Origin of the sequence: Pseudomonas sp. UBA6753, assembly GCF_002453565.1 — a bacterium.
GTDB lineage: Bacteria > Pseudomonadota > Gammaproteobacteria > Pseudomonadales > Pseudomonadaceae > Aquipseudomonas > Aquipseudomonas putida_Z.
In genome coordinates, this window is the sequence record NZ_DKHD01000057.1 from 1 (window position 1) to 56,319 (window position 56,319).

49 protein-coding genes, 1 tRNA gene and 1 pseudogene (1 of these 51 only partly in view) are annotated in these 56,319 nt (G+C 64.3%); 30 read left to right on the forward strand and 21 right to left on the reverse strand.

Annotation, left to right across the window (positions count from 1 at the left end; translation table 11 throughout):
- Window positions 1-179: 179 nt before the first annotated feature.
- The gene (gene tusA / locus B2790_RS21645; RefSeq protein WP_003248727.1) at window positions 180-422 is read left to right on the forward strand and encodes a sulfurtransferase TusA; all 243 of its coding nucleotides are present in this window, start codon (window positions 180-182) and stop codon (window positions 420-422) included.
- 60 nt (window positions 423-482) lie between these two features.
- On the forward strand, window positions 483-1,625 hold the full coding sequence (gene pdxB / locus B2790_RS21650) for a 4-phosphoerythronate dehydrogenase PdxB (RefSeq protein WP_025338308.1): 1,143 nt from the start codon (window positions 483-485) through the stop codon (window positions 1,623-1,625).
- A gap of 188 nt (window positions 1,626-1,813) precedes the next feature.
- Here the strand turns inward: pdxB and B2790_RS21655 are convergent, their stop codons facing one another.
- Entirely contained in the window at window positions 1,814-1,987 is a 174-nt protein-coding gene (locus B2790_RS21655; protein ID WP_170978823.1) for a PA1571 family protein, read from the reverse strand.
- Between the two features lie 213 nt (window positions 1,988-2,200).
- On the opposite strand from B2790_RS21655, the gene B2790_RS21660 reads away from it, so the two are divergent.
- The 4 genes and pseudogenes from B2790_RS21660 (at window position 2,201) to mqo (ending at window position 7,622) form a co-directional block, all read left to right on the forward strand.
- Window positions 2,201-3,964 (forward strand): ABC transporter transmembrane domain-containing protein, encoded by a 1,764-nt coding sequence (locus tag B2790_RS21660; RefSeq protein WP_137163335.1) that lies wholly within the window; start codon window positions 2,201-2,203, stop codon window positions 3,962-3,964.
- A 765-nt stretch (window positions 3,965-4,729) separates the two neighbouring features.
- Window positions 4,730-4,840: pseudogene (locus B2790_RS25115) on the forward strand (hypothetical protein); the annotation flags it as partial.
- 228 nt (window positions 4,841-5,068) lie between these two features.
- Window positions 5,069-5,773 carry a methyl-accepting chemotaxis protein gene (locus B2790_RS25120; RefSeq protein ID WP_371257960.1) on the forward strand — a complete coding sequence of 235 codons (705 nt, stop codon included), beginning with the start codon at window positions 5,069-5,071 and terminating at the stop codon, window positions 5,771-5,773.
- A gap of 274 nt (window positions 5,774-6,047) precedes the next feature.
- Entirely contained in the window at window positions 6,048-7,622 is a 1,575-nt protein-coding gene (mqo, locus tag B2790_RS21670) for a malate dehydrogenase (quinone) (protein WP_085617216.1), read from the forward strand.
- Window positions 7,623-7,822: 200 nt separating this feature from the next.
- On the opposite strand, the gene B2790_RS21675 is transcribed toward mqo, so the two are convergent.
- Both B2790_RS21675 and B2790_RS21680 read right to left on the reverse strand, forming a co-directional pair.
- Window positions 7,823-7,899 (reverse strand) — tRNA-Pro (locus tag B2790_RS21675).
- Between the two features lie 80 nt (window positions 7,900-7,979).
- Window positions 7,980-8,201 carry a YgdI/YgdR family lipoprotein gene (locus B2790_RS21680; RefSeq protein WP_025338312.1) on the reverse strand — a complete coding sequence of 74 codons (222 nt, stop codon included), beginning with the start codon at window positions 8,199-8,201 and terminating at the stop codon, window positions 7,980-7,982.
- A 188-nt stretch (window positions 8,202-8,389) separates the two neighbouring features.
- On the opposite strand from B2790_RS21680, the gene moaB reads away from it, so the two are divergent.
- Together moaB and glp are read left to right on the forward strand one after the other, a co-directional pair.
- On the forward strand, window positions 8,390-8,929 hold the full coding sequence (moaB, locus tag B2790_RS21685) for a molybdenum cofactor biosynthesis protein B (RefSeq protein WP_025338313.1): 540 nt from the start codon (window positions 8,390-8,392) through the stop codon (window positions 8,927-8,929).
- 22 nt (window positions 8,930-8,951) lie between these two features.
- Complete coding sequence (glp, locus tag B2790_RS21690) at window positions 8,952-10,139, forward strand: gephyrin-like molybdotransferase Glp (protein ID WP_286919782.1); 1,188 nt, start codon at window positions 8,952-8,954, stop codon at window positions 10,137-10,139.
- A gap of 9 nt (window positions 10,140-10,148) precedes the next feature.
- Here the strand turns inward: glp and B2790_RS21695 are convergent, their stop codons facing one another.
- Entirely contained in the window at window positions 10,149-11,375 is a 1,227-nt protein-coding gene (locus tag B2790_RS21695; protein ID WP_075044210.1) for a glycosyltransferase family 4 protein, read from the reverse strand.
- 269 nt (window positions 11,376-11,644) lie between these two features.
- Here B2790_RS21695 and yegS point away from each other — a divergent pair, with 269 nt between their 5' ends.
- Window positions 11,645-12,532 carry a lipid kinase YegS gene (gene yegS / locus B2790_RS21700; RefSeq protein WP_286919713.1) on the forward strand — a complete coding sequence of 296 codons (888 nt, stop codon included), beginning with the start codon at window positions 11,645-11,647 and terminating at the stop codon, window positions 12,530-12,532.
- On the opposite strand, the gene B2790_RS21705 is transcribed toward yegS, so the two are convergent.
- The 3 genes from B2790_RS21705 to B2790_RS21715 form a co-directional block, all read right to left on the reverse strand.
- Window positions 12,516-13,175 (reverse strand): response regulator, encoded by a 660-nt coding sequence (locus B2790_RS21705; RefSeq protein ID WP_025338317.1) that lies wholly within the window; start codon window positions 13,173-13,175, stop codon window positions 12,516-12,518. The two genes, yegS and B2790_RS21705, sit on opposite strands and share 17 nt — an antisense overlap.
- The gene (locus B2790_RS21710) at window positions 13,165-14,061 is read right to left on the reverse strand and encodes a sensor histidine kinase (RefSeq protein WP_084785094.1); all 897 of its coding nucleotides are present in this window, start codon (window positions 14,059-14,061) and stop codon (window positions 13,165-13,167) included. Before B2790_RS21710 ends, B2790_RS21705 begins: the two co-directional genes overlap by 11 nt.
- Window positions 14,062-14,436: 375 nt before the next feature.
- Entirely contained in the window at window positions 14,437-14,946 is a 510-nt protein-coding gene (locus B2790_RS21715; RefSeq protein WP_025338319.1) for a hypothetical protein, read from the reverse strand.
- Between the two features lie 350 nt (window positions 14,947-15,296).
- Between B2790_RS21715 and B2790_RS21720 the strand changes: the two genes are divergently transcribed.
- Both B2790_RS21720 and B2790_RS21725 read left to right on the forward strand, forming a co-directional pair.
- Window positions 15,297-16,232 carry a chemotaxis protein CheV gene (locus B2790_RS21720; RefSeq protein WP_013971705.1) on the forward strand — a complete coding sequence of 312 codons (936 nt, stop codon included), beginning with the start codon at window positions 15,297-15,299 and terminating at the stop codon, window positions 16,230-16,232.
- 56 nt (window positions 16,233-16,288) lie between these two features.
- Complete coding sequence (locus B2790_RS21725) at window positions 16,289-17,092, forward strand: MOSC domain-containing protein (protein WP_286919714.1); 804 nt, start codon at window positions 16,289-16,291, stop codon at window positions 17,090-17,092.
- 130 nt (window positions 17,093-17,222) lie between these two features.
- Here B2790_RS21725 and B2790_RS21730 read toward each other — a convergent pair whose 3' ends face one another.
- Window positions 17,223-19,148 carry a transglycosylase SLT domain-containing protein gene (locus B2790_RS21730; RefSeq protein WP_075044214.1) on the reverse strand — a complete coding sequence of 642 codons (1,926 nt, stop codon included), beginning with the start codon at window positions 19,146-19,148 and terminating at the stop codon, window positions 17,223-17,225.
- Window positions 19,149-19,369: 221 nt separating this feature from the next.
- Here B2790_RS21730 and B2790_RS21735 point away from each other — a divergent pair, with 221 nt between their 5' ends.
- Window positions 19,370-21,298 (forward strand): ATP-binding cassette domain-containing protein, encoded by a 1,929-nt coding sequence (locus tag B2790_RS21735; RefSeq protein WP_286919715.1) that lies wholly within the window; start codon window positions 19,370-19,372, stop codon window positions 21,296-21,298.
- A gap of 124 nt (window positions 21,299-21,422) precedes the next feature.
- On the opposite strand, the gene B2790_RS21740 is transcribed toward B2790_RS21735, so the two are convergent.
- Entirely contained in the window at window positions 21,423-21,863 is a 441-nt protein-coding gene (locus tag B2790_RS21740; RefSeq protein ID WP_013971709.1) for a universal stress protein, read from the reverse strand.
- 110 nt (window positions 21,864-21,973) lie between these two features.
- Here B2790_RS21740 and B2790_RS21745 point away from each other — a divergent pair, with 110 nt between their 5' ends.
- The 7 genes from B2790_RS21745 to B2790_RS21775 all read left to right on the forward strand — a co-directional run bounded on the left by B2790_RS21745 (window position 21,974) and on the right by B2790_RS21775 (window position 30,404).
- Window positions 21,974-22,411 (forward strand): hypothetical protein, encoded by a 438-nt coding sequence (locus B2790_RS21745; RefSeq protein WP_084785095.1) that lies wholly within the window; start codon window positions 21,974-21,976, stop codon window positions 22,409-22,411.
- Between the two features lie 612 nt (window positions 22,412-23,023).
- On the forward strand, window positions 23,024-25,171 hold the full coding sequence (gene fadB / locus B2790_RS21750; RefSeq protein WP_137163341.1) for a fatty acid oxidation complex subunit alpha FadB: 2,148 nt from the start codon (window positions 23,024-23,026) through the stop codon (window positions 25,169-25,171).
- A 31-nt stretch (window positions 25,172-25,202) separates the two neighbouring features.
- Entirely contained in the window at window positions 25,203-26,378 is a 1,176-nt protein-coding gene (gene fadA / locus B2790_RS21755) for an acetyl-CoA C-acyltransferase FadA (RefSeq protein WP_013971712.1), read from the forward strand.
- Window positions 26,379-26,455: 77 nt separating this feature from the next.
- Window positions 26,456-26,707: a DUF1653 domain-containing protein gene (locus B2790_RS21760; protein ID WP_023661154.1), complete on the forward strand. Its 252-nt coding sequence runs from the start codon at window positions 26,456-26,458 to the stop codon at window positions 26,705-26,707.
- A 100-nt stretch (window positions 26,708-26,807) separates the two neighbouring features.
- Window positions 26,808-29,417, forward strand: a complete 2,610-nt coding sequence (gene topA / locus B2790_RS21765) for a type I DNA topoisomerase (RefSeq protein WP_286919716.1) — start codon at window positions 26,808-26,810, stop codon at window positions 29,415-29,417.
- 187 nt (window positions 29,418-29,604) lie between these two features.
- Window positions 29,605-30,120, forward strand: a complete 516-nt coding sequence (locus B2790_RS21770) for a DUF6586 family protein (RefSeq protein WP_286919717.1) — start codon at window positions 29,605-29,607, stop codon at window positions 30,118-30,120.
- Between the two features lie 50 nt (window positions 30,121-30,170).
- On the forward strand, window positions 30,171-30,404 hold the full coding sequence (locus B2790_RS21775) for a hypothetical protein (RefSeq protein WP_004376430.1): 234 nt from the start codon (window positions 30,171-30,173) through the stop codon (window positions 30,402-30,404).
- A 49-nt stretch (window positions 30,405-30,453) separates the two neighbouring features.
- Here B2790_RS21775 and sulA read toward each other — a convergent pair whose 3' ends face one another.
- Together sulA and lexA are read right to left on the reverse strand one after the other, a co-directional pair.
- On the reverse strand, window positions 30,454-30,930 hold the full coding sequence (gene sulA / locus B2790_RS21780) for an SOS-induced cell division inhibitor SulA (RefSeq protein ID WP_025338326.1): 477 nt from the start codon (window positions 30,928-30,930) through the stop codon (window positions 30,454-30,456).
- 13 nt (window positions 30,931-30,943) lie between these two features.
- A complete protein-coding gene (lexA, locus tag B2790_RS21785) occupies window positions 30,944-31,552 on the reverse strand; it encodes a transcriptional repressor LexA (RefSeq protein ID WP_004376420.1) in 609 nt (202 codons plus the stop codon).
- 215 nt (window positions 31,553-31,767) lie between these two features.
- On the opposite strand from lexA, the gene B2790_RS21790 reads away from it, so the two are divergent.
- Genes B2790_RS21790 through nagZ form a run of 3 tightly spaced genes read left to right on the forward strand, consistent with a single transcriptional unit; the run spans window position 31,768 to window position 34,067 of the window.
- Window positions 31,768-32,481: a TetR/AcrR family transcriptional regulator gene (locus B2790_RS21790; protein WP_075044216.1), complete on the forward strand. Its 714-nt coding sequence runs from the start codon at window positions 31,768-31,770 to the stop codon at window positions 32,479-32,481.
- Window positions 32,482-32,521: 40 nt separating this feature from the next.
- On the forward strand, window positions 32,522-33,046 hold the full coding sequence (locus B2790_RS21795; RefSeq protein ID WP_025338328.1) for a L,D-transpeptidase: 525 nt from the start codon (window positions 32,522-32,524) through the stop codon (window positions 33,044-33,046).
- A gap of 22 nt (window positions 33,047-33,068) precedes the next feature.
- A complete protein-coding gene (nagZ, locus tag B2790_RS21800) occupies window positions 33,069-34,067 on the forward strand; it encodes a beta-N-acetylhexosaminidase (protein WP_170931124.1) in 999 nt (332 codons plus the stop codon).
- 196 nt (window positions 34,068-34,263) lie between these two features.
- Here nagZ and B2790_RS21805 read toward each other — a convergent pair whose 3' ends face one another.
- From B2790_RS21805 to mfd, 3 genes are read right to left on the reverse strand one after another with little or no spacing between them, the layout of a single operon-like run.
- Window positions 34,264-37,608, reverse strand: coding sequence for a DEAD/DEAH box helicase (locus tag B2790_RS21805; protein WP_286919718.1), 3,345 nt, complete (start codon window positions 37,606-37,608; stop codon window positions 34,264-34,266).
- A 1-nt stretch (window position 37,609) separates the two neighbouring features.
- Entirely contained in the window at window positions 37,610-38,182 is a 573-nt protein-coding gene (locus tag B2790_RS21810; RefSeq protein ID WP_004376408.1) for a CsiV family protein, read from the reverse strand.
- Window positions 38,183-38,191: 9 nt separating this feature from the next.
- Entirely contained in the window at window positions 38,192-41,641 is a 3,450-nt protein-coding gene (gene mfd / locus B2790_RS21815; protein WP_274079403.1) for a transcription-repair coupling factor, read from the reverse strand.
- A 167-nt stretch (window positions 41,642-41,808) separates the two neighbouring features.
- On the opposite strand from mfd, the gene B2790_RS21820 reads away from it, so the two are divergent.
- The 3 genes from B2790_RS21820 to sthA all read left to right on the forward strand — a co-directional run bounded on the left by B2790_RS21820 (window position 41,809) and on the right by sthA (window position 46,078).
- Window positions 41,809-43,272, forward strand: a complete 1,464-nt coding sequence (locus B2790_RS21820; protein ID WP_031324543.1) for a glyceraldehyde-3-phosphate dehydrogenase — start codon at window positions 41,809-41,811, stop codon at window positions 43,270-43,272.
- A gap of 210 nt (window positions 43,273-43,482) precedes the next feature.
- Window positions 43,483-44,481 carry an FAD:protein FMN transferase gene (locus B2790_RS21825; RefSeq protein ID WP_286919719.1) on the forward strand — a complete coding sequence of 333 codons (999 nt, stop codon included), beginning with the start codon at window positions 43,483-43,485 and terminating at the stop codon, window positions 44,479-44,481.
- A gap of 202 nt (window positions 44,482-44,683) precedes the next feature.
- Window positions 44,684-46,078: a Si-specific NAD(P)(+) transhydrogenase gene (sthA, locus tag B2790_RS21830; protein WP_015269541.1), complete on the forward strand. Its 1,395-nt coding sequence runs from the start codon at window positions 44,684-44,686 to the stop codon at window positions 46,076-46,078.
- A gap of 42 nt (window positions 46,079-46,120) precedes the next feature.
- Here the strand turns inward: sthA and B2790_RS21835 are convergent, their stop codons facing one another.
- Window positions 46,121-46,843 (reverse strand): glycerophosphodiester phosphodiesterase, encoded by a 723-nt coding sequence (locus B2790_RS21835; RefSeq protein ID WP_015269542.1) that lies wholly within the window; start codon window positions 46,841-46,843, stop codon window positions 46,121-46,123.
- Window positions 46,844-46,874: 31 nt separating this feature from the next.
- Entirely contained in the window at window positions 46,875-47,459 is a 585-nt protein-coding gene (locus B2790_RS21840; protein ID WP_286919720.1) for a PilZ domain-containing protein, read from the reverse strand.
- Window positions 47,460-47,552: 93 nt separating this feature from the next.
- On the opposite strand from B2790_RS21840, the gene B2790_RS21845 reads away from it, so the two are divergent.
- The 3 genes from B2790_RS21845 (at window position 47,553) to B2790_RS21855 (ending at window position 50,797) form a co-directional block, all read left to right on the forward strand.
- Window positions 47,553-48,803, forward strand: a complete 1,251-nt coding sequence (locus B2790_RS21845) for a lipoprotein-releasing ABC transporter permease subunit (protein ID WP_286919721.1) — start codon at window positions 47,553-47,555, stop codon at window positions 48,801-48,803.
- A 7-nt stretch (window positions 48,804-48,810) separates the two neighbouring features.
- Window positions 48,811-49,494: a lipoprotein-releasing ABC transporter ATP-binding protein LolD gene (gene lolD, locus B2790_RS21850; RefSeq protein ID WP_169774647.1), complete on the forward strand. Its 684-nt coding sequence runs from the start codon at window positions 48,811-48,813 to the stop codon at window positions 49,492-49,494.
- A 61-nt stretch (window positions 49,495-49,555) separates the two neighbouring features.
- Window positions 49,556-50,797, forward strand: a complete 1,242-nt coding sequence (locus tag B2790_RS21855) for a lipoprotein-releasing ABC transporter permease subunit (protein ID WP_015269544.1) — start codon at window positions 49,556-49,558, stop codon at window positions 50,795-50,797.
- Between the two features lie 122 nt (window positions 50,798-50,919).
- Here B2790_RS21855 and B2790_RS21860 read toward each other — a convergent pair whose 3' ends face one another.
- Together B2790_RS21860 and cinR are read right to left on the reverse strand one after the other, a co-directional pair.
- The gene (locus tag B2790_RS21860; RefSeq protein ID WP_286919722.1) at window positions 50,920-52,272 is read right to left on the reverse strand and encodes a heavy metal sensor histidine kinase; all 1,353 of its coding nucleotides are present in this window, start codon (window positions 52,270-52,272) and stop codon (window positions 50,920-50,922) included.
- Complete coding sequence (gene cinR / locus B2790_RS21865) at window positions 52,269-52,949, reverse strand: two-component system response regulator CinR (protein ID WP_025338336.1); 681 nt, start codon at window positions 52,947-52,949, stop codon at window positions 52,269-52,271. Before cinR ends, B2790_RS21860 begins: the two co-directional genes overlap by 4 nt.
- 265 nt (window positions 52,950-53,214) lie before the next feature.
- Here cinR and queF point away from each other — a divergent pair, with 265 nt between their 5' ends.
- Complete coding sequence (queF, locus tag B2790_RS21870) at window positions 53,215-54,045, forward strand: NADPH-dependent 7-cyano-7-deazaguanine reductase QueF (protein WP_085617240.1); 831 nt, start codon at window positions 53,215-53,217, stop codon at window positions 54,043-54,045.
- 120 nt (window positions 54,046-54,165) lie between these two features.
- Here queF and B2790_RS21875 read toward each other — a convergent pair whose 3' ends face one another.
- Together B2790_RS21875 and B2790_RS21880 are read right to left on the reverse strand one after the other, a co-directional pair.
- Complete coding sequence (locus B2790_RS21875) at window positions 54,166-54,429, reverse strand: DUF4404 family protein (RefSeq protein ID WP_015269548.1); 264 nt, start codon at window positions 54,427-54,429, stop codon at window positions 54,166-54,168.
- Between the two features lie 122 nt (window positions 54,430-54,551).
- Window positions 54,552-55,115 (reverse strand): phosphonoacetaldehyde phosphonohydrolase-related protein, encoded by a 564-nt coding sequence (locus B2790_RS21880; RefSeq protein WP_286101358.1) that lies wholly within the window; start codon window positions 55,113-55,115, stop codon window positions 54,552-54,554.
- A gap of 200 nt (window positions 55,116-55,315) precedes the next feature.
- Between B2790_RS21880 and B2790_RS21885 the strand changes: the two genes are divergently transcribed.
- Window positions 55,316-56,023 (forward strand): MlaA family lipoprotein, encoded by a 708-nt coding sequence (locus B2790_RS21885; RefSeq protein ID WP_137163349.1) that lies wholly within the window; start codon window positions 55,316-55,318, stop codon window positions 56,021-56,023.
- A gap of 34 nt (window positions 56,024-56,057) precedes the next feature.
- On the opposite strand, the gene B2790_RS21890 is transcribed toward B2790_RS21885, so the two are convergent.
- On the reverse strand, window positions 56,058-56,319 hold the 3' portion of the coding sequence (locus B2790_RS21890; RefSeq protein WP_085601673.1) for a PilZ domain-containing protein. Its footprint extends 38 nt past the window's final position; only the last 262 of its 300 coding nucleotides appear in the window; its start codon lies off the right edge, out of view; its stop codon occupies window positions 56,058-56,060.

Genomic DNA, 56,319 nt, shown 5'->3' on the forward strand with positions numbered 1-56,319 from the left:
GCCCGTCACCTCCCTCCGCAAGCCCTCTGCTCGGCCTCCTGAAGTCGCGAAGATCAAGATCAAGATCAAGATCAAGATCAAGATCAAGATCAAGAGCAAGAGCAGGGCGCGTCTTCACAGGCGGTGCTTGGACCACGTCGCGCGATGCGCGACAATAGCGATCATTTGCGGAGTCCCCCATGACCGATTTCACCCCCGACGCCATCCTCGACGCCACCGGCCTGAACTGCCCGGAACCGGTGATGATGCTGCACCAGCACGTGCGCAACCTGGCCGCTGGCGGCCTGCTCAAGGTCATCGCCACCGACCCCTCGACCCGCCGCGACATCCCCAAGTTCTGCAACTTCCTCGGCCACGAACTGCTGCAGCAGCAGGAAGACGCCGGTACCTTCCTGTACTGGATCCGCAAGAAAGCCGACTGAGCCGCTCTGGAACACGCCCGGCGTTGCGCCTACACTGCGTTCCCCAGACAGGAGAGCGCCATGCTGATAGTTGCCGACGAGAACATCCCGCTGCTCGATGCCTTCTTCCAGGGTTTCGGCGAAATCCGTCGTTACCCGGGCCGAAGCCTCGATGCCGCCAGCGTAAAGGACGCCGACATCCTGCTGGTGCGCTCGGTGACCAAGGTCGACCGCCAGTTGCTCGAAGGCAGCCGCGTGCGCTTTGTCGGCACCTGCACCATCGGCACCGATCACCTCGACCTGAACTACTTTGCCGAGGCCGGCATCCACTGGAGCAGCGCACCGGGCTGCAATGCCCGCGGCGTGGTCGATTACGTGCTGGGCAGCCTGCTGACCCTGGCGGAACTGGATGGCGTGGCACTGCCCGAGCGCGTGTATGGCGTGGTAGGCGCGGGTGAGGTGGGTGGCCGCCTGGTGCGGGTGCTGCACGGCCTGGGCTGGAAGGTACTGGTATGCGACCCGCTGCGCCAGGCCGCCGAGGGCGGTGACTACGTCAGCCTCGAGACCATCCTGCAACAGTGCGATGTGATCAGCCTGCACACCCCCTTGCAGCGTGGCGGCGAGCACCCGACCTGGCACCTGCTGGGCCAGGCGCAGCTGGCGCAGTTGCGCCCCGGTGCCTGGCTGGTCAACGCCAGCCGTGGCCCTGTAGTGGACAACGCCGCCCTGCGCGAACTGCTGCTGGACCGCGAAGACCTGCATGCGGTGCTGGATGTGTGGGAGGGTGAGCCGCAGGTCGACCTGCAACTGGCCGACCTGTGCACATTGGCTTCGCCGCACATTGCCGGCTACAGCCTCGACGGCCGCCAGCGTGGTACGGCGCAGATCTACCAGGCGCTGTGCCGCTTCCTCGGTGTGGATGAACAGGTGCAACTGGCCGACCTGCTGCCCCGGCCGCCGCTGGCGCAGATCGAGCTGGATGCCAGCACCGACCCGGCCTGGGCCTTGGCCACCCTGTGCCGCGCGGTGTACGACCCACGCCGCGACGATGCCGATTTCCGCCGCAGCCTCAGCGACGACCCGCAGCAGCAGCGTGCAGCGTTCGACCAGTTGCGCAAGCAGTACCCGCCACGGCGCGAGATCGAAGGGCTGGCGGTGCGCTTGCGCGGGGAGTCGCCGCAGTTGGCGCAGTTGGTCAGTGCCTTGGGTGGGGTGTTGGTCTGACAGCCTTTTGAAAGCTGTACCGGCCTCTTCGCGGGCTTGCCCGCTCCTACAGGGACCACACAGACCCTGAGGTCAATGGGGGACCTGTGGGAGCGGGCAAGCCCGCGAAGAAGGTTGAGCTGATCTGTCAGGACTATCCAAGGCAAATAAAAACCCGGCGCAAGCGCCGGGTTGCAAGAATTCGCCGATCAACCTTTGCGTACGCGCTCTACCCGGCTTTCTTCCAGCGCCTTGCAGGCCTTCTGGATCATCTGCTCGGTGATCGGTACTTCGCGCCCCTGGGCATCGATGATCGAACCGCACACCTGCGGCTGAGGGGTAGTCCGGGGCTTCTGGTTGTCGCTGCCATGCTGCAAGCTCATGTATTGTCTCCTCATCAGGTTCAAGCGCAGGTTAACCCTGTGCCGTGACTGGCCTGTGACAGTACCTGCAGGGTCACGGCAGGCACAGTCGAACAGAAACGGCGGTAAAGCTCCATAGCCTGGTTAGACCGATAGGCTATAGCAACCCTGCAAGGGTTCCACAGGCGTGGATGAGTGGTAGGCTGCGGTTTCCCCGCCAATGTGGTCAGCGCCATGCCCGAATCGGTTTCCCCGCGTCAACGCCGCGCCTTGCGCCTGGGTTGGCAGTTTGTCCGTCCGTACCGTCGCCAGGTGCTGCTGGCCTTGCTGGCCCTGGTAGTCACCGCCGCCATCACCCTGTCCATGGGGCAGGGTATCCGCCTGCTGGTGGACCAGGGCTTCATGACCCGCTCCGCACATCAGCTCAACCAGACCATCGGCCTGTTCCTGCTGCTGGTGGTGGCACTGGCTGTGGGTACCTTCAGCCGCTTCTACCTAGTGTCGTGGATCGGCGAGCGCTGCGTGGCCGATATCCGTCGGGCCGTGTTCGACCACCTGATCGGCCTGCATCCCGGGTTTTTCGAAGACAACCGCAGCTCCGAGATCCAGTCGCGGCTGACCGCCGACACCACCTTGCTGCAATCGGTAATCGGCTCTTCGCTGTCGATGTTCCTGCGCAACGCGCTGATGGTCATCGGTGGCGTGGTGTTGCTATTCATCACCAACCCCAAGCTCACCAGCATCGTGGTGGTGGCCCTGCCGCTGGTGCTGGCGCCGATCCTGCTGTTCGGCCGCCGGGTACGCAGCCTGTCGCGGCAGAGCCAGGACCGGGTGGCCGATGTGGGCAGCTATGTGGCCGAGACCCTCGGGCAGATCAAGACCGTGCAGGCCTACAACCACCAGGCGCATGACCGCGAGCTGTTCGCCGGCACGGTGGAAGCGGCGTTTGCCGTGGCCCGGCAGCGGATTGCCCAGCGCGCCTGGCTTATCACCCTGGTGATCGTGCTGGTACTGGGAGCGGTGGGAGTGATGTTGTGGGTTGGCGGCATGGACGTGATCGCCGGGCGCATTTCCGCGGGCGAGCTGGCCGCCTTCGTGTTCTACAGCCTGATCGTAGGCAGTGCCTTCGGCACCCTCAGCGAGGTGATCGGCGAGTTGCAGAGGGCGGCGGGCGCCGCCGAGCGCATTGCCGAACTGTTGGCGGCGCGCAGTGCGATCCTGCCGCCCGCCGTGGCGCAGGTGCTGCCGCAGCAGCGGGCCAGTGGGCGTATCGAGCTGCAGCAGTTGGTGTTCGCCTACCCGTCACGGCCCTCGGTGGCGGCTGTCGATGGCCTGAGCCTGACCATCGAGCCGGGGCAGACCGTGGCGCTGGTGGGCCCGTCGGGGGCGGGCAAGTCGACCTTGTTCGATTTGTTGCTGCGCTTCTACGACCCCCAGCAGGGGCGCATCCTGCTTGATGGCCGGGCGATCACCGAACTCGACCCCGATCACCTGCGCCAGCAGTTCGCCCTGGTGGCACAGAACCCCTCGCTGTTTCGCGGCACGGTCGAGGCCAACATCCGCTATGGCCGGCCCGAGGCGACCCTGGCCGAGGTCGAGGCAGCCGCCCGGGGTGCCCATGCCGACGCATTCATCCGGCAATTGCCGCAGGGCTACCAGACACCGCTGGGCGAGGGCGGCATCGGCCTGTCCGGCGGGCAGCGGCAGCGCCTGGCCATCGCCCGTGCGTTGCTGGTCGATGCGCCGATCCTGTTGCTGGACGAAGCCACCAGCGCACTCGACGCGCAAAGCGAACACCTGATCCAGCAGGCGCTGCCCAGCCTGATGGCCGGGCGCACCACCTTGGTGATCGCCCATCGCCTGGCTACGGTCCAGCATGCCGACCGTATCGCGGTCATCGACAAGGGCAGACTGGTGGCGGTGGGGACGCATCGCCAGCTGATCGAAGAGAGCCCGCTGTATGCCCGGCTGGCGGCCTTGCAGTTCACCACGGGGTAGCTTGTAGTGGCGTTGTAACATTTCTGTAGTATTTGCCTGAGAGTATCTAGCTCAACTGTTGCGTAAGTGCTCGACCTGGCTGCCATTGCTTGATGGCAGCCTTTTTTGTGGCCTGCCAGTAACCGGGCTGCGTTGCACCCCATTGCCAACTTGCGCGGCCCCCGGTCTTCCTCCTGCTTTCCGAGATCCAAGATGTTGCGTAAATCCCTCAGAGTGCAAATCCTCTCCCTGCTCGGCGGCAGTCTGGTGGCGATGTTGCTGATCGCCCTGGTGTGCTTCCAGTTCCTCTCCTCCAGCGTGCGCGGGTACGCCGAGCTGGTCGACGGGCCGCTGCGGGCCTCGCAGTTGATCGACGAAGCCAACCTGCAGTTCAAGATCCAGGTGCAGGAGTGGAAGAACGTGTTGTTGCGCGGGCGCCAGCCGGCTGACATGGACAAGTACTGGCAGCAGTTCCAGGCTCGCGAGCAGCAGGTGCAGCAACTGCTCGGGCAATTGATCGACAGCAGCGACGCGAGGCTCAAGGCGCCGTTGCAGCAACTGCGTGACAGCCACCGGCAGCTGGGCCAGGCCTATGCGCAGGGTCGCCAGGCATTTATGGCGTCGGGCAGCGACCCGGTAGCCGGCGACCAGGCGGTCAAGGGCGTGGACCGCGCCGTCAGCGAGCAGATGAGCGAACTGGTCGAGCAACTGCGTGCCGAAGCCCGTCAGCATGCCGCCAGCCTGAGTGCCGGCGCCGAGCGCACGGTATGGCTGGGCTTGCTGGTGATGCTGGCTTCGGCCGTGCTGGTGGGGCTGCTCAGCCTGTGGTTGGTCAACCGCAGCCTGGTCGAGCCGATCCGCCAGTTGATCGACTATGTCGCGCAGTTGAGCCAGGGCCGCTTTGCCGCCCGGGTAGACAGCCGCCGCGAGGACGAACTGGGGCGCCTGGCGCGGGCCGCCAACACCCTGCGCGATTTCCTCGCCGACACGGTCGGCCGGCTGCAGGACAACGCCCAGGAACTGGAAGGTGCCAGCGGCCAGCTGCGCAGCATCGCCGGCGACATGGCCCGTGGTACCCATGACCAGTTCCAGCGCACCGACCAGGTGGCCACGGCCATGCACGAGATGTCCGCCACCGCCCAGGAAGTCGCGCGCCACGCCGCCGAGGCCGCCCGCGCGGCGGACGACGCCGACCACAGTGCCCAGGCGGGCGAGCAGGTGATGCAGCAGACCATCGACATCATCGGCGCGGTCAACCGCGAAATTGCCGGCACGGCGGCGGTGATTCGCGATCTGGAGCACGACAGCACGCGCATTGGCAAAGTGCTCGAAGTGATCCGTGGCATTGCCGAGCAGACCAACCTGCTGGCGCTCAACGCGGCCATCGAAGCGGCCCGTGCCGGCGAGGCCGGGCGAGGTTTTGCGGTCGTCGCCGACGAAGTGCGCAGCCTGGCCCAGCGCACGGCGGCGTCGATCGCCGAGATCCATCAGATCATCGAAGCGGTGCAGTCTGGGGCGGTGGAGGCGGTCAAGGCCATCGAAAGCGGCCAGCAGCGCAGCGAGGAGGGTGCCGAGCAGGTGCAGCAGGCGGGGCAGATGCTGCAGCGCATCACCCTGGCAGTGGAAGCGATCCGCGACATGAACCGGCAGATCGCCACGGCGGCCGAAGAGCAGACCAGCGTGGCCGAGGACATCTCGTGCAACCTGATCGAAATCACCCGCATCGCCACGGCCAACCAGCAGGCGGTGCAGCATACCGAACAGGCGGGGCAGCGCCTGCATGGGTTGTCGGGGCAGCTGGGTGAAGTCACCTCCCGCCTGAGCGCCTGATCTTTCAAAGGGGCCGCTGCGCGCCCCATCGCCGGCAAGCCAGCTCCCACAGGGACGGTGCAGGCCTGCTCTTTGTGGGAGCTGGCTTGCCGGCGATGGGGCGCGTAGCGGCCCTCGGGGGGAAACCCGCCATCTGACAAGGGCAAGCTCTTTCCCATTGGCGGATTGTCGCCATCTACTCCATTGCCCGCCCCCTGTATTCACTGCTCCAGACTCAGTTGGCACGTTCCCTGCTCAAGGCGGCGCGCGTGTACACAACAACTGGATAACATCAATGAAGAAATTCCTGCTGACGTTCCTCTGCCTGGGCGTCATCGGCTGCTCCAAACCCGCGGAGCCGGAAAAGACCGTCGATGTGCTGCTGATCGGCGGTGGCATCATGAGTGCCAGCCTGGGCACCTACCTCACCGAGCTGGAGCCTTCCTGGAAGGTCGACGTCTACGAACGCCTGGACCAGGTGGCCGAAGAAAGCTCCAACGCCTGGAACAACGCCGGTACCGGTCACTCCGCGTTCTGCGAGCTGAACTACACCAGCGTCGGCAAAGACGGCAGCATCGACATCAGCAAGGCCGTTGGGGTCAACGAGCAGTTCGAGGTGTCCAAGCAGTTCTGGGCCTACCAGGTCGAGCAGGGCGTGCTCAGCAACCCGAAGTCGTTCATCAACAACGTGCCGCACATGAGCTTTGTCTGGGGTGACGACAACGTCGCCTTCCTGCACAAGCGCGTCGACGCCCTGCAGCACAGCTCGCTGTTCCGCGGCATGGAAATCTCCGAAGACCACGAGCAGATCCGCAAGTGGGCACCGCTGGTGATGGAAGGCCGTGACCCGGAGCAGAAAATCGCCGCCACGCGCATGGCCATCGGCACCGACGTGAACTTTGGCGAAATCACCCGCCAGTTGTTCGCGGCGATGACCCGCAACCCCAATGTGTCGCTGAACCTGCGTCATGAAGTGCGCGACATCGTGCGCAACGACGACGGCACCTGGCATGTGCGGGTGGCTGACCTGGCCAACGGCGGCGAGGAAAAGGCCGTCAACGCCCGCTTCGTGTTCATCGGTGCCGGTGGTGGCGCGCTGAAGCTGCTGCAGAAGTCGGGCATCCCTGAAGCCGAAGGCTATGCCGGCTTCCCGGTCGGTGGCCAGTTCCTGATGACCGACAACCCCGACCTGGTCGCCCGCCACCAGGCCAAGCTGTACGGCAAGGCCTCGGTCGGCGCGCCGCCGATGTCGGTACCGCACCTGGACACGCGAATGATCGATGGCAAGCAGGTGCTGCTGTTCGGCCCGTTCGCCACCTTCTCCACCAAGTACCTCAAGCACGGCTCGCTGCTGGACATGTTCGCCTCGCTGAACAGCCACAACGTGCTGCCGATGGTCAACGCCGGTATCGACAACATCGACCTCAGCACCTACCTGATGGGGCAGTTGATGCTCAGTTTCGATGACCGCATGAACGCGCTGCGCGAGTACTTCCCCAATGCCAAGAACGAAGACTGGAAGCTGCTGCAGGCCGGCCAGCGGGTGCAGGTGATCAAGAAGGACCCGGTACTGGGCGGTGTGCTGCAGTTCGGTACTGAAGTGGTGGCGGCCCAGGACGGCAGCATCGCTGCATTGCTGGGGGCATCGCCGGGTGCCTCGACCGCGGCGCCGATCATGCTGACCGTGCTGGAAAAGACCTTCAAGGACCGTATCCAGTCGCCAGCCTGGCAGGCCAGGCTCAAGGAAATCGTGCCAAGCTATGGGCAGAAGCTGAACAACAACCTGGCGCTGACCAACCAGACCCGGGCCTGGAGCAGTGAGCGCCTGCAGTTGCTGTATGTGCCGGTGGAGGCCGAGGTGTCGCACTGACACATGTGGGAGCGGCCTTGTGTCGCGAAAGGGTCGCAACGCGGCCCCAGGATTTCTGCCAGGCTGCACAAGTTGCTGGGGGCTGCCTTGCAGCCCTTTCGCGACACAAGGCCGCTCCCACAAGGGGGCGCGCGCTGGGGCGGGGCACTTTTCAAGGCACAACAAAAAGCCCGCACTAGGCGGGCTTTTTGACGAGGATTTGGTCGGAGAGACAGGATTCGAACCTGCGGCCTTCTCGTCCCGAACGAGACGCGCTACCTGGCTGCGCTACACTCCGATGAAGGAAATCCTACTGCATACTTTTTTTGCACGCAAGCCCTTGTTGTTAAAAGGGCCTTTGCAAAAAACAGGCTGCGATCAGAGCTCTTTGACGGTGCGGATCTGGTCCTTGTTCAGGCGTGTGCGCTTGCCGTCCAGCTGCTCGAATTCGTAGAAACCGGAGTCTTCATCGAACTTCGGTGTGTCGGTGGCCTGGATTTCGCGACCGTCGTTCAGGGTAATGACGGTTGGCGATGCGCAGCCAGCGAGGGCGCCCAGGCCCAAGGCGAGCAGGAAGGCGGGTAGGGTCCGTTGAATCATCGTGTTTCTCCAGTGCGATGGTGCTAGATGACATTAAGACGCAGGGCGTCCACGCAAGTTCCGTCTACAGTGCAGCATAGCGGCAAACCCGGGGCATTGATCGAGGGCAAGGGCCACGGGCGTCACGCTGTGATGGGCGCGTGCTGTGTTATAACTGCGGCCATCCCATCTTCTTGTGACGGACCCCCATGAAAGCCAAGGCAGATACCCCCTTCGTGCCGCTGAACATCGCCGTGCTCACGGTCAGCGACACCCGTACTTTCGACACCGATACCTCCGGCCAGCTGTTCGTCGACCGGCTGAGCGCGGCTGGCCATCGCCTGGCCGAGCGCGTGCTGCTGAAAGATGACTTGTACAAGATTCGCGCCCAGGTCGCCACCTGGATTGCCGATGACAGCGTGCAGGTGGTGCTGATCACCGGCGGCACCGGCTTCACCGGCCGCGACAGCACGCCCGAGGCCGTGGCCTGCCTGCTGGACAAGCAGGTAGAAGGCTTTGGTGAGCTGTTCCGGCAGATTTCCGTGGCCGACATCGGCACCTCCACCGTGCAGTCGCGCGCCCTGGCCGGGCTGGCCAACGGTACCCTGGTGTGCTGCCTGCCAGGTTCGACCAACGCGGTGCGCACCGGTTGGGACGGTATCCTCGCCGAGCAGCTGGATGCCCGCCATCGCCCGTGCAACTTCGTGCCGCACCTGAAGCAGGCAGCGGCCTGCGACAGCCGTGGCTGAGGTCCGCCAGGCCCGGCCGCTGATGCCGGTAGAACAGGCCCTGGAGCAGCTGCTGGCTTTGGCCGAAGCGGCACCGATCCGCGACACCGAGAACCTGCCGCTGGCCGAGGCCGAGGGCCGTGTGCTGGCCACCGACCTGGTGGCCTCGCTCGACCTGCCGCCTTGGCCGAACAGTGCCATGGACGGTTACGCCCTGCGCCTGGCTGACTGGCAGGGCGAACCACTGCCGGTCAGCCAGCGGATTTTCGCCGGCCATGCGCCGCAGCCGCTGCAACCGGGCACCTGCGCGCGCATCTTCACCGGGGCACCGCTGCCCGAAGGTGCCGACTGCGTCGAGATGCAGGAAAACACCGAAGTGGCGGAGGATGGCCGGGTACGCTTTCTCGAAGCGCTGAAGACCGGGCAGAACATTCGTCCCCAGGGCCAGGAAACCCGCAAGGGCGAACAGGTGATGAGCGCCGGCACCCGGCTGGGGCCGATCGAGCTGGGCCTGGCCGCGACCCTGGGCCATGGCCGGCTGGACGTGGTGCGCAAGGTGCGGGTGGCGGTGTTGTCCACCGGTGACGAACTGGTCGAACCCGGCCTGCCGCTGGGGCCGGGGCAGATCTACAACAGTAATCGCCGGCTGCTGGTCAGCTGGCTGCAGAGGCTGGGCTGCGATGTGGTCGATGCGGGCATCCTGCCGGATGACCTGGCACGCACCCGCAGCTGCCTGGCCGAGCTGGGCGATGTCGACCTGATCCTGTCCACCGGCGGTGTCTCGGTGGGGGAGGCCGACTACCTCGGCGCCGCCCTGCGCGAAGCTGGCGAGCTGGCTTTGTGGAAGCTGGCGATCAAACCGGGCAAGCCGCTGACCTTCGGCCACTTCCAGGGCGTGCCGGTAATCGGCCTGCCGGGTAACCCGGCCTCGACCTTGGTCACCTTCGGCCTGCTGACCCGGCCCTACCTGTTACGGCGTCAGGGCGTGGCCGATGTCACGCCGTTGCGCTTCGACATGCCGGCCGGCTTTGACTGGCCCAAGGCCGGCACGCGCCGCGAGTACCTGCGCGCCCGCATCGAACAGGGCCAGGTGCGCATCTACAAGAACCAGAGCTCTGGCGTGTTGCGCAGTGCGGCCTGGGCCGAGGGGTTGGTGGAGGTGCGTGAAGGCAGTACGCCGAAGCAGGGTGACAGCGTGCCGTTCATCCCCTTCAGCGAACTACTTGGCTGAGCGGCCCAGTCAGGCACTGGCCAGCGGCGTGGCCTCGGCCGGTGCCGCCAGTGCCAGGCGCATGTGCACGTTCTCCAGTTGCTGGGCGGCCACGCTCCAGTCGTGGCGCTGGCGGGCGAACTGGCGCCCGGCGTCGCTCAACTGGCTCATGCGCCAGGGCTGGTTGAGCAACTGGGTGATCAGCAGGGCCAGCTGGTCGCCATCCTCACTGCCCAGGTAGTGCTCACCATTGTTCGCGGCCAGGCCTGAAACGCCTTTGCCGGTGGTGATCACCGGCAAGCCGGCGGCCATCGCTTCGAGGATTTTTACCTTGGAGCCACCGGCATAGCGCAGCGGTGCGAAGAACAATGCCGAACGCCGTTGCAGTTCACGCAGGTCGGGGCGGTAGCCGAACCACTCGATGCGCGGGTCGTTCCAGTGCAGTTTCCAGCTGGCCGGCATGGCATGCCCGGCAATCGCCAGGCGCACTGCCGGGTTGCTCATCCAGACCTGCGGCATGATGTCTTCCAGCGCCCATTCGATGGCCTCCAGGTTGGCGCCATACTCGAAGTTGCCAACGAACAGCAGGCGCTGGCTGTGCAGCGCGGGTTGCACGTGCTGGTAGAAATCACAGTCCACGCCATTGACCACCACGTTCACCGGGCGCCCGCTGATCTGCGCGATCAATTCGGCATCGTGGGCGCTGACTGCCACCAGTTCGGTGGGTTGGCGCAAGACCCGCTGTTCCCAGCGTCGATAGCGCCAGCGGTCGAAGGCGTTGAGCGGGCGCAGCCATAGCGGCAGGCGATCGTGGCTGGCGCCACCCATCACCGACTCCAGGGTGTGCTCGCTGAGCATGTACGGCAGCCCGCGTGCCTGCAGGGCCTTTTCGAAGGGCTGGAAACTGTAGCTGTGCTCAATCTGGATCACGTCCCAGGGCTCGTCCAGCAATTGCTCGAAGCGGTGCCGCAGGCAAGGGGCCAGGCCATTGATGATTGCCCGCATGGGGTAGGCGATGATCGGTGAGGCCAGCAGGTTCAGCGGGCTGTGCAGGGGCCGGCGGGGCAGCACGATCAGGCGCTCGAGCAGCGGTTCCAGGGCTTCGCGGGCGGCATCGCCGAGCGGGATCTTCGATTGCACCAGCAGGGTAATCCGGTGGCCCCGCTGTGCCAGTGCGCGTATCAGGTGGTATTGCCGGGTCTTGCTGCCGCTGGTGGTTGGCCAGGGCAGGTACGGCAGTGTCCAGAGAATGCGCATGACCCGAAATCCTCGCTAAAGGCTGCGGATAGCAAGACGCGCCCGTGGGCAGCAGTGGTAGAATCACTGCCGGGGGCGCGTCCGTGGCAATAAAGTGTATCTGCTGAGCATAGCCGTGCATTGCCAGGCGTGTGGGAAAAGACCGGCCGACGCTTGTCGGTTGATGCCCACAATCAATCGCGTTGGCCTGCTATTTTTTCGGGCGCATGCAACGATCCGCGACTGCAAAGGGTCGAGATCTGGGTTGATCACTTCACGGAGGCGCGCACATGCAATGGCGCAAGGCAATGCTGATCCTGCACGGCAAGCAGGCCATGAACGAAGACGTGCGCAGCGCCGTGCATGGCCTGCGCGACAGCGGCTGGGTACTGGATGTGCGGGTCACCTGGGAGGCCGGCGACGCGCAGCGCCTGGTCACCGAGGCGCTGGCCGCCGGCTACGGCCATATCGTCGCCGGTGGCGGCGATGGCACGCTGCGTGATGTCGCCGAGGCCATGGGGCAGGCAGGTACCGAGGCCACCCTGGCGTTGTTGCCGCTGGGCACGGCCAATGATTTTGCCAAGGCCGCCGGCATACCCCTGGAGCCTGCCACGGCCCTGGCATTGCTGAACATACCCGCACGGCCAATAGACCTGGGCCAGGCCGGCGACCAGTTGTTCCTCAACATGGCTACGGGCGGTTTTGGCAGCCAGGTCACGGCCAACACCTCCGAAGACCTGAAGAAAGTGCTGGGCGCGGCCGCCTACCTGTTCACCGGCTTGTCGCGCTTCAGCGAACTGCAGGCAGCCTCGGTGGAGCTGCAAGGGCCGGGCTTCGACTGGCAGGGTGACCTGCTGGCGCTGGGGATCGGCAATGGCCGCCAGGCCGGGGGTGGGCAAGTGCTGTGCCCCGAGGCCCTGGTGGACGACGGCTTGCTCGATATCGCCATCCTGCCGGCACCACAGGAGATGGTAGGGGCGCTGCGTGAGCTGTTGGCTGGCAACGGGTTGTTAGTCAGAGCCAGGTTGCCCTGGGTCGAGATCAAGTGCTCGCAGGGCCTGGACATCAACCTTGATGGCGAACCGGTGCAGGCCGACAAGTTGCGCTTCCAGGCCAGGCCCGCTGCACTGCGCCTGCATCTGCCGGACGGGTCGCCGTTGCTCAGTCGTCCAGGCTGATGATTTTCTCGCGCACGGCGAACAGCACCAGGCCGGCCACGTCATGGATCTGCAGGCGTTTCATGATTTGCGAGCGGTGGGTTTCCACGGTCTTGATCGACAGGCCCAGGCCGGTGGCGATTTCCCGGGTGGACTTGCCACGCACGATCAGGCGCAGGATTTCCAGCTGTCGCGCCGTGAGGTTATGCCGCTCGCCCGCGGGTTGCTTGCCCTGCCTGGCGTGCTGCAGCGCCTGGTTGATGACCGTATGGGCGATGGCTGGGCTGAGGTAGCGCTCGCCGTTGCGCACCGCGGCCAGGGCCTGTTCCAGTTCGGTGGCGCTGGTGTCCTTGAGCAGGTAGCCGTGGGCGCCGCTTTCCAGGGCCCGCATGATCAGGTCCGGGTCGGTGTGCATCGACAGGATCAGCACCTTGCAGGTGTTGCCGCTGGCGCGCAGTTGGGTGAGGGCGTCCAGGCCGCTGGTCGAGCGCATGGAGATGTCCAGCAAGACGATGTCCGGCGCCAGCGTGCGCACCTGTTCGAGCAACTGGCTGCCGTCGTCGGCTTCACCGATCACGTCATAGCCGGGGATGTCGCAAACCAGTGCGCGCACCCCGGCGCGGATCAGCGAGTGGTCGTCTACCAGCAGCAGTCTACAGGTCATGGGTTGCAGTACTCCTGGCGCGTTCCTGGGTGCGCGGTGGCCATGGGAACATTGCCTCGATGCGCGTGCCCAGGCCGAGCTGGCTGGTGATGTCCAGGCTGCCCTGCAACGCGGTTACCCGCTCCTGCATGCCGGCCAAGCCCCGCTGGCCTGCTTCGGCCGGTTGCCTGGCTGGCACGAAGCCGCGGCCATCGTCGTGGATCGACAACGCCAACCCCTCGGGGGTGCGCTGCAGGCGGACGACCAGGTTGCGTGCCTGGGCGTGGCGCAGCATGTTGGTCACGGCTTCCTGGGTAATGCGGAACACCGCCATGGCCACGGCCTCGTCGATGCCGCCCAGGCGCTGGTTGCACGCCAGGCTCCAGTGCACGCCGCTGTTGCCCAGGGTGCGCACCAGGTGCGCGCGCAGGCTGGCCTCCAGGCCCAGGCTGGCCAGCTGCCGCGGGTTGAGAAGGGCGGAGACATCGCGCACGTTGCCCAGGGTGTCATCCAGGGTGCTGCGCAGGGCGTCGCAGTGGCCTTGCAGGTCATCGGGCATACGCTTCTGCAGCCACTGCAGTTGCAGCTTGGCGGCGGTGAGCAGCTGACCGATGTCATCGTGCAATTCCCGGCTCAGGTGCTGGCGCTCGTCTTCCTGGACCTTGAGCATGCGCTCGGCCAGTTCCGCCGGGCGCAGGTTGATCGACCTGGCGCCCAGGGCCAGGTGCACGGCAGCGCCCAGCGTGGCGGCCAGCTGCAGCAGCAGCAGGCTGGCCGGGATCGCCTGGTCGGTCAGGTACAGCGACAGGGTGGCGACCAGCGAGGCCACGCACAGCCCGACCGTCGCCCAGCGCAGCAGGGTAGTGCGGAAGCAGCACCGCAAAGAAGTCTTCAAGCGTGGAAACATAGGTAGGGAAGCCACTGAAGTATTGCTGATGGAGGCCTTGCACAATCCATGTCAGAGGCTTTGGAGCAGTACTTTATATTTTCTTTCGAACACGTGATCTTGCGACCTTGCTGCAGGTCGCAAGCGTTTGTGGGGCCGCATATTACCACTTCGCAGTGCATTGGTCGCGATCGGGTAACGCTATGAAACGCCTGCGGGGCGGGCGCTGGAGGGTGGCAAAGTGCCACTTGGCTTGATCGCACAACAGGCACTTGCCATTGAACTTGCGCGCTGTTGATTCAACTTGGCCCCCGGCAACCTGGAAAACTTCGAGAACTTTCCAAGTTCGACCTGGGTGGGCCTGAATAAACGTGCCCGGCTGCATTTCAAACCAGTTCAATATGTGGCAGATGAGCGGCCGGAGTGCGTGCTGCCTGCCGTCTCGGTATGCGGGTGGATGCACACGCTGCCTTGCTCGTCGCAGGAGGTGCAGGGTTGTGCAAACGTTTGCTGCACGGCCTTGGCCAGTTCACCCAGCAGTACCAGCTGCTCGCCGATGTCCAGGTTGAGTCGCCCGGTGCAAGGGTCGACCAGTTCCAGTTGCCAGGCCAGCAGGGTCAGGCAGGCCCCTACCGCGGGCAGGGCTTCGCGCTGCAGGCGACCGACCTGGCAGGCCGGTGCCAGCAACTGCTGCAGGGCGGTGGTGTAATGGGCGACTTCGCGCAGGCCCAGGTGTGTGGCCTGTCGAGCAAGGTTGTCGAGGGCGTTGTCCAGGCAGTGGCAGGCATCCGGGTCGTTGTCGATCAGCTCCAGATGCTGCAGGCATTCCTGGGCCTGGGTCAGCAATACCTGGGCATCCAGCAGGAACCCCTGCAGGGCGTTATCGAACGACAAGGCGCTGTCCATCATGATGCCCCCGCGCGTGGGGCGGGCGCAGGGGACGGGCACGCCAAAACGATAGCTAGCAAAAGCCTGACTCCATTCATGCAATGAGAATGGCGTCACATTAATGGCTAAAGGATATCGCGAACATCAGGTTGCACCCGATTGTGGCTAAGGGTTTCCCTGATAAGGGCCTCAGGTGGGGAACTTTTACTGTCCCGCTTGATCACCCGTGCTTCCCGCAGTAAAGCATGATGGTAAAGTGATATCAATCGCCTTCACGGCATTTTCCCGCAAGGGTCAAGGTGTGCGTGAAGCCGCCGATACAGGGTGGATGATTTCACTTTTTCCGACTCAAGCCTGGGGGCTTTCCAATGGCTGGCATTCTCGACACGGTAGACCAACGCACGCAACTGGTGGGTGAGAACCGCCTGGAAATCCTGATGTTTCGCCTGGCCGGCCGCCAGCTGTTCGCGATCAATGTGTTCAAGGTGCAGGAAGTGCTGCAACTGCCCAAGCTGACCCTGATGCCCCAGCGCCACGCTTTCGTCTGCGGTGTGGTCAACCTGCGCGGCCAGACCCTGCCGGTGATCGACCTGTCCCAGGCGATCGGCATGCGCCCGCTGCAACCGGGGCCGGACAGCACCATCATCGTCACCGAATACAACCGCTCGGTGCAGGCCTTCCTGGTGGGCGGTGTCGACCGCATCGTCAACATGAACTGGGAAGCGATCATGCCGCCGCCATCCAGCGCCGGACGCCAGCATTACCTGACCGCCATCACCAAGGTCGATGACAAGCTGGTAGAAGTGATCGACGTGGAGAAGGTGCTGGCCGAGATCGTGCCGTACAACGCGCGGGTTTCCGGCGACAAGCTCGCCGACCCGGTGCTGGCCCGTGCCCGTGGCCGCGAAGTGCTGCTGGTGGACGACTCCAGCGTGGCCCTGGCGCAATTGCGCGACACCCTGTCCCAGCTGGGCGTGAAGCTGCACGTGGCCAGTGATGGCCTGAAGGCGCTGCGCATGCTCAAGGGCTGGGCTGACGCTGGTGAGGACGTGTGCGAGAAGCTGCTGATGGTGTTCACCGACGCAGAGATGCCGGAAATGGACGGCTACCGGTTGACCACCGAGATCCGTGGCGATGCCCGTTTGCGCCGGCTGTACGTGGTGTTGCACACCTCGCTGTCGGGTAGTTTCAACGAATCCATGGTGAAGAAGGTGGGCTGCGACAACTTCCTGTCCAAGTTCCAGCCCGATCGCCTGGTCGACGTGGTCAAGCAACGCCTGTTGCTGGATGCCGCTACCGCGTGATCCCGGCCCCTGCCGGGTATAAGCTTGGCGTTTTGGCATGACGCGAGGCGGCAGGGATGTTTCTCAGTGAGCTGTATCGGTACCCGGTGAAGTCGGGGCAGGCGCAACGCCTGCAGGCTTCACCGGTGGGATTGCTGGGGTTGCAGGGTGACCGGCGCTGGATGGTGGTGGAGGAAGAAAACGGACGCTTCCTTACCCAGCGCGCCTGGCCTCGGCTAGGCCAGATCAAGGCTAGCGATGATGACAGCGGCCAGTTGCTGCTGGAAGCACCTGGGCAGGCACCGTTGCGGGTGCCTGTGCCGCCTGCCGATGACGCCCTGCGCGGCGTGACCATCTGGCGCGATACCCTGCGCGTGCCGGATGCGGGCGATGCGGCGGCGGCCTGGCTGAGCCAACTGCTGGGCAAGGCCGTGCGCCTGGTGCATTGCCCGGAGCAGCGCGCGCGTTACCTGCCCAATGGCTATGGCTTCAACAGCGACCGGGCGGCGTTCCCGGACGGTTTCCCGTTGTTGCTGATCGGCCAGGGTTCGCTGGACGAACTTGACCGGCGTATCGGACGGCCCATGGAGATGCTGCGCTTTCGGCCCAACCTGGTGGTGCAGGGGGCTGAACCGTTTGCCGAAGATGGCTGGAAGCGGATTCGTATCGGCAGCCTGGAGTTTCGCGTGCTCAAGCCCAGTGTGCGCTGCATCTTTACCACCATCGACCCGGCTACCGGCGAGCGCAGCGAGGACCGCGAGCCGATGGCCACGCTCAGGACCTTCCGTGAGAAGGAGGGGGATGTGCTGTTCGGGCAGAACCTGGCGGTGGATGGCAGTGGGTGGTTGGAGGTAGGGATGAAGGTCGAAATCCTGGAGTAGCTGTGTTGCCTGTTCCGGCCTCTTCGCGGGCTTGCCCGCTCCCACAGGATCACCACAGCTTTCAAGGCTTGTGGAGTACCTGTGGGAGCGGGCAAGCCCGCGAAAAGGGCCGGCACAGGCTCAGTAGCAATCACATGTCATCGAAATACCGCTCATGCCAATCCACCAGCGGCTGCGGCGAGTTCAGCTTCTGCCCATAGATCACCGAATACGACAGCACGTTCTGTACATACTGGCGCGTTTCGTCGAACGGGATCGACTCCACCCACACATCGAAGCTCAGGTGCTTGGCGCCTTTGAGCCACTGCCGCACGCGCCCGGGCCCGGCGTTGTAGGCTGCCGAAGCGAGTACCCGGTTGCCGTTGAACTGGCTGTGCACCTGGCTCAGGTAGGCCGCACCCAGCTGGATGTTCTTGTCCGGGTTGAGCACCTGCGCCGGGGATGCCAGCGGGATGCTGAACTTGCGCGCGGTTTCCTTGGCCGTGGCCGGCATCAACTGCATCAGGCCGCTGGCACCCACCGGGGAGCGGGCATCCTCCATGAACGCGCTTTCCTGGCGGGTAATGGCGAATACCCAGCTTGAATGCAGGCCGCGGACCTTGGCCTCGCGCACCAGGGTGTCGCGGTGGGCCATCGGGAAGCGGATGTCCAGGTCGTCCCAGTACTGCGCCTGGCTGATGGTGCGAATGGCCGGGAAGTACCAGCGCAGGTCGTAGCCCAGGCGCGCCTGGGCGACCATTTCGTCGCGGGTGAAGTGGCGGCTGACGTGGTACCACTCGCGGCGGCCTTCGACGATCTGGCCGCGGGCGTGGAACTCCAGGGCACGGCGGATGCCCGGGGTGTTGCGTACCTTGTTGACCAGCTGTGGGCTGAGCACCAGCGGCTTGTTGTTCAGCTGGTAAGGGGTCTGTGCCCGGTCGGCGGCGAGGAAGCCGTAGAAGTCACGCTCACGCGCCACGGTCTTGTACAGCAGCGGGATCTGAGGGTTGTTCGGCTGTGCCAGCTCCAGGCTGCGCGCTTGCCAGTATTTCCAGCGGCTGCTGCTGGCCAGGTCCTGGGGCAGGCGGCGGGTCAGTTCGTAGGCGTCTTCCCAACGCCCCAGGCGCAGCAGCAGGCGCAGGCGCCATTCGCTGACGGTGTTGTCGCGCAGTTCGGGGTCGTAGCGGGTCATCAGGTCGAGCGCGCGCGGGTCGTAGCGGCGCGCCAGGGTCAGGCCGATCTCACGGGCGATGGCCACCTTCTCGTCACGGGAAAAGTGCATGCGCTGGGCGTAGTCGTCGAGCAGCGCCATGGCCCGCTCCGGGTCCTGCCGGGCCAGGCGGCGCAGGCCGAGGCTGACCACGTCGGACATGGCTTCGTTGACCGGGGTGAAGCGCGACGGCTGGTTGAGCAGCTCGGGTTTCTGCGCCACATCGACCAGCAGGCGCCCCTGCGGGGCGAGGGTGGTCAGGGTCTTGACCAGGTTGTTGGCCAGGCCGTAGTTGCGCGCCTGGGCCGCCAGCTTGGTGCGTTGCCAGCGCTTGGCCTCGGTCAGCTGGCCCTCGGCCGCCCACATGCCGAACAGCGTGTCGCAGGTGGCCGGCTGCGACTTGCCGACGTTCCATAGTTTGTCGGCCGTGGCAAAACCTTCGGCGCGCAGGCCGTGGCTGAGCTGGTACTGGCCGTTGAGGCAGTCCAGTTCGGTGAAGTTGAGCTTGGGGTCGTAGTACTTGGCGAAGGTGTTCCATTCGCCGCGTTCGGCCAGCCAGCGCAACCAGCGCAGCTTCATCCAGTTGGCCTGGGGCAGGTCGCCATGCTTGGCGAGGAAGCCTTCGATTTCCTGGTTGCTGGCGGTTTTCAGGCGGGCGGTGAGTTCGTCGTAGGCCAGGTAGGGCGTCAGCGGGTAGTCGCTGAGGGCCTGGGCATAGCGCAGGTACGGGCCTTTGTCGCCTTTGGCCAGCGCGCGCTTGGCCTCGTCATAGTATTGGCGTTGCAGGGTAAGGTCGGCGGCCTGCGCCGCGCAGGTGGCGGCGGTGAGCAGCAGGCAGGATGCAATATGTAACAGGCGGCTGCGCATGATACGTCCGGGCAGTTGAACCATGGGGAAGTGACGGCGGAGCCAGCACTGTTGGAAGCTATTGCCTTAGCTTAGCTGTTTGCCGGCGGCGGGTGAAAGCACTGTGCTTGTATCGGGATATTAAGTTCGACCAGATGTCGCAAAGGCCTCGCCGGTTGGCCAGGCGGATGCCGTCGGTGGCCAAGTCAGGTAGAATGCGCGCCCGATTTATGGAGACCAACATGACCCTGCTCAAATTCAGCGATGTGTCCCTCGCATTCGGCGCCATGCCGCTGCTGGACAAAGTGTCCTGGCAGATCGCTCGTGGCGAGCGGGTGTGCATCATCGGCCGCAACGGCACCGGCAAGTCGAGCATGCTGCGCCTGGTCAAGGGCGAGCAGAAGGGCGACGACGGCGAAATCTGGCGTGCCCCGGCCCTGAAGATCGGCGAGCTGCCGCAGGAACTGCCGGTGGCCGACGAGCGCACGGTGTTCGATGTGGTGGCCGCAGGCCTGGATGGCGTGGGCGAGTTGCTGGCGCAGTTCCACCACCTGAGCCTGAACATCCAGGGCGATGAAGACCTGGAAAAACTCATGCACGTCCAGCACGAGCTGGAAGCCCGTGACGGCTGGCGCCTGCAGCAGGTGGTGGAAAGCACCCTCAGCCGCCTGCAACTGCCGGCCGACAAGACCCTGGCCGAACTGTCCGGCGGCTGGCGCCGCCGCGTGCTGCTGGCCCAGGCGCTGGTGTCGGAACCCGACCTGCTGCTGCTCGACGAACCGACCAACCACCTGGACATCGGTGCCATCGCCTGGCTCGAAGAGGCCCTGCGCGGCTTCAACGGCGCGGTGCTGTTCATCACCCACGACCGTTCCTTCCTGCAGAACCTGGCCACCCGCATCCTCGAACTGGACCGCGGCGGCCTGATCGACTGGAACGGCGACTATGCCAGCTTCCTGGTGCACAAGGAGGCCGCGCTGGCCGCCGAGGAAACCGCCAACGCGTTGTTCGACAAGCGCCTGGCTCAGGAAGAAGTGTGGATCCGCCAGGGCATCAAGGCTCGCCGCACCCGCAACGAAGGCCGCGTGCGCGCGCTGAAGGCCCTGCGCGTGGAGCGCAGCGAACGCCGCGAGCGCCAGGGCAAGGCCAACATCCAGATCGAGGCGGCGGAAAAGTCCGGCAAGCAGGTGATGGTGCTGGAAAACGTCAGCTTCCATCACCCCGACGGGCCTGTGCTGGTCAAGGACTTCTCCATGGTCCTGCAGCGTGAGGACCGCATCGGCCTGCTGGGCGCCAACGGTACCGGCAAGACCACCCTGCTCAAGCTGATGCTCGGCGACCTGGAGCCGACCACCGGCAAGGTCGAGCGCGGCACCAAGCTGGAAGTGGCCTATTTCGACCAGATGCGCCACCAGCTCGACCTGGAAAAGACCGTTATCGACAACCTGGCCGAAGGCCGCGACTTCATCGAGATCGACGGCCAGAACCGCCATGTGCTGAGCTACCTGGGCGATTTCCTGTTCAGCCCTCAGCGTGCCCGTACGCCGGTCAAGGCGCTGTCGGGTGGCGAGCGTGCTCGGCTGTTGCTGGCCAAGCTGTTCAGCAAGCCGGCCAACCTGCTGGTGCTTGACGAACCGACCAACGACCTGGACGTGGAAACCCTCGAGTTGCTCGAGGAGGTGCTGTCCAACTACAAGGGCACCGTGCTGATGGTCAGCCACGACCGGGCCTTCCTCGACAACGTCGTCACCAGCACCCTGGTGTTCGAAGGCGAGGGCAAGGTGCGCGAATACGTCGGTGGTTACGAGGACTGGATTCGTCAGGGTGGCTCGCCGAAGCTGCAGGGTGTGACCGAGAGCAAGGGCGGCAAGTCCGAGCTCAACAGCGCGGTGGTGGAGAAGGTCGAGGCCAAGCCGGCGCCTGCGCCTGTTGCAGAGGTGGTCGATGGTTCGAAGAAGAAGCTCAGCTACAAGCTGCAACGTGAGCTGGAAATGCTGCCGGGGCAGATCGACGAACTGGAGCAGCGCATGGCCGAGGCCCAGGAAGAAGTGAATGCGGCGGGCTTCTATCAGCGGCCGATTGCGGAAACCTCGGCAGTGCTGGCCAAGATCGAGAAGCTGCAGGGTGAGCTGGATGTATTGGTAGAGCGCTGGGCCGAGCTGGAAGGCTGATCGGCGTTAGCCTGGCCCGGCCATTTCGCGGGCTTGCCCGCTCCCACAGGATCACCACAGCTTTCAAGGCTTGTGGAGAACCTGTGGGAGCGGGCAAGCCCGCGAAGGGCCGGCACCGGTTGAATCACTCCTTCTTCTGCAACCGCACCGCCAGTACATCGCACGGCGCACCATGCAGCACGTCATTGGCCGTGGAGCCCAGCAGCAACGCCAGGCCGTGACGGCCATGGCTGCCGACCACGATCAGGTCGCACTTCTGGTCCTTGGCCAACTGGTGGATTTCCTGGCGCGGCTGGCCATAGGTCAGGTGCGAGTCGCCGCGGTGGATGTCCGGGTATTTGTTGAACAGGCGGTCCATGCGTTCCTTGGCCTGGTCGAACTGCTGCTGTTGCAACTGCGACAGGTCCATCGGCACATCACCGCCGAACGCCATGGCCATCGGCTCGACGATGTGTACCAGCGAAACCTTGGCATTCGACGGTGCAGCCAGCGCCATGGCACGTTTGATCACCGGGTCGCATTCTTCGGTCAGGTCGACGGCGACCAGAAGATGTTCGTAGGACATGAGCGGAACTCCTGACAATCGCGATAGAAGAAGTATGGTCGCTTTCGGGCGGGTCTTCCGTGAAAAATGGCTAACCAGCTCATTTGCAACGTTTTATGGGAACTACAGATATGACGGTATTGCTGGTGGTGTCAATCCTCGCGCTGATTCTCAGCCCGCTTTCCTGGCTGCGCACCTCGCGCAAGCAGAGCGAGCAGATGAAGCTGCGCCTGGAGGCTCGGCGCATGGGTTTGGCCATGCAGCTGGCGCCGCAGCAGTGGCCGCACTGGCTGGAAAAGGAGCCGCCAAGCCCGTGCCCGCAATACCACCGGGCACGTCGCCGCGGGCATGAGGACAGCTTCAGCTTCTGGCAGATCACCCCGGGGGTGTGGTGGAACCAGTGGCGGGAACCCTGCGAGGACCCACGCTTCATGGAAGCCCTGGCGCGCTTGCCGGCGAGTGTCTACAAGGTCGAGGCCGATGCCCGGATGATCGCGCTGTACTGGACCGAGCGGGGCGATACGGCTGTGTTGCAGGATATTGCCCACGTCCTCGAAGCACTCGCCTGATACCTGTCTGGCACGGTCATTGTGGGAGCGGGCATGCCCGCGAACACCGGCGCAGCCGGTGCCAGCCACCGCGTTGAATTCTTCGCGGGCACGCCCGCTCCCACAGGGAATGCGGAGGTTTCAATAGCTATGAACGACAAAGCGGCGGCTTGGCCGATCCCCTGAAGGGGTGGGGTGCCAAGTCGCCGCTTTGCGTTCTGCTGCGCAGAAAAGGCCAGGCAGGCCGGGTATGCATTCAAGCAAGTGCCAGTGTAGCCGTTCGAGGTCGCCGCGCAAGGCAAAAGCTGCAGCATTCTCCTGCGGTTCATGGTCAATCGCCGACATGAATGGTCAGCAATCACTGTCATCATGTTTTGTACCAAGACGCTACAAAATGACCGGAAAGTCGTGTTTTCACCTTGCTCGCGAGCATTTGACAACGCCGATCTTTTCGGAGAATGTGTGCACACCCAAATCAAACGGGCGTATGAATTGAGCGTTTGTATGTCATGACGCCAAGCCATACTTCCGACTAGCGCGCTGACGGGTGTGCCTGGGGCAGGGCAGCTAGGCCTGCTTTTGCTGCAGCGATCGGCGTGTACTGTTCAGCTTCCATATCGTGGAGATCAGTTGATGATTTACGAAGGTAAAGCCATCACGGTTAAGGCTCTTGAAAGTGGCATCGTCGAGCTCAAGTTCGACCTCAAGGGTGAGTCCGTCAACAAGTTCAACCGCCTGACCCTGAACGAACTGCGCCAGGCCGTCGATGCCATCCAGGCCGACGCCTCGGTCAAGGGCGTGATCGTCAGCAGTGGCAAGGACGTGTTCATCGTCGGCGCCGACATCACCGAGTTCGTCGACAACTTCAAGCTGCCCGAGGCCGAACTGGTCGCCGGCAACCTGGAAGCCAACCGCATCTTCAACGCCTTCGAAGACCTCGAAGTGCCGACCGTCGCCGCCATCAACGGCATCGCCCTGGGCGGTGGCCTGGAAATGTGCCTGGCCGCCGACTACCGGGTCATGTCCACCAGCGCCAAGATCGGCCTGCCGGAAGTCAAGCTGGGTATCTACCCGGGCTTCGGCGGCACCGTGCGCCTGCCGCGCCTGATCGGTTCGGACAACGCCATCGAGTGGATCGCTGCCGGCAAGGAAAACCGTGCCGAAGACGCCCTGAAAGTGGGTGCCGTCGACGCCGTGGTCGCGCCTGAACTGCTGATGGCCGGTGCCCTTGACCTGGTCAAGCGCGCCATCAGTGGCGAGCTGGACTACAAGGCCAAGCGCCAGCCCAAGCTGGAAAAGCTCAAGCTCAACGCCATCGAACAGATGATGGCCTTCGAGACTGCCAAGGGCTTCGTCGCCGGCCAGGCCGGCCCGAACTATCCAGCTCCGGTCGAAGCCATCAAGACCATCCAGAAGGCTGCCAACTTCGGCCGTGACAAGGCCCTGGAAGTCGAAGCCGCAGGCTTCGCCAAGCTGGCCAAGACCTCGGTTGCCGAGAGCCTGATCGGCCTGTTCCTCAACGACCAGGAACTCAAGCGCAAGGCCAAGGCGCATGACGAAATCGCCCACGACGTGAAGCAGGCCGCCGTGCTCGGCGCTGGCATCATGGGTGGCGGCATCGCCTACCAGTCGGCGGTCAAGGGCACCCCGATCCTGATGAAGGATATCCGCGAGGAAGCCATCCAGCTGGGCCTGAACGAGGCCTCCAAGCTGCTCGGCAACCGCGTCGAGAAGGGCCGCCTGACCCCGGCCAAGATGGCCGAGGCACTCAACGCCATTCGCCCGACCCTGTCCTATGGCGATTTCGCCAATGTCGACATCGTCGTCGAGGCCGTGGTCGAGAACCCGAAAGTCAAGCAGGCCGTGCTGGCTGAAGTGGAAACCCAGGTGAAGGACGATGCGATCCTCGCTTCCAACACCTCGACAATTTCCATCAACCTGCTGGCCAAGGCGCTCAAGCGCCCGGAAAACTTCGTCGGCATGCACTTCTTCAACCCGGTGCACATGATGCCGCTGGTGGAAGTCATCCGTGGCGAGAAGTCCAGTGAAGTGGCGGTCGCCACCACCGTGGCCTACGCCAAGAAAATGGGCAAGAACCCGATCGTGGTCAACGACTGCCCGGGCTTCCTGGTCAACCGCGTGCTGTTCCCGTACTTCGGCGGCTTCGCCAAGCTGGTAAGCGCCGGTGTCGACTTCGTGCGAATCGACAAGGTCATGGAAAAGTTCGGCTGGCCGATGGGCCCGGCGTACCTGATGGACGTGGTCGGCATCGACACCGGCCACCACGGCCGCGACGTGATGGCCGAAGGCTTCCCGGACCGCATGAAGGACGAGCGCCGCTCGGCCGTTGACGCACTGTACGAGGCCAACCGCCTGGGCCAGAAGAACGGCAAGGGCTTCTACGCCTACGAAACCGACAAGCGCGGCAAGCCGAAGAAGGTCGCCGACGCCAGCGTGCTCGACGTGCTCAAGCCGATCATCTTCGAGCAGCGTGAAGTCACCGACGAAGACATCATCAACTGGATGATGATCCCGCTGTGCCTGGAGACCGTGCGCTGCCTGGAAGACGGCATCGTCGAAACCGCCGCCGAAGCCGACATGGGCCTGGTCTACGGCATTGGTTTCCCTCCCTTCCGCGGTGGTGCGCTGCGCTACATCGACTCGATCGGTGTGGCTGAATTCGTTGCCCTGGCCGATCAGTACGCCGACCTGGGGCCGCTGTACCACCCGACCGCCAAGCTGCGTGAAATGGCCAAGAACGGCCAGCGCTTCTTCAACTGAGCGGTCAACGAGCTAGAGCGAGAGATTTGATATGAGCCTGAATCCAAGAGACGTCGTGATTGTCGACTTCGGTCGCACGCCGATGGGCCGCTCCAAGGGTGGCATGCACCGCAATACCCGCGCCGAAGACATGTCGGCGCACCTGATCAGCAAGCTGCTGGAACGCAACGACAAGGTCGACCCGAAAGAAGTCGAGGACGTGATCTGGGGCTGCGTCAACCAGACCCTCGAGCAGGGCTGGAACATCGCCCGCATGGCCTCGCTGATGACCCAGATCCCGCACACCTCCGCGGCGCAGACTGTCAGCCGCCTGTGCGGCTCGTCGATGAGCGCGCTGCACACCGCCGCCCAGGCGATCATGACCGGCAACGGTGATGTATTCGTGGTCGGTGGCGTGGAGCACATGGGCCACGTCAGCATGATGCATGGCGTCGACCCCAACCCGCACCTGTCCTTGCATGCCGCCAAGGCTTCCGGGATGATGGGCCTGACCGCGGAAATGCTCGGCAAGATGCACGGCATCACCCGAGAGCAGCAGGACCTGTTCGGCCTGCGTTCGCACCAGCTGGCGCACAAGGCCACGGTCGAAGGCAAGTTCAAGGACGAAATCATCCCGATGCAGGGCTATGACGAGAACGGCTTCCTGAAGGTGTTCGATTTCGACGAAACCATTCGCCCGGAAACCACCCTCGAAGGCCTGGCGTCGCTGAAGCCGGCGTTCAACCCGAAAGGCGGTACCGTCACTGCCGGTACCTCGTCGCAGATCACCGACGGTGCGTCGTGCATGATCGTCATGTCCGGCCAGCGCGCCATGGACCTGGGTATCCAGCCATTGGCGGTCATCCGTTCCATGGCGGTGGCTGGTGTCGACCCGGCGATCATGGGCTACGGCCCGGTGCCATCGACCCAGAAAGCCCTCAAGCGTGCTGGCCTGACCATGGCCGACATCGACTTCATCGAGCTCAACGAAGCCTTCGCTGCACAGGCCCTGCCAGTGCTGAAAGACTTGAAAGTACTCGACAAGATGGATGAGAAGGTTAACCTGCACGGCGGCGCCATTGCCTTGGGCCACCCGTTCGGTTGCTCCGGGGCACGGATTTCCGGCACCCTGCTCAACGTCATGAAGCAGAATGGCGGTACCCTGGGGGTGGCGACCATGTGCGTCGGCCTCGGCCAAGGTATCACCACTGTCTTCGAACGCGTCTGATCGCGTAGCGGGACAGCGACCGGGGCCTTGTGCCCCGGTTTTGTTTTTTACAGGTTTTATTCAAGAGGGTGGGCAACATGCAGATACAACCAGGCGTATACCGGCATTACAAAGGGCCTGAGTACCGTGTCTTCAGTGTTGCGCGGCACTCTGAAAGCGAAGAGTGGATGGTGTTCTACCAATGCCTGTATGGTGATTACAGCTTCTGGGTACGGCCACTTTCGATGTTCCAGGAGTCCGTCGAGGTTGACGGCGAGCAGGTGCCACGCTTTGCTTTGGTCAAGGCCGAAGAGGGGCTGCCCGGGTTGCTGGGCAAGTCGCACGAGTGATAGTCCGAACTTGACCTCACACTTTTGCCACTATATATAGCGGTGCCGCGTCTGGCACCTGACGCGTTTTTCATCTTCAGATTCAGGAATACTCCGATCCATGGGCAAATCGCTGGTCATTGTGGAATCCCCGGCCAAGGCCAAGACCATCAACAAGTACCTGGGCAACCAGTACGTGGTGAAGTCGAGTATCGGCCATATCCGAGACCTCCCCACCAGCGGTTCGGCCAGCGCCAGCAAAGAGCCAGCCGCCAAGCGTGGCAAGGCCGCGGGTGAGGCTCCGGCCCTGTCGCCGAAGGAAAAGGCCCGCCGCCAGCTGGTGGCACGCATGGGCGTCGACCCCGACCACGGCTGGAAGGCCAAGTACGAGATCCTGCCTGGCAAGGAAAAGGTGATCGAAGAGCTGCGCCGCCTGGCGAAGGACGCCGACACCATCTATCTCGCAACCGACTTGGACCGCGAAGGGGAAGCCATTGCCTGGCACCTGCGCGAGGCCATCGGCGGCGACGACACCCGCTACAAGCGCGTGGTGTTCAACGAAATCACCAAGAAGGCCATCCAGGAAGCCTTCTCGCAGCCGGGCGAGCTGGATATCGACCGGGTCAACGCGCAGCAGGCGCGGCGTTTCCTCGACCGCGTGGTCGGCTACATGGTTTCGCCGCTGCTGTGGGCCAAGATCGCCCGTGGCCTGTCCGCCGGCCGTGTACAGTCGGTGGCGGTGAAGCTGGTGGTGGAGCGCGAGCGCGAAATCCGCGCGTTCATCCCGGAAGAGTACTGGGAAATCCACGCCGACCTCGGCACCGCCAAGAACGCCAAGGTGCGTTTCGAAGTGGCACGCGAGAAGGGTGAGGCCTTCAAGCCGCTGAACGAAGCCCAGGCCATGGCCGCGCTGGAGAAGCTCAAGGCTTCCAGCTACAGCGTGGTCAAGCGCGAAGACCGCCCGACCAGCAGCAAGCCGTCGGCACCGTTCATTACCTCCACCTTGCAGCAGGCCGCCAGCAACCGCCTGGGCTTCGGTGTGAAGAAAACCATGATGATGGCCCAGCGCTTGTACGAAGCCGGCTACATCACCTACATGCGTACCGACTCCACCAACCTGTCGGCCGACGCCCTGGACATGGCGCGCAGCTACATCGAGCGCGAGTTCGGCAAGCAGTACCTGCCCGAGGCACCGCTGGTGTACGGCAGCAAGGAAGGCGCCCAGGAGGCGCACGAAGCGATTCGCCCTTCCGACGTGAATACCCACCCGAGCAAGCTCACTGGCATGGAGCGCGACGCCGAGCGCCTGTACGAGCTGATCTGGCGCCAGTTCCTGGCCTGCCAGATGCCGCCAGCGCAGTACCTGTCCACCAGCGTCACTGTGGCCGCAGCCGACTTCGAGCTGCGTGCCAAGGGCCGTATCCTCAAGTTCGACGGTTACACCCGTGTGCTGCCGCAGCAGAGCAAGCCTGGCGAAGACGACGTGTTGCCGGAAATGGTCCAGGGCGAAGCGCTGAAGCTGATCCAGATCGACCCGAGCCAGCACTTCACCAAGCCACCGGCGCGCTTCACCGAAGCCAGCCTGGTCAAGGAAATGGAAAAGCGCGGTATCGGCCGCCCGTCGACCTATGCGGCGATCATCTCGACCATTCAGGACCGTGGCTATGTGACCCTGCACAACCGCCGCTTCTATTCCGAGAAGATGGGCGACATCGTCACCGAGCGCCTGTCCGAGAGCTTCTCCAACCTGATGGACTACGGCTTTACCGCCGACATGGAAGAGAACCTCGACGACGTGGCGCAGGGCGAGCGTGACTGGAAGAACGTGCTCGACGAGTTCTACGGCGACTTCAGCAAGAAACTGCAGACCGCCGAGTCCAGCGAAGACGGCATGCGCGCCAACCAACCGACCATGACCAACATTCCGTGCAAGGAATGTGGCCGGCCGATGATGATCCGCACCGCCTCCACCGGCGTGTTCCTCGGTTGCTCGGGCTACAGCCTGCCGCCGAAAGAGCGCTGCAAGGCCACCGTCAACCTGGTGCCGGGCGACGAGATTGCCGCCGACGACGAGGGTGAATCGGAATCCCGCGTGTTGCTGGGCAAGCACCGTTGCCCGATCTGCGCCACGGCGATGGATGCCTACCTGCTGGACGAGAAGCACAAGCTGCACATCTGCGGTAACAACCCGGATTGCGCTGGCTACGAGATCGAGGAAGGCAACTACCGCATCAAGGGTTACGAAGGGCCGAGCCTGGAGTGCGACAAATGTGGCAGCGAGATGCAGTTGAAGACTGGCCGTTTCGGCAAGTTCTTCGGTTGCACCAACCCGGCGTGCAAGAACACCCGCAAGTTGCTCAAGAGCGGCGAGGCGGCGCCACCGAAGATGGACAAGGTGGACATGCCAGAGCTCAAGTGCGAGAAGGTCGACGATACCTACGTGCTGCGTGATGGCGCTTCGGGGCTGTTCCTGGCCGCCAGCCAATTCCCCAAGAACCGCGAAACCCGCGCCCCGCTGGTGCTGGAGATCGTGCCACACAAGCATGAGATCGATCCTAAGTACCACTTCCTGTGCGATGCGCCGCAGAAGGACCCGGAAGGCCGCCCGGCGGTGATTCGCTACAGCCGCAAGACCAAGGAGCAGTACGTGCAGTCCGAGGTTGATGGCAAGCCGACCGGCTGGAAGGCGTTCTACGACGGCAATGCGTGGAAGGTTGAAGACAAGCGCTGATCCGTCAGTGCTGTAATTGGGGCCGCTTCGCGCCCCTTCGCGGGCTTGCCCGCTCCTACAGGTACAGCGCAGGCCTTGGGCTTGATGGAGTTCCTGTGGGAGCGGGCAAGCCCGCGAAGGGGCGCAAAGCGGCCCCAATCATTTATGATGCAGCTATCCGCCTTGCAGCCTTAGGGAGGGCACTGAAATGGCCCAGGAACTCTACACCCGCACCAATCAGAAACTGTTCTTTGCCGGCCTCGCCCTGGAGTCCATGGCCAAGGCCGAACAAAGCCAGGCCATGAATGCCCAGGGCCTGGTCCAGGCCGAGCGCGAGTCGGCGCTGTTCCATCTCTACGGCGCACTGCTGGGCCTGTGTCATGAAATTGGTGGCTTCTACCGCCTGCCAGTTGTTGCAGCGGTCGAGCAAGCACTGGCCGACGATGCCCTGAACGGCATCGCCATCCCGGAAGTGGCCGAACTGCTGGAACTGGCCCGCCAGCGCGAAACCTGGCTGGCGCAGATGCTCAGTGCTTATGCCGATTTGTTCCGACCACCGGTCGCGAAAAAAGCGCCAAAAACCGACGTCACCCAGCCATTGATCCAGGCGGTCAATCTCGATGAGCCCGAGCATCCGGCGCTGTCGCGTGCCGAACTGGAAAGCTGGCGCAGCAACCTCAAGGGCCTGGTGAGACGTTTCCGCGACGCGTTGAGTGAGTGCTGATAGCTGCTACGGCTGGTACAATGCTGGCCTTTCGCGGAGAACTGCCATTTATGTCTACGTCGTTTCTGGAAATTGTCGAGTTGCCTGATGGCCGCATCGAACTGCGTCGCGCCGAGGATGAGGGCTCTCTGGTAACCCTGGATTTCTCGGAAGACGCCAAGGCGTTCCTGCAGGGTCAGCATGTGGAAGTGGCCAAGGCCATGCTCAGCGTGGGCGTGCAGATGGCCGGTCGCCTGATGGATGGCGAGCTTGAGCGTGATGAAGGGCCGCGTGTGCTGCACTGAGGTGCAGCAGGGCATCAGGTTTCATGCAATGACAGGCAAAGCCTGAACATCAGCCGAGGCGGATGTTCAGGCTTTGTGCGTTTCCGGCACCGGCAGCGCGCAGCAATTGCTGGCGGGCAGTGGCGTTGACGTTGCCCAGCCAGCTGACCACGGTGTGGCTGCGGCCCAGGCGCAAGGCTTCGCAGGCCAGTTGAAGCGGGCTCTGATTGCCGCGAGGTTGCAGCAGCAGGATGCGTTCACGGTTGAGCCCGGCATCGCGCAGCCAGGCCTGGGTCAGGCTTGACGGCGGGGCGATCAGGGTCAGCCAGCGGGTCTCGTCCTCTTCGCTCAGTTCGCGCAGCACGGGTGCCAGCAGGCTTTGGCAGTGCCCGGGGGCTCCGCGCAGCGACAGTTCGCTGAACAGCTCGGGCTGGCTGCTCTTGCGCGCCACTTCGCTGGTTTTCAGGCCAGGCAGTACGGGCTGGGCGAGGAATGCTTCGAACAATGGCAACTGGGCTTGCTCGGGTGCGTGAATGAACTGCTGCATGACGCCTCCTGGATCAGCGGCGAATGACGCCGACGCTCAAGCCCTCGATCACCAGCTCCTGTTCTTTCAGGTCGACTTCGATGGGGGCGAATTCGGGGTTTTCGGCAAGCAGCCAGACCTTGCTGCCTTCGCGCTTGAAGCGCTTGACGGTGACTTCGTCGCCGATGCGGGCTACGACGATCTGGCCGTTGCGGGCTTCGCGGCAGGTGTGTACCGCCAGCAGGTCGCCATCGAAGATGCCGACATCCTTCATGCTCATGCCGTGTACGCGCAGCAGATAGTCGGCCTGGGGGTGGAAGAAGTCGGGGTTGATGTTGCAGGATTGTTCGATGTGCTGTTCGGCAAGGATCGGCGCACCGGCGGCAACCCGGCCGATGATTGGCAGGCCGCTTTCTTCGGCCTTGGCTTCCAGACCGGGGATGCGAATACCACGGGAGGCGCCCGGGGTCATCTCGATCGCGCCTTTGCGGGCAAGGGCCTTGAGGTGCTCCTCGGCGGCGTTGGGCGACTTGAAGCCCAGCTCCTGAGCGATCTCGGCGCGCGTCGGCGGGAAGCCGTTGTCTTCCAGGCAACGCTTGATGAACGCGAGAATTTCGGCTTGGCGTGGCGTCAGTTTCAACATGGTGAGCGCTCTGTCTTTTTGTACAGTGACTGGGATTATATACAGTACTGGATGCGCTGCAAGCCAAAACCTGCAATAAACAGCAGCAATGGCGCTTGCAGCCGCCCGCATGGCGCTTTTAAATGGCGACCGGCCGGTCACCGAGCCTTGACAGAAGCAGGGCTGAAACGTATGTTTCAAACACCTGTTTGTCTGGCGGAGTAGTCGGAGTAGTCATGGCCCAATCGGAAACCGTTGAACGCATTCTCGATGCTGCCGAGCAGCTGTTCGCGGAAAGGGGGTTCGCAGAAACCTCGTTGCGGCTGATTACCAGCAAGGCCGGGGTCAACCTGGCGGCGGTCAACTATCACTTCGGCTCCAAGAAGGCCCTGATCCAGGCAGTGTTCTCGCGCTTCCTCGGGCCGTTCTGCGCCAGCCTCGAACGTGAGCTGGAGCGGCGCCAGGCCAAGCCGGAGCACAAGCCTAGCCTCGAAGAGCTGCTGGAAATGCTGGTCGAGCAGGCTTTGGCCGTGCAGCCGCGCAGCAACAACGACCTGTCGATCTTCATGCGCCTGTTGGGCCTGGCCTTCAGCCAGAGCCAGGGCCACCTGCGGCGTTACCTGGAAGACATGTACGGCAAGGTGTTCCGCCGCTACATGCTGCTGGTCAACGAGGCCGCACCGCGCATCCCGCCGCTGGAGCTGTTCTGGCGCGTGCACTTCATGCTTGGCGCCGCCGCCTTCAGCATGTCCGGCATCAAGGCCCTGCGGGCGATTGCCGAGACCGATTTCGGCATCAACACCTCGATCGAGCAGGTAATGCGCCTGATGGTGCCGTTCCTGGCTGCGGGCATGCGTGCCGATAGCGGTGTTACCGACGACGCCATGGCCACCGCGCAGCTGCGCCCGCGCACGAAGACCAGCGCAAGCGCCACCACTGCCAAGGCCTGAAGGCTGGGCGGGGCAGGGCGCTTCGGCTAAGCTAGCGCCCATGCCCGACCTCGACTTCCTGCACATTTCCCTCGCTGACCAGTGCCTTTATGGCTTTGCCGATGGCCAGCTGCGCCTGCGCGTGCCGGTTTCCACGGCGCGCAACGGCGCCGGCGAGCGCAACGGCTCGGGTTGCACGCCGTGTGGCCTGCACCAGGTGCGGGCGAAGATTGGTGCGGGCTTGCCGCTGAATGCGGTATTGGCCGGGCGGCGCTGGACCGGCGAGGTGTGGTCGCCGGCCTTGCATGCGCAATGCCCCGGCCGGGACTGGATCCTTACCCGCATTCTCTGGCTCAGTGGCTGCGAGCCGGGTGTCAACCGCCTGGGTGCGGTCGACACCTTCCGCCGTTATATCTACTTGCACGGCACCCCGGATACGGAACCCATGGGCGTAGCGCTGTCCCATGGTTGCATACGCCTGCGCAACACCGATTTGCTAAGCCTGTTCGAGCAGGTGCCGGCCCATTGCCCGGTGCGCATCGAGCAGGCCGCCTGCCCCCAGTGGGCTTCTCTCAGTCTTCAATGAAGGATTACCCATGACTGTCAGCCTGCAAGGCTCCCTGATGGTGGATATCGCCGGTAAATGGCTGACCGCCGAAGACCGTCACTTGCTGCGCCAGCCTGAAGTGGCCGGCCTGATCATCTTTGCCCGCAACATCGACAGCCCGCGCCAGGTGCGTGAACTGTGCGCGTCGATCCGCGCCATCCGCCCCGACCTGATCCTGGCGGTGGACCAGGAGGGCGGCAGGGTGCAGCGCCTGCGCCAGGGCTTTGTGCGCCTGCCGGCCATGCGTGCGCTGGCCGACAATGACAACGCCGAGTACCTGGCCGAGCAGTGCGGTTGGTTGATGGCGACCGAGGTGCTGGCGGTTGGCCTGGACCTCAGCTTTGCCCCGGTACTCGATCTGGACCACCAGCGCAGCGCCGTGGTGGGCAGCCGCGCCTTCGAGGGTGACCCGCTGCGTGCCACGCAACTGGCCGGGGCGTTCATCCGTGGCATGAATGCGGCGGGCATGGCGGCCTGTGGCAAGCACTTCCCGGGGCATGGCTGGGCCGAAGCGGACTCGCATGTGGCCATTCCCACCGATGAGCGCAGCCTCGAACAGCTGCGCCAGGCCGACCTGGTGCCGTTCACCCGCCTGAGCGGGCAATTGGCGGCAGTGATGCCGGCGCATGTCATCTATCCGCAGGTCGACAACCAGCCGGCTGGCTTCTCGCGGCGCTGGTTGCAGGACATCCTGCGTGGCGAGCTGGGCTTTGACGGGGTGATCTTCAGTGATGACCTGTCAATGGCGGGTGCGCATGTGGTCGGGGACGCGGCCAGTCGGATCGAGGCGGCGTTGAGCGCTGGCTGCGACATGGGCCTGGTGTGCAATGACCGGGCGGCGGCGGAGCTGGCGTTGAGTGCGGCGCAGCGGATGAAGGTCAAGCCCTCGCCACGGATTGCGCGGATGCGTGGGCAAGGGTTTGCGCGGACGGATTATCGCCAGCAGCCGCGGTGGCTGGAGGCGTTGGGGGCGTTGCGGGAGGCGCAGTTGGTCGATTGACCGCGTCGGCCCCTTCGCGGGCACGCCCGCTCCCACAGGTGCAGCGCTGGTTTCGAAATTGGTGGTGTACCTGTGCCGGCCTCTTCGCGGGTGAACCCGCTCCCACAGGTACAGCACCGCCCTTGAGGGCACTGATATCCCTGTGGGAGCGGGCGTGCCCGCGAAGAGGCCGGTACAGGCAGCGAGGGATTCTAGGCTACCGCCCGCGCTTCCCCGGCAGCGGCGCAAACAGCGCTTCGATCTCTTCATCCCCTAGCCGCCATTGCCCGGCCTGCCCGCCATCCAGCAGGCTCGCCGCCAGCGCCGCCTTCTCCTGCTGCAACAGCTGGATCTTTTCTTCCACTGTCCCCCGAGTGATCAGCTTGAACACGAACACCGGCTTGTCCTGGCCGATGCGGTAGGCGCGGTCGGTAGCCTGGTTTTCGCTGGCCGGGTTCCACCAGGGGTCGAAGTGGATCACCGTGTCCGCAGCCGTCAGGTTCAAGCCCACGCCACCCGCCTTGAGACTGATCAGGAACACTTCGCTATCACCCTGCTGGAACTGCTGCACCGGCGTGCGTCGGTCGCGGGTGTCGCCGGTCAGCAGGCTGTAGCGGATCTTGCGCTTCTCCAGCTCCTGCTCGATCAACGCCAGCATCGAGGTGAACTGCGAGAACAACAGCACCCGGCGACCTTCGCTCAGCAGCTCTTCGAGCATTTCCAGCAGCGCGCCCAGTTTGCCCTTGTCGGCCTGGTTGCCTTTGCTTTCCACCCCTTTGACCAGGCGCAGGTCGCAGCATACCTGGCGCAGCTTGAGCAGGGCGTCGAGGATGATGATCTGGCTGCGCGCGGCGCCATTGCGGGCGATTTCATCGCGGACTTTCTTGTCCATGGCCACCCGCACGGCTTCGTAGGTGTCGCGCTGGGCATCGCTAAGCTCGACCCAGTGCACCATCTCGGTCTTGGCCGGCAGCTCGGTGGCTACCTGCTCCTTGGTGCGGCGCAGCAGGAACGGGCGGATGCGGCTGGCCAGGTGGGCCATGCGCTCGATGTCGCCGTGGCGCTCGATCGGTGTGCGGTAGTCCTGGTTGAAGCGCTTCAGGTCACCCAGCCAGCCAGGCATGAGGAAGTGGAAAATCGACCACAGCTCGCCCAGGTTGTTTTCCATTGGCGTGCCGGTCAGGCAGACGCGCTGATTGGCCCGCAGCTCGCAAACCGCGAGGGCGGCCTTGCTGGTGCTGCTCTTGATGTTCTGCGCCTCGTCCAGTACCAGCACATGCCAGGCCTGGGCGCGCAGGTGCTCGAGGTCGCGTGGCACCAGGGCATAGGTGGTCAGGACCAGGTCGTATTCGTGCAGTTTGGCGAAATGCTTGCTGCGCCCCGGGCCTTGCAGGGCCAGCACGCGCAGCCCGGGGGCGAAGCGCTGGGCTTCGTCCAGCCAGTTGGGCACCAGGCTGGTCGGCATCACCGCCAGGGCCGGTGCGCTCAGGCGCCCGGACTGTTTCTCCAGCAGCAGGTGTGCCAGGGCCTGCAGGGTCTTGCCCAGCCCCATGTCGTCGCCGAGGATGCCGCCGGTGCCCATCTCGCGCAGCGCCTGCAGCCAGTTCAGGCCTTGCTGCTGGTAAGGGCGCAGGCTGGCCTGTAGCCCGGACGGCGGTTCTACCTGCAAGTCACGGGCATCGCGCAGGCGACGGCCCAGGTCGCGCACATGCTCGCCACCCTCCCAATGCAGGGGCAGGCCGTCGATGTCGTTCAGGCGTGAGGCATCGGCACGGTCCAGGCGCAGGGACGGGCCTGCGGCGTCTTCGTGCAGGTACAGTTCGCCCAGGGTGCCCATCACTGCCTTGATGCGGCCATAGGGCAAGGCAACGCGCAGGGCCGGGGCATCGAGGCGGCCACGGTTGAGGTCGATCAGCAGGTGCTCGTCGTCACTGCGCCGGGCCAGTTCGCTGGGGCGCAGCAGCTCCGGGTTGCTGCGCAGCAGTTGCAGCACGATCGGCAGCAGGCTGTGGCGCTGGCCATCGACCACGATGCCCAGCTCCAGGTCGAACCATTCATGGCCGGGCGCTTCGTCGATGGTGGCGTACCAGTCGTCCACTTCCTGCAGGTTGAAGGCGAAGTCGCGATGGATGTCGATTTCCCAGCCGGCCTCGCGCAGGCGCGGCAGGCCTTCGCGGGCAAAGCGCAGCCAGGCTTCGTCGTCGGGCAACTGGAGCATCTCGCCGGCACTGTCAGGCAGGGCCTTGCTTTGTCGGGTGGCGGCCTTGAAGCCCAGGTCGCGCAGAATCTTGCGCAGCGCCTGCTCGGCTTGTGGCTGGCGGCGGATGCGCTGGCTGGTGTTGTCTACCAGGCGGCTCAGCGGTTTTTCGTCGCTGCCGCTGGCGCGTAAACCGTCATAGTCGAACGCCAGTGCGGCCCGATGCTGCATCTGCCGCTGCATGCGGCCGGTCTTGGGCATGTAGGCGCTGAATTCAAGGCTGCCCAGCGTCAGGTGCGGCCTGGGTTGAATACTGTCGATCTCTTCACTGCGTACGCTTGTAGGCGTTGGAACCTGGCGATTCAGTGCATTCAAACGGTGGCTCAGGGGGATGATCAAGTGTTCGGGCACCGTAGGTGCGCTTGCCAGTTGGCTGGCAATGAACGGGTCAAGATCATGTACAAGCTTGCCAGTCATGCCCGTCTGGGTATCGATGTAATAGAGCGGGTCGAGCGGCAGTGCCATGTCATGCATCCGCTCATCATGGTGCCACGCACCACGATAGCTGCCGTTCTCAAGCCTCATCCAGCGAAACTCGGCCGGCAGTGTCGGCCCGGGGGCTAGTGGCAACAGTTGCTCGCCGTAGATCAGGCGGCCACTGGCCAGTGCGAACTCGTACAGCTCTGCGCCTTGCTTTCCTTCCAGCCTTGCGATTGGCATGTTGGTGTTTTTGCCAAGGGCGTCAATCAGCCTGAGGATGCGCAGGTCCTCATCAGTTACGTAACGTGGCGTGTAGTAGAGCATCTCAGGCAGCGAGCTGGCACGGGCGAGTTTCAGCTGGCCATCGGCTTCGCGGGTGCCTTTGGATACGCTGAGCGTGCAAAGGCCGTGCTCATTAACGACCTTGTAGTAGAGCGACGGGCCTTTGCGCCTGGCAGGCTCGGCAGGCTTTGTCGGAGCTTCCAGGGCCTCGACCCAATGGGCGAGTTCAGGTGGGAGGTCCAGAGATTGCCGGGCTGCGTCAACCGTTGGGTGAGGGGCATCATGGCTGCCCTCGGCGTAATCCGGCCCGCGCTCCAGCAAATAGAGCGCAGCCGCACAATGCTTGCAGTCTTCGCCCACCGGGCATGAGCAAGTGCCTCGGCACTCCAGGCCATCTTCCGTCATGTCCAGCGTGATGCGCTGGTAGTAGGTCCGGCCGCCGGAACCTGCGCACTGGGCGCGGACGGTCATGTCGAGGATGGACACGATTTCGCTTCTGCCTTCCTCGGCGTAGTCCAGGCCGCGTTGCAGGGACTTGCGGTCAAACGCGAACGTCCAGCCGTCGTGCTCCCGCACAAAGAACTGCGCATCGCTCTCGCTCACATCACTGCTCCATCATCTCCGGGTCCATCACTGGCATTTTAGGCGTACCTGGTGGTGTCACCTTCAGCAGCACCGCCAGGTGCCCACCGTCGAGGAAGGTCAGCTGGCCGCCCTTGACGTTGCTGTTGCTCTGCTTGAACTGCTCGCTTTGCAGCACGCTGCCGTTGCCGTCCAGCTGGTTGACCCAGAAGTTGGCCTCGACCGCAATGAAACGGCCCTCGGCGATGCTCAGGTTGCCTTCGATGGGGAAGTGGCCGAACTGCTCGGTGCCTTCGCCCAGGGCGATGCGGCTGGGCTCGCTGCCCACTTGCTGCTGCCAGGCCTTGTGCAGCAGCACGGTGTAGTCGGCGGTGGCTTCCAGGCGGGTGGCTTCATCTTCCAGCGCCAGGCGGCGCTCGGCGTCCTTTTCCAGGCGTGGAGCGCCAGCGCTCCAGTCTTCGGGGGCGAACGGGCTGGTGAAGGCGGGCACGCTGTTCTGCCGCACCAGGATCATTTCTACCTGATACAGGCCTTCGGCGAAGGCGGCCGGGGCGAACAGCGCCAGCAGCAGGGTCAGGCAACGGATGGCACGCATGGATCTTCCTTAGGCAGGCTGTGGGGTCAGGCGCTCGAACAGCGCCTCCAGGTTATTGAAGCGTTCGTCGGGGCGTTCCATGGGTACCAGGAAGCGGAACTGGGTGGCGCCTTCGAACTTGTAGCGTTTGGGCTGGCCCTGGATCAGCTTGATCAGGGTCAGCGGGTCGACCGGGGTCTCGGCCTCGAACTCGATCTTGCCGCCGTTGGGGCCGGCGTCGACTTTCTTGATGCCGAGCTTTTCCGCGTGCAGCTTGAGCGAGGTCAGGCGCATCAGGTTCTTGGTCGGCTCGGGCAGCAGGCCGAAGCGGTCGATCATTTCCACCTGCAGGTCCTTGAGGCCTTCTTCGTCGGCAGCCGAGGCAATGCGCTTGTACAGGATCAGCCGCGCATGCACGTCGGGCAGGTAGTCCTCGGGGATCAGTGCCGGCAGGCGCAGGTTGATTTCCGGGCCGCCGCCCAGCGGCTGCTCAAGGTTGGGCTGGGTGCCCTTGCGGATCGCCTTGACCGCGCGCTCGAGCATTTCCATGTACAGGGTAAAGCCCACCGCCTGGATCTGCCCGCTCTGGCCTTCGCCCAGCAGCTCGCCGGCGCCGCGAATCTCCAGGTCGTTGGTGGCCAGCACGAAGCCGGCGCCGAGGTCCTGGGTGTTGGCGATCGCCTCCAGGCGTTTTTCGGCGTCGGCACTGACCTTCTGTCGGGTTGGCGTCAGCAGGTAGGCGTAGGCCTGGTGGTGGCTGCGGCCAACACGGCCGCGCAGCTGGTGCAGCTGGGCCAGGCCGAACTTGTCGGCACGCTCGATGACGATGGTGTTGGCGCTGGGCACGTCGATACCGGTTTCGATGATGGTCGAGGCCACCAGCACGTTGAAGCGCTTGTGGTAGAAGTCGCTCATCACCTGTTCCAGCTCGCGCTCGCGCATCTGCCCGTGGCCGATGCCGATGCGCGCCTCTGGCACCAGTTCGGCAAGGTCGGCGGCGCATTTCTCGATGGTTTTCACATCGTTGTGCAGGTAGTACACCTGGCCACCGCGCAGCAGCTCGCGCAGCAGCGCCTCTTTGACCGTGCTCTTGTTCTGCTCCATGACGAAGGTGCGTACCGACAGGCGGCGCGCCGGCGGCGTGGCGATGATCGACAGGTCGCGCATGCCCGCCACCGCCATGTTCAGCGTACGCGGGATCGGCGTGGCGGTGAGGGTGAGGATGTCCACCTCGCTGCGCAGGGCCTTGAGCTGTTCCTTCTGGCGCACGCCAAAGCGGTGCTCTTCGTCGATGATGGCCAGGCCCAGGTCCTTGAAGCGTACATCGTCCTGCAGCAGCTTGTGGGTGCCGATGAGGATGTCGATCTTGCCTTCGGCCAGATCGGCGGCGGCGTTGGCCACTTCCTTGGCCGACTTGAAGCGGCTCATCACCTCCACGGTCACCGGCCAGTCGGCAAAGCGGTCGCGGAAGCTGTTGTAGTGCTGCTGGGCGAGCAGGGTGGTGGGCACCAGCACGGCCACCTGGCGGCCGCTGTGCACGGCAATGAATGCCGCACGCATGGCCACTTCGGTCTTGCCGAAGCCGACGTCGCCGCACACCAGCCGGTCCATCGGCTTGGGCGCCAGCATGTCGGCGCGCACCGCTTCGATGGCAGCCTGCTGGTCCGGGGTTTCCTCGAACGGGAAGCCGGCGCTGAAGGTGGCGTAGTCGGCGGACGGGTCGGCAAATGCATAGCCCTTGCGCGCGGCGCGGCGGGCATAGATGTCGAGCAGTTCGGCGGCCACGTCGCGCACCTGTTCGGCGGCCTTGCGCTTGGCCTTCTGCCAGGCCTCCGAGCCCAGCCGGTGCAGCGGTGCCAGGGCATCGTCGCTGCCGGTGTAGCGGGCGATCAGGTGCAGGTTGGCCACCGGCACGTACAGCTTGGCGCCCTCGGCGTATTCCAGGGTGAGGAATTCGGCGGCCTGGCCGTCGATTTCCAGGGTGGCCAGGCCCAGGTAGCGGCCCACGCCATGGTCGATGTGCACCACCGGCGCGCCTTCGCGCAGCTCGGTCAGGTTCTTGATCACTGCGTCGTTGGCGGTTTCGCCGCGCTTGTCGCGGCGCCGGCGCTGCATGACCCGCTGGCCGAACAGCGGGCTTTCGGCGACCAGGGCGATGGCTGGGTCGTCCAGCAGCAGGCCTTCGTCCAGCGGGGCGATGGTGATTGCCAGGCGTTCGTTGCCGGTGATGAAGTCGGCCCAGCCGTCGACGGTATGCGGGCGCAGTTTCAGCCGTTCGAGCAGCTCCAGCAGCACTTCGCGCCGGCCTGCCGATTCGGCGGTGAACAACACTCGGCCAGGGAACTGGTCGAGGAAATTGGCCAGTTCGGCCAGGGGCTGGTTGGCCTTGGCCTCGATTGCCAGGTTGGGCAGGGGGCGCGCCGGGAAGCGCTCGCGGCCCACGCCCGGGTCGAGGTCTTCGGTGCTGACCACTACCCGTGGCCATTGCTTGAGCCGGGCGAAGCAGTCTTCCACCGGCAGGAACAGTTCGGCCGGTGGCAGCAGCGGCCGGCTCAGGTCGCCACGGCGGTCTTCATAACGCCCGCGCACGTCGTTCCAGAAGTGTTCTGCGGCCTGTTCCACGCCGGGCAGCGAGAACACCTGGGTGTCGGCCGGCAGGTAGTCGAACAGGGTCGAGGTTTCTTCGAAGAACAGCGGCAGGTAGTACTCGATGCCGGCGGGGATGATGCCGCTGGCCAGGTCCTGGAAGATCGCGCTGCGGCGGAAATCGACATCGAAGCGTTCGCGGAAGCGCGCCTTGAAGCGGGTCACTTCCTCTTTCTGCATCGGGAACTCGCGCGCCGGCAGCAGGCGCACCGAATCTACCTTGTCGATCGAGCGCTGGGTCTCGGGGTCGAAGGTGCGCAGCGTCTCGATCTCGTCATCGAACAGGTCGATGCGGTAGGGCAGCTTGCTGCCCATCGGGAACAGGTCGATCAGCGCGCCGCGCACGGCGAACTCGCCATGCTCGTAGACGGTGTCGACGCAGCGATAGCCACTGGCCTCCAGGCGCAGGCGCATCTGCTCCACGTCGATGGTCTGGCCCACGTCCAGCACCAGGCTGCTGCCCAGCAGGAAGCGGGTCGGCGCCAGGCGGTGCAGGGCGGTGGTGATCGGCACCACGAGGATGCCGTGGCTCAGCTCCGGCAGGCGGTAGAGGCTGGCGATGCGCTGGGAAATGATGTCCTGGTGCGGCGAGAACAGGTCGTAGGGCAGGGTTTCCCAATCGGGGAACGGCAGCACCGGCAGGTCCGGGGCAAAGAAGCGAAGTTCCTGTTCCAGACGATCGGCAGCCTGGCTGTCGGCAGTCAGCAGCAAAGTGAAGCGGCCCGCGCTGCTGGCGGCCTCGGCGATGGCCAGGCTGAGGGCGGCACCGGGTAGATTGCCCCAGGTTTGTTTGCCGGCCGTGGCCGACATTTGCGGTAGGCGCAGAACTGACACGGGAGATTGCACTCCAAGCGTTGCGGCAAAGAGATCGATTGTACCGGTGACGGTGCCGGCTGTCAGGCTCGAAAGGGCCTGAACGCTGGCTTGCGTGGCCGCGACAGGCGCTCATTGCCCGTAACGCGTTGGGGCGTCATAATGTAGCCCCTTTTTTCTGTCCCTACATGTGGAAGGTTCCCGTGACTCAGAAGCCCGACCAGTGTCTTGGTGAGTGGATCGATCGTGAAGCCCTGGCTGAAGCGATGATCCCGCTTATCGGTCAGCTCTACCGCAACAACAACGTGGTGAGCTCGATTTATGGCCGTAGCCTGATCAACCGTTCGGTTATCTCGATCCTCAAGGCGCACCGCTTTGCGCGTCATCGTCAAGCCGACGAAACCGAACTGTCCGTCCACGAGACATTCCCCCTGCTCAAGGCCATGAGCGAGCTGAAACTGGGCGCCGCTTCGGTCGACCTGGGCAAGCTGGCCAACAAGTTCAAGCAGGAAGGCAATGGCCGCACTGCCGAGCAGTTCGTCCGTGAAGAACTGGCCGAGGTGGTTGGCCAGCAGAACGCTTCGGCGCGCAAGGGCACTGACGTTGTCCTGTACGGCTTCGGCCGCATCGGCCGCCTGCTGGCGCGCATCCTGATCGAGAAGACCGGTGGCGGCGACGGCCTGCGCCTGCGCGCCATCGTCGTGCGCAAGGGCGCCGAGAACGACCTGGTCAAGCGTGCCAGCCTGCTGCGCCGTGACTCGGTGCACGGCCCGTTCGATGGCACCATCACCATCGACGAAGCCAACAACACCATCACCGCCAACGGCAACCTGATCCAGGTTATCTACGCCAAGAGCCCGAGCGAAGTCGACTACACCCAGTACGGCATCGAAAACGCGCTGATCGTCGACAACACCGGCGTATGGCGTGATGCCGACGGCCTGGGCCAGCACCTGGCCTGCCCAGGCGCTGCCCGCGTGATCCTCACCGCACCTGGCAAGGGCGCGCTGAAGAACATCGTGCACGGCATCAACCACGGTGACATCGCTGCCGATGACAAGATCATCTCGGCCGCTTCCTGCACCACCAACGCCATCGTGCCGGTGCTCAAGGCCATCAACGACCAGTACGGCATCGTCAACGGCCACGTCGAAACCGTTCACTCGTTCACCAACGACCAGAACCTGATCGACAACTTCCACAAGGGCAGCCGCCGTGGCCGTGCCGCGCCGCTGAACATGGTCATCACCGAAACCGGCGCCGCCACTGCTGCCGCCAAGGCACTGCCAGTGCTGAAGGGCAAGCTGACCGGCAACGCCATTCGCGTACCGACGCCGAACGTTTCGATGGCCATCCTCAACCTGAACCTCGAGAAGGCCACCAGCCGCGACGAGATCAACGAGTACCTGCGCCAGACCGCCATGCACTCGGAACTGCACAAGCAGATCGATTACGTCAGCTCGCAGGAAGTGGTTTCGACCGACTTCGTCGGTTCGCGCCACGCCGGTGTGGTCGACGCCGAAGCGACCATCTGCAACGACAACCGCGTTGTTCTGTACGTCTGGTACGACAACGAATTCGGTTACAGCTGCCAGGTGGTTCGTGTGATGGAAGAGATGGCCGGTGTGAACCCGCCAGCGTTTCCGCACTGATACGCTTGTAAGGCAATGAAAAAACGGGAACCTTCGGGTTCCCGTTTTTTTTCGCCTGATTAACTGATCGGGCATTTACTGTGCCTGTACTGGCCCTTTCGCGGGCACGCCCGCTCCCACAGGGATATCACAGGGCTGGAGGGCAGTGGGGTACCTGTGGGAGCGGGCGTGCCCGCGAAAGGGCCAGTACAGGCATTCGAGATCTCGATATTGCGCGCATTTCTTTGTTTCTTGCTGATGCTGCTCACCGCCTGCAACCAGGCCCCCACCCTGGAGCGCCTGGGCGGCCCGACCATGGGCAGCAGCTACAGCATCCAGTACGTGCGCGAACCCGGCGGCCCGGCGCCGGTCCAGGTGCAGGCGGCAGTCGAAACCATCCTGCACGACATCGACCAGCACTACTCGACCTACCGCGGCGACTCCACCGTCAGCCGTTTCAACCAGTTGCCCGCCAACCAGTGCCAGGTCCTGCCACCCGACATGCTCGAACTGGTCAGCCTTGGTCAGCACCTGGCCGAGCAGAGCGGCGGCGCCTTCGACCTTACCGTCGAACCCTTGCTCGACCTGTGGGGCTTCGGCCCCCAGGCACGTCACGAGCAGGTGCCCGACCCGCTGGCCCTGGCCCAGGTGCGCCAGCGCGTGGGCTACCGGCACTTGCACATCGACGGCCAGGCCCTGTGCAAGGACGCCCCGGTGCAACTCGACTTCAACAGCATCGCCGCCGGCCATGCCGTCGACCTGATCGCCGCGCGCCTGCAGGCCATGGGCGTGGCCAGCTTTGTCGCCGAAGCCACCGGCGAGCTCAAGGCCGCCGGCCGCAAGCCCGATGGCAGCCCCTGGCGCATCGCCCTGGAGCTGCCCCGCGAAGATCGCCAGATAGCCCGCCAGATCATCCCGGTCAATGGCCTTTCAGTATCAACCTCGGGTGACTATCGGCACTATTTCGAGGAGAATGGCCGGCGCTATTCGCACACCTTCGATGCCCGCCTCGGGCGCCCGGTGCAGCACGACCTGGCCGCGGTCACCGTGCTCGATGCCTCGGCGCTGCAGGCCGACGGCTATTCGACGCTGCTGTTGATCCTGGGCCCGGAACGTGGCTGGGATTTTGCCGTGGCGCATGACCTGGCCGCGGTATTGGTGACTCGGGCCGAGGGTGGCTTCGTCTCCCGAGCTACGCCCGCATTCGAACGGGCAGTGAAAGGCGAATGAAAGCGCAAGCAGGGATGATCGCCGCCAGGGAATGGTTCACACATGTAGTGCGGGCAAAATTGGCCTACGACGCGACCAAGGGTTAATGTGCGCGGCGTTCACGCTTGATTAGACTGCACCCGAATTTTCTCATGACGCCCCGGCGGCATGATCGCGCCCCGCGAGCGACCGTGGCTTGCGGGCCAGTTCTGAAGGAGTACGCATGGCTGTCTACAACTACGACGTAGTGGTGCTGGGTTCCGGCCCGGCCGGAGAAGGTGCGGCAATGAACGCCGCCAAAGCAGGGCGCAAGGTGGCGATGGTCGATAGCCGTCGCCAGGTCGGGGGCAACTGCACCCACCTGGGCACCATCCCGTCCAAGGCACTGCGTCACTCGGTGCGGCAGATCATGCAGTTCAACACCAACCCGATGTTCCGTGCCATCGGTGAGCCGCGCTGGTTCTCGTTCCCGGACGTGCTGAAAAGCGCCGAGAAGGTCATCGCCAAGCAGGTAGCGTCGCGCACCGGCTACTACGCGCGTAACCGCGTGGACGTGTTCTTCGGCACCGGCAGCTTCGCCGACGAGCAGACCGTCGAAGTGGTCTGCCCGAACGGTGTGGTGGAAAAGCTCAACGCCAAGCACATCATCATCGCCACCGGCTCGCGCCCGTACCGCCCGGCCGACATCGACTTCCACCACCCGCGCGTCTACGACAGCGACACCATCCTCAGCCTCAGCCACACCCCACGCAAGCTGATCGTGTACGGTGCCGGCGTGATCGGTTGCGAATACGCCTCGATCTTCAGCGGCCTGGGTGTATTGGTAGAGCTGGTGGACAACCGTGGCCAGTTGCTGAGCTTCCTCGACTCGGAAATTTCCCAGGCGCTGAGCTACCACTTCAGCAACAACAACATCACCGTGCGCCACAACGAAGAGTATGAGCGCGTCGAAGGCCTGGACAACGGGGTGATCCTGCACCTGAAGTCGGGCAAGAAGATCAAGGCCGACGCCTTGCTGTGGTGCAACGGCCGTACCGGCAACACCGACAAGCTGGGCCTGGAAAACATCGGTATCAAGGTCAACAGCCGCGGCCAGATCGAGGTCGACGAGGCCTACCGCACCAGCGTGCCGAACATCTACGGTGCCGGTGACGTGATTGGCTGGCCAAGCCTGGCAAGTGCCGCTCATGACCAGGGCCGCTCTGCCGCTGGCAGCATCGTCGATAATGGCAGCTGGCGCTTTGTCAACGACGTGCCGACCGGGATCTACACCATTCCGGAGATCAGCTCGATCGGCCGCAACGAACAGGAACTGACCCAGGCCAAGGTGCCGTACGAAGTGGGCAAGGCCTTCTTCAAGGGCATGGCGCGCGCGCAGATCGCCGGTGAGCCGCAGGGCATGCTGAAGATCCTGTTCCACCGCGAAACCCTGGAAATCCTTGGCGTGCACTGCTTCGGCTACCAGGCTTCGGAGATCGTCCACATCGGCCAGGCGATCATGAACCAGCCGGGTGAGCAGAACAACCTGAAGTACTTCGTCAACACCACGTTCAACTACCCGACCATGGCCGAAGCCTATCGGGTAGCTGCCTACGACGGCCTGAACCGGCTTTTTTGAGCGGCTCCGACCGGTGGCCTGAGCCGGTCGGAGAGACCGATTTCAACCCTGCCCGAGGGTGGTCTTGGCCAAACCGGGAAAGTCTGTAATCAGGCTGTCCACGCCAAAATCAGCGAGCCGGCGCATCAGTGCCGGTTCGTTGACCGTCCACACCGACACGTGCAAACCCTGGCCCTGGGCTTTCAGCAGGCGCTCGGGGGTGCACAGTGTCCAGTTCAATGCCAGCAGCTCGCAGCCGTAGTTCTGTGCCACTTTCAGCGGGTCGAGCCAGGCGTACTCGGCCACCAGCCCGCGCTTGACGTCCGGCACCAGCTCCAGGGCGGCACCCAGCACTTCGCGTGAGCTGGAGGTGATGGTCACCTTGTCCAGCAGGCCGTACTGCTGGGCCAGTTCGCGGATTGCCAGCACGGTGGTGGCGGCACGGGTGCGCGAGGCGCTTTTCACCTCCAGCTGCCAGTGCTCGAACGGGCATTTCTCGAACAGTTCTTCCAGTTTCGGGATCGGGCAGGGCTGGACGTGGCCCGGGCCGCCTTTGCGGGCATCGATCTTGACCAGTTCGGCGGCCGGGTGCTCGACCACCTTGCCGCGTTTGCCGGTGGTGCGCTTGAGGGTGGGGTCATGGATCACCATCAGCTCGTTGTCGGCTGACAGGTGCAGGTCCAGCTCGCAGCGGGTCACGCCATGGGCGAGGCATTGCTGGAAGCTCTTCAGGGTGTTCTCGGGCGCTTCGCCCTTGGCACCGCGGTGGCCGTAGATCAGGGTCACGTTCGTTCCTTCAAATCAAAGAAAAATGGGCTCAGGAGGCGGGGTCGTTCTGTTCCAGCTGCTGGCGCCGTTGCTGCTGCTGGCGCTGCAGGATGTAGCGAGCCAGCAGTTGCCGTTGGGCGTCGGTCATGTCGGTGAATTCGGTGCCGACCTCGAAGCCGCCCTCCGGGCGCGGGTCGCAATGGGTTACCTTGCCGCGCAGCAGCAGGCCATGGGCGCGCGGCATAAGCACCATCTTCACCTTGACTCGGGTGCCGGGGGCCACCGCTGTGGCTTGCGCGAATTCGATGCCGCCCTCGGAGATGATCACCGGCTGGGGCTGGCCAACTTCGCCGATCAGGGTCTGGGCAACCACCGCGCTAAGCAGGTCGAGGCGTTTGTTCTGCGCGCGCAGGAAGGCGGCGAGGGTGCGGTCCTTTTCGCTCAGCTGGCGTAGCAGGTGTTGCGACTCGAAGTCGGACAGGTGCAGTTCGCTGAGCAGGTTGAATAGTGGCGAATCATCTTGCAACACATCTGGGTCAAGGGCTTCGGCCGCGCTGAGGGGGCTGATTTGAAGTGCGATCCGATCTTCGATGCGGTAGTATTCGCGGCGATCTTCTTCGTCTAATGTCGTCATGGCGAACCCAAGGTAGCGGCGGTGGTCCGAGTGTAAAGCCGCCGTAGGCGCCTCGCCACAAGGACGTTCCCTTTCATCCGAACAAGCCCCGACATGTTCAGACCTCTTTTCGCATTCATCGGCACGCGTTATACCCGTGCCAAACGTCGCAATCACTTCGTCTCGTTCATTTCCCTGACCTCGATGATCGGCCTCGCCCTGGGCGTGGTGGTGATGATCGTGGTGCTCTCGGTGATGAACGGTTTCGACCACGAGATGCGCACCCGCGTGTTGGGCATGATCCCGCATGCCACGCTGGAGAGCGGCCAGCCCATTGCCGACTGGCCGGCCCTTGCCCAACAAGTAAAGCAGAATCCGCAGGTGGTGGCGGTTGCACCCTTCACCCAGATGCAGGGCCTGCTGACCCATGAAGGCAAGGTGCAGAAGGTGCTGCTCAACGGCATCGACCCGGCCCGCGAGCGCGGAGTGTCGATCATCGACAAGTTCGTCCTGCAAGGCCGCCTCGACCAGCTGGCGCCGGGCGAGTGGGGCATCATGATCGGCGACAAGGCCGCGGCCAAGCTGGGCGTTGGCATCGGCGACAAGCTCACCTTCGTCGCCCCCGAGGTCAGCGTGACCCCGGCCGGCATGTTCCCGCGCATGAAGCGCTTCACCGTGGTCGGCACCTTCCACGTGGGCGCGGGCGAGATCGACGGCTACCTGGGCCTGGCCAACATCAGCGACCTGTCCCGCCTGCACCGCTGGAAGCCCGACCAGGTCCAGGGCCTGCGCCTGAAGTTCGACGACCTGTTCCAGGCGCCACGGGTGGCCTGGGACATCGCCCAGCGCCTGGGTGACCAGGAGTTCTACAGCCGTGACTGGACCCGTACCCACGGCAACCTGTACCAGGCAATCCGCATGGAAAAGGCCATGATCGGCCTGCTGTTGCTGCTGATCGTGGCGGTGGCGGCGTTCAACATCATTTCCACCCTGGTGATGGTGGTCAACGACAAGCGTGGCGACATCGCCATTCTGCGTACCCTGGGCGCCACGCCCGGGCAGATCATGCTCATCTTCATGGTCCAGGGCACGGTGATCGGGGTGATCGGTACCCTGATCGGCGCCGTGGTCGGGATCGTCGCTGCGCTGAACGTGAGCGCGGTGATCGCCGGCATCGAGAAACTGATCGGGCACAAGTTTCTCAACGCCGACGTGTATTTCATCGATTACCTGCCGTCGCAGATCCAGGCCCAGGACGTGTACATGGTCTGCGGTGCGGCGCTGGTCCTGAGTTTCTTCGCCACCCTGTACCCGGCCTGGCGTGCGGCCCGCACCCAGCCTGCAGAGGCGCTACGTTATGAGTGAGTCGCGCATGAGTGATAAAGCCGTTCTGAGTTGCCGCAACCTGGGCAAGTCCTACGACGAGGGCCCGGAATCGGTGCAGGTGCTGTCGGGGCTCAACCTCGAGCTGCACGCCGGTGAGCGGGTAGCCATCGTGGGTAGCTCCGGCTCGGGCAAGAGTACCTTGCTCAACCTGCTGGGCGGCCTCGACCGGCCGACCCAGGGCAGCGTCTGGCTGGCCGGCGAGGAGCTGTCGGCATTGGGCGAGCGTGCCCGTGGCCTGCTGCGCAACCGCGAGCTGGGCTTTGTCTACCAGTTCCACCACCTGCTGCCGGAATTCACTGCCATCGAGAACGTGTGCATGCCATTGCTGATCGGCCGCACGCCCATCCCCGAGGCCCGTGAGCGTGCCGAGGCGCTGCTCAAGCGCGTGGGCCTGGCCCACCGCTTCAACCACAAACCGGCCGAGCTGTCCGGTGGTGAACGCCAGCGGGTGGCGATTGCCCGGGCACTGGTCAACCGCCCCGGCCTGGTAATGCTCGACGAGCCGACCGGCAACCTCGACCACCACACCGCCCAGGGCATCCAGGAGTTGATGCAGGAACTGTCCAGCGCGTCGCGCACGGCGTTCCTGGTGGTCACCCACGACCTCAACCTGGCGCGCCAGATGGACCGTGTATTGAAGCTCGACGACGGCCACCTGGTGGCGATCTGATCGACTGCACGGGGTGGCCGGTGCCGCCCCGTTTTCCTGTTTTCATTGGGTGATTTCGTACATGTTCAGACCCTTGCCCATCTTCATCGGCGCGCGCTACACCCGAGCCAAGCGCCGCAACCACTTCATCTCGTTCATCTCGATGACCTCGATGATCGGCCTGTCGCTGGGCGTGCTGGCGATGATCGTGGTGCTGTCGGTGATGAACGGCTTCCAGCGCGAAATGAGTTCGCGCATCCTCGGCCTGGTGCCGCATGCCGCCATCCTCGGCGTGCAGCCGCTGGATGACTGGCACAAGGTGGCCGACGCGGCCATGCGCGACCCGGCGGTGATGGCGGCGGCGCCGATTACCGAAATGGAAGGCATGCTGTCGTACAAGGGCGCGATGCAGCCGATCCAGGTAGGCGGTATCGACCCGGCTGAAGAGGGCAAGGTCTCGATCGTCGGCCAGCATATCGTCCAGGGCCGCCTGCAGGACCTGCAGCCAGGTGAGTTCGGCGTGGTCATCGGTGAGCTGACTGCGCGACGCTTCCGCCTGAATACCGGCGACAAACTGACCCTGATCGTGCCGGAAATCAGCAAGGAGCCGGGCGGCATCACCCCGCGCATGCAGCGCCTGACCGTGGTCGGCATTTTCAAGGTCGGCGCCGAGCTGGACGGCTCGCAGGCTTACATCCACGTCGACGATGCCGGCGCCATGCAGCGCTGGGCGCCGGGCCAGGTGCAGGGCGTGCGCCTGAAACTGCACGACCTGTATGCCGCGCCGCAGGTGTCCAAGGCGATCGCTGCCGGGCTGGGCGATGCCTACCGGGCCGATGACTGGTCGCATACCCAGGGCAGCCTGTTCAGTGCCATGAAGATGGAAAAGACCATGATCGGCCTGCTGTTGCTGATGATCATCGCGGTGGCAGCGTTCAACATCATCGCCACCCTGGTGATGGTGGTGAACGACAAAGGCCCGGACATCGCCATCCTCCGTACCCTGGGCGCCACGCCGGCGCAGATCATGGGCACGTTCATGGTCCAGGGCAGCCTGATCGGCATTGTCGGGACGCTGATCGGTGGCGTGCTTGGGGTGGTTGCAGCGTTCAACGTCAGCCAGATCGTCGGTTGGCTGGAGCGGGTGAGCGGGCAGCACATCTTTACTTCGGATGTGTACTTCGTCAGCAGCTTGCCGTCGCAGCTGCAGTGGGGCGATGTGGCGATCATCTGCACTGCCGGGTTGGTGATGAGCTTCCTGGCGACCATTTACCCGGCCTATCGGGCATCGCAGGTGCAGCCGGCGATTGGCCTGGCAGTCTGAGTAACACCTGAGGGCCTTATCGCCGGCAAGCCAGCTCCCACAGGTAGCGCGCAGGCCTTGAGGGCAGCGCGGTCGAGGTGGGAGCTGGCTTGCCGGCGATGGGCTGCAAAGCAGCCCCGATGTCACTGGTCTTCAGTGAAATCGATCACGAATCGCGTCCATCCGTCCGCACACTCCGCCCTGATGTGCCCACCATGGGCCTGCACGATCGACCGGGTAATCGCCAACCCCAACCCGGCATGCTCGCTACTGCCTTCCCGCCGCGCCGGGTCCACCCGGTAGAAGCGGTCGAACAACCGTGGTAACACTGCCGGCTCGATAGCCGCCCCGGTATTGGCCACGCCGATCCTCGGCCCTGGCCCCAATGTCACCTGTATCAGCCCTCCCGCCGGGGTGAAGCGCAAGGCATTGTCCAGCAAGTTGGACAGCGCCCGGCGCAGCATATGCCGGTCGCCCTGCAGCAGCGCCTCACCCTCGCGCAGCATCTGCACGCCGCTGTCCTCTGCCAGCGGCGCGTAGTACTCCAGCAGCGCATCCACCTCCTCATGCAGCACCAGCGGTGCTTGCCCCGGCACCAGCAGGCCATGGTCGGCCTTGGCCAGGAACAGCATGTCGTTGATCATCTGCGCCATCCATTGCAGCTCCTCGAGGTTGCCGTGCAGGGCTTCGCGGTACTCTTCGAGGCTGCGCGGGCGGGTGAGGGTGACCTGGGTGTGGGTCAGCAGGTTGGACAGCGGCGTGCGCAGCTCGTGGGCGATGTCGGCAGAGAATGCCGACAGGCGCTGGAAGGCATCGTCCAGGCGCTGCAGCATGGCGTTCATGGCCGTCGCCAGCTCGGCCAGCTCTTCGGGCATCTGTGCCACCGGCAGGCGTGTGGTGAGCGAGCGCGCCGATACGCTGGCAGCCACCTGGCCCATCTGCCGCAACGGTCGCAGCCCGCGGCGTGCAGCCCAGGCACCGAGCAGTGCCGTGGCCAGCGCCGACAGGCCCACCGTCAGCCAGATCAGCCGTTGCATGCCCTGCAGGAAGTGCTGGTGATGGGTGATGTCGAGGTACAGGGCCAGTTGTGGCGACTGCGGGGCGCCTTGCGCCAGGTGCACGGCCAGGCTGCGGTAGTCGGTGCCTTGCGCATGCAGGGTTGCCAGCCCGTCGGGCAGTGGCGTCCGCGGCAGGCCTGTGCGGCTTTCGAACCAGGTGGCGCCGTCGCTGCCGTTGATGCGCAGGGCCAGGTCGGCCTGGTGGCCCAGTTCATCGCGCAAGGCGGGCAGGCGCGCCTGCAGCTCGGCCGGGGTGGTGATACCGGCCAGCTGGGTGCGGAACAGCGACAGGCGCGAGTCCAGCAGTTGCTGGTCCAGTTCGACGAAATGCTGCTCGCTGGCCCGGCTGAATATCAGGCCGGCACCGAGCGAGACAGCGGCGGTGCAGGCGGCGAACAGCAGGGCCAGGCGGCTGCCGAGGGAGACCCGGCGCATCACTCAGTACGCTCTTCGAGTACATAGCCCATGCCGCGTACGGTATGGATCAGCTTGTTGGGATGTGGGTCGTCGATCTTCAGGCGCAGGCGGCGGATCGCCACTTCGATCACATTGGTGTCGCTGTCGAAATTCATGTCCCACACCTGCGAGGCGATCAGCGATTTGGGCAGCACCTCGCCCTGGCGGCGCAGCAGCAGTTCAAGCAGGGCGAACTCCTTGGCGGTCAGGTCGATGCGCTGGCCGGCGCGCTCGGCGCGGCGGCGGATCAGGTCCAGGCGCAGGTCGGCCAGGCCCAGGGTGGTGTCCTGGCTGGGGCTGGTGCCCCGGCGCAGCAGGCTGCGCACCCGCGCCAGCAGTTCGGAGAAGGCGAACGGCTTGACCAGGTAATCATCGGCGCCCAGCTCCAGGCCGTGCACCCGGTCCTCCACGGCATCGCGGGCGGTGAGAAACAGCACCGGGGTGTCCAGGCCGGCCTGGCGCACGGCCTGGAGGATTTGCCAGCCGTCACGGCCGGGCAGCATCACGTCGAGAATCAGCAGGTCGTGGTCGCCGGTCAGGGCGAGGAACTGGCCAGTCTCGCCGTCGGTGGCCAGTTCGGTGGCGAAGCCGGCCTCATTCAGGCCCTGGCTCAGGTACTGGCCGGTACGGGCCTGGTCTTCGACGATCAGCAGTTTCATTAAGCGGCAGGACTCCAGGTGGCAGCGAGGGAACCTGTGGGAGCGGGCGTGCCCGCGAAGCATGCAACGCGCTGTAATGGCACCGGCTTCGCCGGTGTTCGCGGGCAAGCCCGCTCCTACAGGGACCGGGTGATGCTGAGATGATACGTGACGATGCACCCGCTCGCCCCAAACTGACGAAGATGTAATCCCGCTGACTTGCGCTCCAAGGCAGGGTGCAAAACCGGTAGACTAGGGGCAATTTCGAACCTTCAGGTCAGTTTCCATGCATCCCGCTGCCGAACATTCCCCGCTGGGCAAGTCCAGCGAATACATTGCCACCTATTCTCCGGAGCTGCTGTTCCCGATCCCGCGTACCGCCAAGTGGGCCGAGCTGGGCGTTACCGCCCAGACCTTGCCGTGGCAGGGTGTGGATTACTGGAACTGCTTCGAGCTGAGCTGGCTGCTGCCGTCGGGCAAGCCGGTGGTGGCGATCGGCGAGTTCGCCATCCCCGCCGATTCGCCGAACATCATCGAGTCCAAGTCGTTCAAGCTGTACCTGAATTCGCTGAACCAGACAGTGTTCGCCTCGCTTGGCGAACTGCAGGCGTGCCTGGAGAAAGACCTGTCCGCCGCCGCCGGCAAGCCGGTCGGCGTGAAAGTGCGTACCCTGGCCGAGGTCGAGGCCCAAGGCGTGGTGGCCTTGCCGGGGCATTGCATCGATGCGCTGGACGTTGCCATCAGCAACTACGAACAGCCACAGCCAGAGCTGCTGCACTGCAACCCGGAGCGGCAGGTGGAAGAAACCCTGCACAGCCACCTGCTGAAGTCCAACTGCCCGGTCACCGGCCAGCCGGACTGGGGCAGCGTGGTGGTCGAGTACAAGGGCAGGGCGCTGGACCATGCCAGCCTGCTGACCTACCTGATCAGCTTCCGCCAGCATGCCGACTTCCACGAGCAGTGTGTGGAGCGGATCTACCTGGACTTGAAGAACCTGCTGCAGCCGGAGCATTTGACGGTGTATGCGCGCTATGTGCGCCGGGGTGGGCTGGATATCAACCCTTACCGCAGCACGGGGGCGATCAGCCCGGACAACAAGCGCCTGGTTCGGCAGTAAGAATTTGGGCCGCATTGCGGCCCATCGCCGGCAAGCCAGCTCCCACAATGATCGGTGTGTCGCCGACCCTGTGGGAGCTGGCTTGCCGGCGATGGGGTGTGCAAAGCACCCCCGGCTAGGTCAGATCCCCATGCTGTGCAGCGAGTTGGCAATGCTGCGCAGGGTGGCGGTGAGGTCGGGGTGGTCGGCCTCGAAGCGTTCGATCGCCAGGTTCACGCCGTCCACCAGGTTATGGTCTGGCGTGGCTTCCTCAAGCTTCAGTTGCGCCTCGATCTGGCGCGCTTCTTCGTGCAGCGCGGCCAGTTCCTCGTCAGAAAGCGGCACGTTGCGGTCCAGTTGCTCGCGCAAGCTGTTCAGGCGCTCTTGCAATTCGCGGGCAGGCATTGGTAGTTCTCCATCAATGGCTTGGCAAGCCATGGACCTCAGCGAAGCGGCAAAGGTTCTGGCCTGTCTTCAGCGTAATCCACCTGCCGTTGCTTTGCATGATCCGCGTCAAAGGTGCTGTATCAGGGTTTTTCGCCCTTGCGCCGGCGCTGGGCGATGTCCTGCAGGCAGGTGTCCAGCGCTTCCAGGTGGTCGATCACCGAGTGCACGCCCAGGCTGAACAGTTCAAGCGTCGCCTTGCCACGGGCCAGGTCCTGTTCCTGCGCAGTCATGGCTTGCCATTGCCGCGAGCTGCGGTCGCAGAACGGGCTGCAGGCTGCCAGCCCTACGGTCCACAACCCCGCGTTCAGGCCAGATTGCAGCAGGCGTGGGTCGCCGCTGACCAGCACGCAGCCGTCCAGGCGTTGGCTGTCCAGCGTCATCAGGGCCTGCCAGCAGGCATTCGGCGCCGGCCAGCGCGCGCCGTTCACCGAATGCCCCGGCAGCCAGGCGGGCAGTACGTGCGCCAGGCGCTTGCTCTGGGTGGCGTTGAGGTCGTCCAGCCAGATGCACGGCACCTGGCGCTGACGCAGGCTGGCGAGGGTCGCCAGGGCGCCGGGGGCGGGCGAGGGGGCGCCATTGGCGGCTTGCACCAGGCAGCCGCGCAAGCCGAACAGCACAGCGGTGAAGGCGGGTGCAGCGTCCATGGCAACTTCCCTCAAATAGTCCGCAGGCTATTCGGCGATTGTTACCGCCCTGTGACAGCGGGCACCGCGCAACAGTTGTTCACAAAATATTGAGCAGAGATGTGTAAAGCTGTTTATCAGCCCGCAAGCCTCTATACTGCCGCCGTACAGCAGCGCACCCGTTTGCGCTTGCGGCCGAGAAATTCGATGGAGAAACACCTATGCGTAGGATCGGTGCCAGTGTGATCGAACGAGTCACCCAGGCCTGTGTCTGCGCCAGCATGCTGCTGGCGCCCGTGGCAGCCACCCAGGCCGCCACCGAGGAAGATCCCTGGGAAGCGGTCAACCGCCCGATCTTCCGTTTCAACGATACCCTCGACACCTATGCCCTCAAGCCATTGGCCAAGGGCTACCAGGCGGTCACCCCGCAGTTCCTCGAAGATGGCATCCACAACATCTTCCGCAACCTGGGTGACGTGACCAACCTGGCCAACGACCTGCTGCAGTTCAAGCCCCATGCTGCGGGCGTGGACACGGCGCGGCTGATCGTCAACACCACCTTCGGCCTGGGCGGCTTCTTCGACGTGGGTACCAAGATGGGCCTGCAGCGCAACGACGAGGACTTCGGGCAGACCCTCGGCTACTGGGGCGTGCCGAGCGGCCCGTACGTGGTCATCCCGCTGCTGGGCCCGAGCACCGTGCGTGACGGCGTGGCCAAGTACCCGGACACCTATACCGAACCCTACCGCTACATCGACCATGTGCCGACGCGCAATTCGATCTTCGCCCTGGACATCATCGACACCCGCGCCGACCTGCTGTCGGCCGAGAAGCTGATCCAGGGTGACAAGTACATCTTCATTCGCAATGCCTACCTGCAGAACCGCGAGTTCAAGGTCAAGGATGGCGAGGTCGAAGACGACTTCTGATCCACGGATCAGGGGCTGCTTTGCAGCCCCTGATTCAGTGCATCGCCAGGATCCGCAACCCGAACTTCTGCTGCCCGCCCGGCTGGTCGGCAATCCACACCACTTCGGTGCTGGCGTGCAGCCCCTTCAGCGCCGGGTGGTCGGACTCGATCCGTACCTCGATATGGTCCCCCACATGGAAGCGCTGCGGTGCCTGCACCTGCATGCCGCCGCTGGACAGGTCCAGGCACACTGCCGCGATCACCTGGCCTGCGTGCAGCAGGCTGACCTCGGTGTCGATGCGCATGCGGATGAAA

Bases quoted from the DNA above. Each gene is read 5' to 3' on its own strand.
- tusA (WP_003248727.1), top strand. From the start codon at position 180: ATGACCGATTTCACCCCCGACGCCATCCTCGACGCCACCGGCCTGAAC.
- pdxB (WP_025338308.1), top strand. From the start codon at position 483: ATGCTGATAGTTGCCGACGAGAACATCCCGCTGCTCGATGCCTTCTTC.
- B2790_RS21655 (WP_170978823.1), bottom strand. From the start codon at position 1,987: ATGAGCTTGCAGCATGGCAGCGACAACCAGAAGCCCCGGACTACCCCT.
- B2790_RS21660 (WP_137163335.1), top strand. From the start codon at position 2,201: ATGCCCGAATCGGTTTCCCCGCGTCAACGCCGCGCCTTGCGCCTGGGT.
- B2790_RS25120 (WP_371257960.1), top strand. From the start codon at position 5,069: ATGTCCGCCACCGCCCAGGAAGTCGCGCGCCACGCCGCCGAGGCCGCC.
- mqo (WP_085617216.1), top strand. From the start codon at position 6,048: ATGAAGAAATTCCTGCTGACGTTCCTCTGCCTGGGCGTCATCGGCTGC.
- B2790_RS21680 (WP_025338312.1), bottom strand. From the start codon at position 8,201: ATGATTCAACGGACCCTACCCGCCTTCCTGCTCGCCTTGGGCCTGGGC.
- moaB (WP_025338313.1), top strand. From the start codon at position 8,390: ATGAAAGCCAAGGCAGATACCCCCTTCGTGCCGCTGAACATCGCCGTG.
- glp (WP_286919782.1), top strand. From the start codon at position 8,952: ATGCCGGTAGAACAGGCCCTGGAGCAGCTGCTGGCTTTGGCCGAAGCG.
- B2790_RS21695 (WP_075044210.1), bottom strand. From the start codon at position 11,375: ATGCGCATTCTCTGGACACTGCCGTACCTGCCCTGGCCAACCACCAGC.
- yegS (WP_286919713.1), top strand. From the start codon at position 11,645: ATGCAATGGCGCAAGGCAATGCTGATCCTGCACGGCAAGCAGGCCATG.
- B2790_RS21705 (WP_025338317.1), bottom strand. From the start codon at position 13,175: ATGACCTGTAGACTGCTGCTGGTAGACGACCACTCGCTGATCCGCGCC.
- B2790_RS21710 (WP_084785094.1), bottom strand. From the start codon at position 14,061: ATGTTTCCACGCTTGAAGACTTCTTTGCGGTGCTGCTTCCGCACTACC.
- B2790_RS21715 (WP_025338319.1), bottom strand. From the start codon at position 14,946: ATGGACAGCGCCTTGTCGTTCGATAACGCCCTGCAGGGGTTCCTGCTG.
- B2790_RS21720 (WP_013971705.1), top strand. From the start codon at position 15,297: ATGGCTGGCATTCTCGACACGGTAGACCAACGCACGCAACTGGTGGGT.
- B2790_RS21725 (WP_286919714.1), top strand. From the start codon at position 16,289: ATGTTTCTCAGTGAGCTGTATCGGTACCCGGTGAAGTCGGGGCAGGCG.
- B2790_RS21730 (WP_075044214.1), bottom strand. From the start codon at position 19,148: ATGCGCAGCCGCCTGTTACATATTGCATCCTGCCTGCTGCTCACCGCC.
- B2790_RS21735 (WP_286919715.1), top strand. From the start codon at position 19,370: ATGACCCTGCTCAAATTCAGCGATGTGTCCCTCGCATTCGGCGCCATG.
- B2790_RS21740 (WP_013971709.1), bottom strand. From the start codon at position 21,863: ATGTCCTACGAACATCTTCTGGTCGCCGTCGACCTGACCGAAGAATGC.
- B2790_RS21745 (WP_084785095.1), top strand. From the start codon at position 21,974: ATGACGGTATTGCTGGTGGTGTCAATCCTCGCGCTGATTCTCAGCCCG.
- fadB (WP_137163341.1), top strand. From the start codon at position 23,024: ATGATTTACGAAGGTAAAGCCATCACGGTTAAGGCTCTTGAAAGTGGC.
- fadA (WP_013971712.1), top strand. From the start codon at position 25,203: ATGAGCCTGAATCCAAGAGACGTCGTGATTGTCGACTTCGGTCGCACG.
- B2790_RS21760 (WP_023661154.1), top strand. From the start codon at position 26,456: ATGCAGATACAACCAGGCGTATACCGGCATTACAAAGGGCCTGAGTAC.
- topA (WP_286919716.1), top strand. From the start codon at position 26,808: ATGGGCAAATCGCTGGTCATTGTGGAATCCCCGGCCAAGGCCAAGACC.
- B2790_RS21770 (WP_286919717.1), top strand. From the start codon at position 29,605: ATGGCCCAGGAACTCTACACCCGCACCAATCAGAAACTGTTCTTTGCC.
- B2790_RS21775 (WP_004376430.1), top strand. From the start codon at position 30,171: ATGTCTACGTCGTTTCTGGAAATTGTCGAGTTGCCTGATGGCCGCATC.
- sulA (WP_025338326.1), bottom strand. From the start codon at position 30,930: ATGCAGCAGTTCATTCACGCACCCGAGCAAGCCCAGTTGCCATTGTTC.
- lexA (WP_004376420.1), bottom strand. From the start codon at position 31,552: ATGTTGAAACTGACGCCACGCCAAGCCGAAATTCTCGCGTTCATCAAG.
- B2790_RS21790 (WP_075044216.1), top strand. From the start codon at position 31,768: ATGGCCCAATCGGAAACCGTTGAACGCATTCTCGATGCTGCCGAGCAG.
- B2790_RS21795 (WP_025338328.1), top strand. From the start codon at position 32,522: ATGCCCGACCTCGACTTCCTGCACATTTCCCTCGCTGACCAGTGCCTT.
- B2790_RS21810 (WP_004376408.1), bottom strand. From the start codon at position 38,182: ATGCGTGCCATCCGTTGCCTGACCCTGCTGCTGGCGCTGTTCGCCCCG.
- B2790_RS21820 (WP_031324543.1), top strand. From the start codon at position 41,809: ATGTGGAAGGTTCCCGTGACTCAGAAGCCCGACCAGTGTCTTGGTGAG.
- sthA (WP_015269541.1), top strand. From the start codon at position 44,684: ATGGCTGTCTACAACTACGACGTAGTGGTGCTGGGTTCCGGCCCGGCC.
- B2790_RS21840 (WP_286919720.1), bottom strand. From the start codon at position 47,459: ATGACGACATTAGACGAAGAAGATCGCCGCGAATACTACCGCATCGAA.
- B2790_RS21845 (WP_286919721.1), top strand. From the start codon at position 47,553: ATGTTCAGACCTCTTTTCGCATTCATCGGCACGCGTTATACCCGTGCC.
- lolD (WP_169774647.1), top strand. From the start codon at position 48,811: ATGAGTGATAAAGCCGTTCTGAGTTGCCGCAACCTGGGCAAGTCCTAC.
- B2790_RS21855 (WP_015269544.1), top strand. From the start codon at position 49,556: ATGTTCAGACCCTTGCCCATCTTCATCGGCGCGCGCTACACCCGAGCC.
- cinR (WP_025338336.1), bottom strand. From the start codon at position 52,949: ATGAAACTGCTGATCGTCGAAGACCAGGCCCGTACCGGCCAGTACCTG.
- queF (WP_085617240.1), top strand. From the start codon at position 53,215: ATGCATCCCGCTGCCGAACATTCCCCGCTGGGCAAGTCCAGCGAATAC.
- B2790_RS21875 (WP_015269548.1), bottom strand. From the start codon at position 54,429: ATGCCTGCCCGCGAATTGCAAGAGCGCCTGAACAGCTTGCGCGAGCAA.
- B2790_RS21880 (WP_286101358.1), bottom strand. From the start codon at position 55,115: ATGGACGCTGCACCCGCCTTCACCGCTGTGCTGTTCGGCTTGCGCGGC.
- B2790_RS21885 (WP_137163349.1), top strand. From the start codon at position 55,316: ATGCGTAGGATCGGTGCCAGTGTGATCGAACGAGTCACCCAGGCCTGT.